The sequence below is a fragment of the Actinomadura harenae genome, from assembly GCF_003696215.1.
GTDB lineage: Bacteria > Actinomycetota > Actinomycetes > Streptosporangiales > Streptosporangiaceae > Spirillospora > Spirillospora harenae.
Genome location: NZ_RFFG01000038.1, coordinates 1 through 56,709 on the forward strand (window position 1 = coordinate 1; position 56,709 = coordinate 56,709).

General features: G+C 71.7%; 48 protein-coding genes and 1 tRNA gene (1 of these 49 only partly in view). 25 read left to right on the top strand and 24 right to left on the bottom strand.

All coding sequences use genetic code 11. The features are described from left to right. Positions 1–1,737 precede the first annotated feature (1,737 nt). The gene (locus EBO15_RS21330) at positions 1,738–4,059 is read right to left on the bottom strand and encodes an ABC transporter permease (RefSeq protein WP_199744711.1); all 2,322 of its coding nucleotides are present in this window, start codon (positions 4,057–4,059) and stop codon (positions 1,738–1,740) included. A 169-nt stretch (positions 4,060–4,228) separates the two neighbouring features. Beyond that, entirely contained in the window at positions 4,229–4,975 is a 747-nt protein-coding gene (locus EBO15_RS21335) for an ABC transporter ATP-binding protein (RefSeq protein ID WP_122196249.1), read from the bottom strand. 141 nt (positions 4,976–5,116) lie between these two features. Between EBO15_RS21335 and EBO15_RS21340 the strand changes: the two genes are divergently transcribed. Beyond that, positions 5,117–6,271, top strand: a complete 1,155-nt coding sequence (locus tag EBO15_RS21340) for a sensor histidine kinase (RefSeq protein WP_199744713.1) — start codon at positions 5,117–5,119, stop codon at positions 6,269–6,271. After that, the gene (locus EBO15_RS21345; RefSeq protein ID WP_122196196.1) at positions 6,268–6,951 is read left to right on the top strand and encodes a response regulator; all 684 of its coding nucleotides are present in this window, start codon (positions 6,268–6,270) and stop codon (positions 6,949–6,951) included. Before EBO15_RS21340 ends, EBO15_RS21345 begins: the two co-directional genes overlap by 4 nt. Before the next feature lie 216 nt (positions 6,952–7,167). Here EBO15_RS21345 and EBO15_RS21350 read toward each other — a convergent pair whose 3' ends face one another. Next, complete coding sequence (locus EBO15_RS21350; RefSeq protein ID WP_122196197.1) at positions 7,168–7,581, bottom strand: nuclear transport factor 2 family protein; 414 nt, start codon at positions 7,579–7,581, stop codon at positions 7,168–7,170. A 9-nt stretch (positions 7,582–7,590) separates the two neighbouring features. Next, positions 7,591–8,196, bottom strand: a complete 606-nt coding sequence (locus tag EBO15_RS21355; protein ID WP_122196198.1) for a TetR/AcrR family transcriptional regulator — start codon at positions 8,194–8,196, stop codon at positions 7,591–7,593. A 78-nt stretch (positions 8,197–8,274) separates the two neighbouring features. Between EBO15_RS21355 and EBO15_RS21360 the strand changes: the two genes are divergently transcribed. Then, the gene (locus EBO15_RS21360; protein ID WP_233616340.1) at positions 8,275–9,297 is read left to right on the top strand and encodes a fatty acid desaturase family protein; all 1,023 of its coding nucleotides are present in this window, start codon (positions 8,275–8,277) and stop codon (positions 9,295–9,297) included. Beyond that, positions 9,294–10,811 (top strand): MFS transporter, encoded by a 1,518-nt coding sequence (locus EBO15_RS21365; RefSeq protein WP_122196200.1) that lies wholly within the window; start codon positions 9,294–9,296, stop codon positions 10,809–10,811. The genes EBO15_RS21360 and EBO15_RS21365 overlap by 4 nt, the downstream gene beginning before the upstream one ends. A gap of 96 nt (positions 10,812–10,907) precedes the next feature. Here the strand turns inward: EBO15_RS21365 and EBO15_RS21370 are convergent, their stop codons facing one another. Continuing rightward, positions 10,908–11,444: a TetR/AcrR family transcriptional regulator gene (locus EBO15_RS21370; RefSeq protein WP_122196201.1), complete on the bottom strand. Its 537-nt coding sequence runs from the start codon at positions 11,442–11,444 to the stop codon at positions 10,908–10,910. Between the two features lie 136 nt (positions 11,445–11,580). On the opposite strand from EBO15_RS21370, the gene EBO15_RS21375 reads away from it, so the two are divergent. The 4 genes from EBO15_RS21375 to EBO15_RS44325 all read left to right on the top strand — a co-directional run bounded on the left by EBO15_RS21375 (position 11,581) and on the right by EBO15_RS44325 (position 15,928). Continuing rightward, entirely contained in the window at positions 11,581–12,408 is an 828-nt protein-coding gene (locus EBO15_RS21375; protein ID WP_122196202.1) for an acyl-CoA thioesterase, read from the top strand. A gap of 684 nt (positions 12,409–13,092) precedes the next feature. Then, positions 13,093–13,971 carry a peptidoglycan-binding protein gene (locus EBO15_RS21380; protein WP_122196203.1) on the top strand — a complete coding sequence of 293 codons (879 nt, stop codon included), beginning with the start codon at positions 13,093–13,095 and terminating at the stop codon, positions 13,969–13,971. Positions 13,972–14,048: 77 nt separating this feature from the next. Continuing rightward, on the top strand, positions 14,049–14,948 hold the full coding sequence (locus EBO15_RS21385; protein WP_199744715.1) for a peptidase inhibitor family I36 protein: 900 nt from the start codon (positions 14,049–14,051) through the stop codon (positions 14,946–14,948). A 35-nt stretch (positions 14,949–14,983) separates the two neighbouring features. Further along, positions 14,984–15,928, top strand: a complete 945-nt coding sequence (locus EBO15_RS44325; protein WP_158628313.1) for a SpoIID/LytB domain-containing protein — start codon at positions 14,984–14,986, stop codon at positions 15,926–15,928. Between the two features lie 135 nt (positions 15,929–16,063). Here the strand turns inward: EBO15_RS44325 and EBO15_RS21395 are convergent, their stop codons facing one another. The 3 genes from EBO15_RS21395 to EBO15_RS21405 all read right to left on the bottom strand — a co-directional run bounded on the left by EBO15_RS21395 (position 16,064) and on the right by EBO15_RS21405 (position 19,767). Continuing rightward, on the bottom strand, positions 16,064–17,392 hold the full coding sequence (locus EBO15_RS21395; protein WP_147481596.1) for an NBR1-Ig-like domain-containing protein: 1,329 nt from the start codon (positions 17,390–17,392) through the stop codon (positions 16,064–16,066). A gap of 471 nt (positions 17,393–17,863) precedes the next feature. Next, positions 17,864–18,472, bottom strand: a complete 609-nt coding sequence (locus EBO15_RS21400; RefSeq protein ID WP_199744721.1) for a response regulator — start codon at positions 18,470–18,472, stop codon at positions 17,864–17,866. Continuing rightward, complete coding sequence (locus EBO15_RS21405; RefSeq protein WP_122196206.1) at positions 18,472–19,767, bottom strand: sensor histidine kinase; 1,296 nt, start codon at positions 19,765–19,767, stop codon at positions 18,472–18,474. The genes EBO15_RS21400 and EBO15_RS21405 overlap by 1 nt, the downstream gene beginning before the upstream one ends. A gap of 134 nt (positions 19,768–19,901) precedes the next feature. On the opposite strand from EBO15_RS21405, the gene EBO15_RS21410 reads away from it, so the two are divergent. Further along, positions 19,902–20,687 (top strand): ABC transporter ATP-binding protein, encoded by a 786-nt coding sequence (locus EBO15_RS21410; protein WP_122196207.1) that lies wholly within the window; start codon positions 19,902–19,904, stop codon positions 20,685–20,687. Beyond that, positions 20,681–23,050 carry an FtsX-like permease family protein gene (locus EBO15_RS21415; RefSeq protein ID WP_122196208.1) on the top strand — a complete coding sequence of 790 codons (2,370 nt, stop codon included), beginning with the start codon at positions 20,681–20,683 and terminating at the stop codon, positions 23,048–23,050. The genes EBO15_RS21410 and EBO15_RS21415 overlap by 7 nt, the downstream gene beginning before the upstream one ends. A 45-nt stretch (positions 23,051–23,095) precedes the next feature. On the opposite strand, the gene EBO15_RS21420 is transcribed toward EBO15_RS21415, so the two are convergent. After that, on the bottom strand, positions 23,096–24,109 hold the full coding sequence (locus tag EBO15_RS21420; RefSeq protein ID WP_122196209.1) for a zinc-dependent alcohol dehydrogenase family protein: 1,014 nt from the start codon (positions 24,107–24,109) through the stop codon (positions 23,096–23,098). A gap of 115 nt (positions 24,110–24,224) precedes the next feature. On the opposite strand from EBO15_RS21420, the gene EBO15_RS21425 reads away from it, so the two are divergent. Next, on the top strand, positions 24,225–25,043 hold the full coding sequence (locus EBO15_RS21425) for a helix-turn-helix domain-containing protein (protein WP_122196210.1): 819 nt from the start codon (positions 24,225–24,227) through the stop codon (positions 25,041–25,043). Here EBO15_RS21425 and EBO15_RS21430 read toward each other — a convergent pair. Further along, positions 25,040–26,641: an amidohydrolase family protein gene (locus EBO15_RS21430; protein WP_199744716.1), complete on the bottom strand. Its 1,602-nt coding sequence runs from the start codon at positions 26,639–26,641 to the stop codon at positions 25,040–25,042. The genes EBO15_RS21425 and EBO15_RS21430 overlap by 4 nt on opposite strands. 89 nt (positions 26,642–26,730) lie before the next feature. Here EBO15_RS21430 and EBO15_RS21435 point away from each other — a divergent pair, with 89 nt between their 5' ends. After that, positions 26,731–27,483, top strand: a complete 753-nt coding sequence (locus EBO15_RS21435) for a MerR family transcriptional regulator (protein WP_122196212.1) — start codon at positions 26,731–26,733, stop codon at positions 27,481–27,483. Positions 27,484–27,695: 212 nt separating this feature from the next. After that, the gene (locus EBO15_RS46170; protein ID WP_233616341.1) at positions 27,696–28,100 is read left to right on the top strand and encodes a hypothetical protein; all 405 of its coding nucleotides are present in this window, start codon (positions 27,696–27,698) and stop codon (positions 28,098–28,100) included. A gap of 124 nt (positions 28,101–28,224) precedes the next feature. On the opposite strand, the gene EBO15_RS21445 is transcribed toward EBO15_RS46170, so the two are convergent. Then, positions 28,225–29,355 carry an acyl-CoA dehydrogenase family protein gene (locus EBO15_RS21445; RefSeq protein WP_122196213.1) on the bottom strand — a complete coding sequence of 377 codons (1,131 nt, stop codon included), beginning with the start codon at positions 29,353–29,355 and terminating at the stop codon, positions 28,225–28,227. A gap of 263 nt (positions 29,356–29,618) precedes the next feature. Continuing rightward, positions 29,619–33,248: an indolepyruvate ferredoxin oxidoreductase family protein gene (locus tag EBO15_RS21450; protein WP_122196214.1), complete on the bottom strand. Its 3,630-nt coding sequence runs from the start codon at positions 33,246–33,248 to the stop codon at positions 29,619–29,621. Positions 33,249–33,394: 146 nt separating this feature from the next. Between EBO15_RS21450 and EBO15_RS21455 the strand changes: the two genes are divergently transcribed. Together EBO15_RS21455 and EBO15_RS21460 are read left to right on the top strand one after the other, a co-directional pair. Further along, entirely contained in the window at positions 33,395–33,937 is a 543-nt protein-coding gene (locus tag EBO15_RS21455) for an Lrp/AsnC family transcriptional regulator (RefSeq protein WP_122196215.1), read from the top strand. A gap of 455 nt (positions 33,938–34,392) precedes the next feature. Then, positions 34,393–34,899 carry a hypothetical protein gene (locus EBO15_RS21460; RefSeq protein ID WP_147481597.1) on the top strand — a complete coding sequence of 169 codons (507 nt, stop codon included), beginning with the start codon at positions 34,393–34,395 and terminating at the stop codon, positions 34,897–34,899. Between the two features lie 2 nt (positions 34,900–34,901). Here the strand turns inward: EBO15_RS21460 and EBO15_RS21465 are convergent, their stop codons facing one another. Next, positions 34,902–35,900, bottom strand: a complete 999-nt coding sequence (locus tag EBO15_RS21465; protein WP_233616342.1) for an adenylate/guanylate cyclase domain-containing protein — start codon at positions 35,898–35,900, stop codon at positions 34,902–34,904. Positions 35,901–35,985: 85 nt separating this feature from the next. On the opposite strand from EBO15_RS21465, the gene EBO15_RS21470 reads away from it, so the two are divergent. Then, positions 35,986–36,759, top strand: a complete 774-nt coding sequence (locus tag EBO15_RS21470) for a MerR family transcriptional regulator (RefSeq protein WP_122196218.1) — start codon at positions 35,986–35,988, stop codon at positions 36,757–36,759. Here EBO15_RS21470 and EBO15_RS21475 read toward each other — a convergent pair. After that, complete coding sequence (locus EBO15_RS21475) at positions 36,748–38,640, bottom strand: sigma-70 family RNA polymerase sigma factor (protein WP_122196219.1); 1,893 nt, start codon at positions 38,638–38,640, stop codon at positions 36,748–36,750. The genes EBO15_RS21470 and EBO15_RS21475 overlap by 12 nt on opposite strands. Before the next feature lie 235 nt (positions 38,641–38,875). On the opposite strand from EBO15_RS21475, the gene EBO15_RS21480 reads away from it, so the two are divergent. Further along, positions 38,876–39,799: a DUF1906 domain-containing protein gene (locus EBO15_RS21480; RefSeq protein WP_122196220.1), complete on the top strand. Its 924-nt coding sequence runs from the start codon at positions 38,876–38,878 to the stop codon at positions 39,797–39,799. Positions 39,800–39,921: 122 nt separating this feature from the next. Here EBO15_RS21480 and EBO15_RS44330 read toward each other — a convergent pair whose 3' ends face one another. Beyond that, the gene (locus EBO15_RS44330; protein WP_157429628.1) at positions 39,922–40,071 is read right to left on the bottom strand and encodes a hypothetical protein; all 150 of its coding nucleotides are present in this window, start codon (positions 40,069–40,071) and stop codon (positions 39,922–39,924) included. A 313-nt stretch (positions 40,072–40,384) separates the two neighbouring features. Here EBO15_RS44330 and EBO15_RS21485 point away from each other — a divergent pair, with 313 nt between their 5' ends. Continuing rightward, positions 40,385–40,735, top strand: a complete 351-nt coding sequence (locus tag EBO15_RS21485) for a DUF4234 domain-containing protein (RefSeq protein ID WP_199744717.1) — start codon at positions 40,385–40,387, stop codon at positions 40,733–40,735. A 92-nt stretch (positions 40,736–40,827) separates the two neighbouring features. On the opposite strand, the gene EBO15_RS21490 is transcribed toward EBO15_RS21485, so the two are convergent. Further along, positions 40,828–42,450 carry a long-chain fatty acid--CoA ligase gene (locus tag EBO15_RS21490; RefSeq protein WP_122196222.1) on the bottom strand — a complete coding sequence of 541 codons (1,623 nt, stop codon included), beginning with the start codon at positions 42,448–42,450 and terminating at the stop codon, positions 40,828–40,830. A 137-nt stretch (positions 42,451–42,587) separates the two neighbouring features. Beyond that, positions 42,588–43,193, bottom strand: coding sequence for a SigE family RNA polymerase sigma factor (locus EBO15_RS21495; protein WP_122196223.1), 606 nt, complete (start codon positions 43,191–43,193; stop codon positions 42,588–42,590). A 350-nt stretch (positions 43,194–43,543) separates the two neighbouring features. Between EBO15_RS21495 and EBO15_RS21500 the strand changes: the two genes are divergently transcribed. After that, complete coding sequence (locus EBO15_RS21500) at positions 43,544–44,554, top strand: hypothetical protein (protein ID WP_122196224.1); 1,011 nt, start codon at positions 43,544–43,546, stop codon at positions 44,552–44,554. Next, entirely contained in the window at positions 44,548–45,549 is a 1,002-nt protein-coding gene (locus EBO15_RS21505) for a MauE/DoxX family redox-associated membrane protein (RefSeq protein WP_199744718.1), read from the top strand. Before EBO15_RS21500 ends, EBO15_RS21505 begins: the two co-directional genes overlap by 7 nt. A 361-nt stretch (positions 45,550–45,910) precedes the next feature. Here the strand turns inward: EBO15_RS21505 and EBO15_RS21510 are convergent, their stop codons facing one another. Together EBO15_RS21510 and EBO15_RS21515 are read right to left on the bottom strand one after the other, a co-directional pair. Then, a complete protein-coding gene (locus tag EBO15_RS21510; RefSeq protein WP_233616343.1) occupies positions 45,911–47,095 on the bottom strand; it encodes an ATP-binding protein in 1,185 nt (394 codons plus the stop codon). Positions 47,096–47,667: 572 nt separating this feature from the next. Next, positions 47,668–48,678 (bottom strand): pirin family protein, encoded by a 1,011-nt coding sequence (locus EBO15_RS21515; protein ID WP_122196226.1) that lies wholly within the window; start codon positions 48,676–48,678, stop codon positions 47,668–47,670. A 144-nt stretch (positions 48,679–48,822) separates the two neighbouring features. Between EBO15_RS21515 and EBO15_RS21520 the strand changes: the two genes are divergently transcribed. Beyond that, positions 48,823–49,281 (top strand): MarR family winged helix-turn-helix transcriptional regulator, encoded by a 459-nt coding sequence (locus EBO15_RS21520; RefSeq protein ID WP_122196227.1) that lies wholly within the window; start codon positions 48,823–48,825, stop codon positions 49,279–49,281. Positions 49,282–49,468: 187 nt separating this feature from the next. On the opposite strand, the gene EBO15_RS21525 is transcribed toward EBO15_RS21520, so the two are convergent. Continuing rightward, positions 49,469–49,864, bottom strand: a complete 396-nt coding sequence (locus tag EBO15_RS21525; protein ID WP_122196228.1) for a hypothetical protein — start codon at positions 49,862–49,864, stop codon at positions 49,469–49,471. A gap of 196 nt (positions 49,865–50,060) precedes the next feature. Here EBO15_RS21525 and EBO15_RS21530 point away from each other — a divergent pair, with 196 nt between their 5' ends. After that, the gene (locus EBO15_RS21530; RefSeq protein ID WP_122196229.1) at positions 50,061–50,918 is read left to right on the top strand and encodes a M15 family metallopeptidase; all 858 of its coding nucleotides are present in this window, start codon (positions 50,061–50,063) and stop codon (positions 50,916–50,918) included. Positions 50,919–50,953: 35 nt separating this feature from the next. Here the strand turns inward: EBO15_RS21530 and EBO15_RS21535 are convergent, their stop codons facing one another. Together EBO15_RS21535 and EBO15_RS21540 are read right to left on the bottom strand one after the other, a co-directional pair. Continuing rightward, the gene (locus tag EBO15_RS21535) at positions 50,954–51,136 is read right to left on the bottom strand and encodes a hypothetical protein (protein WP_122196230.1); all 183 of its coding nucleotides are present in this window, start codon (positions 51,134–51,136) and stop codon (positions 50,954–50,956) included. Positions 51,137–51,169: 33 nt separating this feature from the next. Continuing rightward, complete coding sequence (locus tag EBO15_RS21540; RefSeq protein ID WP_122196231.1) at positions 51,170–52,039, bottom strand: alanyl-tRNA editing protein; 870 nt, start codon at positions 52,037–52,039, stop codon at positions 51,170–51,172. A gap of 76 nt (positions 52,040–52,115) precedes the next feature. Between EBO15_RS21540 and EBO15_RS21545 the strand changes: the two genes are divergently transcribed. Both EBO15_RS21545 and EBO15_RS21550 read left to right on the top strand, forming a co-directional pair. After that, a tRNA-Ser gene (locus EBO15_RS21545) sits at positions 52,116–52,205 on the top strand. Positions 52,206–52,314: 109 nt separating this feature from the next. Then, on the top strand, positions 52,315–52,965 hold the full coding sequence (locus tag EBO15_RS21550) for a hypothetical protein (RefSeq protein ID WP_122196232.1): 651 nt from the start codon (positions 52,315–52,317) through the stop codon (positions 52,963–52,965). Positions 52,966–52,967: 2 nt separating this feature from the next. Here EBO15_RS21550 and EBO15_RS21555 read toward each other — a convergent pair whose 3' ends face one another. Next, positions 52,968–53,333, bottom strand: coding sequence for a signal peptidase I (locus tag EBO15_RS21555; RefSeq protein ID WP_122196233.1), 366 nt, complete (start codon positions 53,331–53,333; stop codon positions 52,968–52,970). Positions 53,334–53,401: 68 nt separating this feature from the next. Next, positions 53,402–55,792 (bottom strand): MinD/ParA family ATP-binding protein, encoded by a 2,391-nt coding sequence (locus EBO15_RS47085; protein ID WP_325051931.1) that lies wholly within the window; start codon positions 55,790–55,792, stop codon positions 53,402–53,404. A 171-nt stretch (positions 55,793–55,963) separates the two neighbouring features. Here EBO15_RS47085 and EBO15_RS21565 point away from each other — a divergent pair, with 171 nt between their 5' ends. Continuing rightward, positions 55,964–56,709 carry the 5' portion of an NAD(P)H-quinone oxidoreductase gene (locus tag EBO15_RS21565; protein WP_122196252.1) on the top strand. 217 nt of this gene lie beyond the right edge of the window, so 746 of the gene's 963 nt are visible here — the first part of the coding sequence; its start codon is at positions 55,964–55,966; its stop codon lies beyond the right edge, outside the window.

Here is a 56,709-nt window from a genome sequence, read left to right on the forward strand (position 1 = left end):
GAGCGTGCGGCGTGGGCGCCGGTCACCGGCCGCGCGCGCCCGGCCGCGCATCGGCGACGGTTGCGCGCAGCTCCCCGGCGAACGGCAGCCCGCGGAGGCGCACCGCCGCCCTCAGCAGGGCAGCGAGGCAGACTGTCCGCATCCCCGGGTCCCGTCCTTTACCGTGCGGGCGACCCCGCCGTTCGGCACAGGCCAGATCAATCGTCGTGGGCTGGACGAGCTCGAATCAGGGGCTGCACCACCGCCTGAGTCACCAGCGCTCGTCCAGGTGAGCCAGCATGGCGCGGAAGCGGCGAGCATCACGCCGAGGTAGAACGTGTGCGGCCGCCTCCAAGTAGGACCGCACCGCCCAAGGATCGGTGCAGCACTCCCAGAAACCGCAACCCTCGTATCTCGGGTCGTAGAGCCGGTGGTAGGGATCGTTAAGGACAGCTTCCCAGAGCCGGAGGGCTTGTCCTGTTGTTCCTGGACCTCTTCGACGGAGCTCGAACCGGATCAGCAAGGTCATGCCGCGGGGCGACACCCCGGGGATGCACGCCGCGAGCGCCCGCCCCGCAGGCGGGAGGATTGATAGTTGCGCTTGGCGGAGTTGGCCAGGCCGTCTACGCGGCATAGCCCTTTCGTGTCGACAGCATGCCGCACATCGTGGCATGAACCACTCATCAAGACCATCCCACGGTCAAGGCTGTTGCCGGTTGGGCTGGAAGGGAGCGGGTCTCCCACGACCCCGATCTGACTGCCAGTCATGGTGAGCGACTTCGAACCAAGAGGCTTCACGGCCCGCTGGCCAAGCCGCATGGCCGCATCGATCCATTCGGCCAGCGCCCACAACCCCAGCAGACTGGACAGCTCTCCCAGTGCGACGACGGCGAGCGTGCCCAGGTAGATCCAGCACACCAGGTACGGCCTCACCTGGTGTTCAAACCGGGTGTCGAGCAGCGTGCCGAGGGGAGAGGGGCGGGCGCGTTGGGTGCCGGTCGCGGGAGGGGCCCATCGGGCTAGATCACCGCAGGTCGTGCACGCAGTCAGTCAGCGACACGGCATCGGCGGCCAGTGCGGATGGGCGGGTCAGGCTTGGTGAAGCGAGCTCGAACCAAGGGGCTTCGCAGCCCCCTGGACCCCCGCGCACCAGAGCACTCATTCGCGCGCTTCTGTCTGTCAGGGGTTCTCGCCGTCCGCGCGAACGAGCACTCTGGACCGGTCGCGGCGACTGTGACCCGAGTTGCCGGAATGGCGAGTATTTGGGGCGGGTGTGGAGGCGTGCGCCGAGTTCGCACGAGGGCCCGGCGTTGTCGCAGGCCAGCACGCCGAGGGGCGTGCAACTAGCGTGCAATTAGGAGGGGTGATCAAGGGGCAGTGGAGGGCAGTTGTGGACCATGGTTCGCCCAGGTCAGGATGCTGATGTGGGTTGATCCCGCAGATTTGCAAGCCGGGTGTCAGGGGTTCGAATCCCCTAGGCTCCACCCCCAAGAAAGCCCAGGTCAGGAACCATTTCCCGACCTGGGCTTTCGGCTTTTCAGGGTCGCCGCCTCCGAGAGTGGGGGAATGGTGGAGATCATTTCCGAAGTGGAGGCGTCCGCTCCCTCCCGGCAGGGCGCGGGCGGCTCGTCCAGGGAGAACGCCGGAACGCCGACCTCCCGAGGGCATCAACCAGGGAGGTCGGCATTCCGGCGTTCTTGCCGCGACGTGTAGTGCCCGGCACGCTTTTGCTGCGGCGATCGGCGGCTCTGCTCGGTCCTACTCGGTCCGCAGCGCGGTGGCGGTCCGGGTTCGTGCCGCCCAGCCGGCCGGCAGCAGTGCGCCGAGCAGGGCGATCACGATCCCGCCGGCCAGCAGGGGGATGAGCAGCCCGGCGGTGTAGACGTGGGACACGCTCGGCGGCAGGTGCCGGCCGATCGCGTTCCCCATCGGGGCCAGCGTCGCCTTCTCCACCGCGACCCCGATGGGGACCCCGATCAGCCCGGCGATCAGGCCGGTGAGCGTCACCGAGGTCAGAACCATCGCAACGGTCTGCCTGGGCGTCATCCCGAGGGCCTTGAAGATCCCCAGATCATGAACCCGCTCCCGGGTGTCCTGCATCACCATGCTCAGCACCCCGAGCGCGGCGACCGCGATCAGCATCAGCGTGAACGTGGCCACCAGGACGCCCATGGTGATCACCACGATGTTCTTGGTCCCGTCGTTGTTCGACTCGACCGAGGCGTTCAGCGGGGACAGTGCGGCGGCGGCCGAGGTGGACCAGTCCGATCCGTTGACGTTCGAGGCCAGCTCGACGTTGAACTGGTCGATGTGCGGGGTCAGTCCGGCGGCGGTGAAGGTGGCCGCATCCGTCATGACCGTGTAGTCGCCCTGGTTGGTGTCGAAGTTGATGCCGACGACCTGCAGCGACAGGTGCTTGTTCTGCTGCATCACGGTGACGTTGTCACCGACGTGGATCCCCACCGCCGAGGCCAGCTTGTCGCCGACCACGGCCTCGCCCGGCGCCGAGTACCAGCGGCCGGACAGCAGCTCCATGTTCGTCCAGGAGAAGTCGCCGGTGATCGTGAACACCCTCGCCGGTTCGCCGCCGGGCGGGGCGCTGACCATGGTCGCACCGCTGTCGCCCCAGCCGAACGCGGCCTTCGTGCCCGGGGTCTTGGCGAGCGCGGCGGCCACCTTGGCGGCGTCCAGGTGCGGGTTGCGCGGGTCGTTGGGGCCGTAGCGATTCCAGGGCACGCCTACGGCGGCCGTGGGTATCACGATCTCCGACGCGACGTTGAAGCCTGAGGTGCTGGTGTCCAGGTACCTGTTGAACCCGGTCCCCAGCCCCACCGCGAACGTGGCACTCACCACGCCGAACAGCACCGCCACACCGACCAGCACGGTCCGGGCCGGCCGGGCGAACGGCTGGGCCAGACCCAGCGACATGGCCCGGGGCAGCGGCAGCCGCGAGGCCAGACGCTGTGCCGTCCGGCCGCCCCCGGCCCTGGGGGCGCGGCCGACCACCAGAGCCCGCACCGTCGGCATCCGGCCGGCTCGCAGTGCCGGGATCGAAGCCGTGACGCCGACGATCAGCAGGGCGCCCAGCGGGACCACGGCGCTGACCCACAGCGGGATCGTGGCACTGGCCGCGCCGAGCTGCTTGGTGGCCCCGTCCAGGATCGGCACGGCCAGGAGGTTGCCGACGACCGTGCCGAGCACCACGCCGAACGTCGCCGGGATCATGGCCTGCGCGGTGTAGGCGCGGGCCACCTGCGCGGGGGTGAAGCCCAACGACTTCAGAATCCCGATGCGCCGGGTTCCCGAGGCCACGGCCCCGCTGACCACGATCGAGATGATCAGCACCGACATGAACAGCCCGAGGATCCCGAAGGCGATCAGGAACGGCACGTAGGCCTTGGCGTTCCCGGTCGCCTGCTGCTCCGCGGTCAGGTACGACTGTCCGCCCTCGACCGCGCCGGCCGGCGCGGCGGCGGCCACCGCCTGCTTGCCGGTGGCGATGTCGGCGTCGGTCCCGGCCTTGGCGAACCGGTAGAGCATCTGCTTGCCGGACTTGGCGCCGGCCGCGGTGAGCCGCGCGAAACCGTCGGCGGTGGCGAAGGCGGTCGCGCTGCTGGTCACCGAGCCGCCGAAGCCGACGACCTTGAACGACGGCTTGCCCGGCAGGGAGGAGAACACCACCGAACCGCCGAAGCAGACGGTGGCATAGTGCTGCCACGGCAGGGCGATCTCGCCCGGGCCGGTCGGCCAGCGCCCCTGGGTCAGCGCCAGCTGGTCCATCCCGGAGGTGCTGCCCAGGTCGGGCCGGGTGGTCACGGTGATCGGACCGTTGTCGCGACCGGCGACATCCTTCTTGGGGCAGTCCGTGCCGACGGTCGTGTTCAGGGCGGCGGCGATCGGGTACGGCCCGGACGCCTCGGTGACGCCGGCGGCGTGCGCGGTGGCGGCGGCCTGCGCGGCCGTGACCTTCGAACCGTTGAACTGGACCGCCAGGTGCGCCCCGTTCCGAGCACTGAAAGCGTGCTCGAACGGGGCCTGCACGACGGTCAGCAGGCCGAGGGAGAGTACTGACGACGTCACCGCGGCGAACGTTGTCAGGGCCAAGACGAGGGACTGGACCCGACGCCGGCCCACGCCGGAGCGTACGACCCTGCCCAAGGCGCTCATCGGCTCACCGCCGGCAGCAGGCGGGCCGTGGCAGGGAATTCGACCTCGAAGAGGCGCCGGGGCATCGGCGGCTGGCGCAGTGTCATTCGGCCGCTCCCGCCGGACGCGGCAGCGGCGTGCGGGCGACCATGCCTGCAACGCTGCCGTCGTTGATGACGTCCCGCTCGACCGCGCCGTCCACCAGCTCGATCGTGCGGTGCGCGGTGCTCGCGGCCAGCTGCACGTCGTGGGTCACCAGCAAGATGGTCTGGCCCTCGCTGTTCAGGTCCAGCAGTAGTTGGCGCACGTCCTCGGCCGAGCCCGAGTCCAGCGCGCCGGTGGGCTCGTCGGCCAGCAGCAGCGCCGGCTTGTTCATCAGGGCCCTGGCCACCGCCACCCGCTGCCGTTGCCCGCCGGACAGCCGCTGCGGGTAGGCGTTGGCATGCCGGTCGATGCCCAGCGAGCCGAGCAGTGCGACGGCCCGCCGCTTCGCTTCGCCCTTGCCCATCCCGGCCAGCTGCGCCGGAACCATGACGTTGTCCAGCACGGTCAGGTCGTCGAGCAGATTGAAGAACTGGAAGATCATGCCGATCGAGGCCCGGCGGTACTTCGCCGAACCGGTCTCACCGAGCTGGTCGACGCGGGTGCCGGCGACCGTGACACTGCCGCTGGAGGGCCTGTCCAGGCCGGCGATCAGATTCAGCAGCGTGGACTTCCCGCTGCCGGAATGGCCGAGGATCGCCACGCACTCACCGGACGCCACGGACAAGGTCACACCGGCCAGCGCGGCGGGGCCGTCGTCGTATTTCTTCGTCGCGTCGCGAAGGTCGATCAGCGGTGGATTCGTCATGTCCACGAACCTAGGAACAGGACGCCATCCGTCGCGTCGGCCGGTGGATGTCACCGTTCCCCAGGTCATCGGCCCGGCGGTGTACCGGCGTACATCCCCGGGGCGACGCGCGGAGCCGAACTCGCTGAATACGATCTCGGTATGGAAGAGCTTCTCCGGCGTCTCTCGACATCCAAGCGCGTGACCTGGCTGATGTCACAGGCCGCGGTGCTGGCCACCGCCAGCTTCTACGCGGTGATGCTCGTCTGGACGATGCCGGCCTCCCGGACCGGGCTCTTCTTCGCGCTCGCCCTTCCGGTCCTGCTCGTGCGCCGTCTGCCGACGGTGGCCTTCGCGGTGGTCCTGGGCGAAGCGGTCCTCGGCGACATCTTCGGCGCGCGGCCCTCGGTCGTGTTCGTCCAGCTCGTCGCCTTGGGCGGGTACCTCGCCTTCCGGCGGCCGAAGGCCGCCGTCGTCGGCTCCGTCGCCGCCGTCGCGGCCGCGTTCGTCAACGTCACCCACATCCCTGGGCAGACCGTCAGCGACGCGGCCCAGTTCGCCGTGGGGCTCGCGTTGTGGTTCGCGGTCGCGTGGGTCTTCGGGGGGGTGTACCGCAAACGTCGTGAATACCTCGACGCCCTGGACGAGCAGAGGGCGGCCCGCGCCGTCCTGACCGAGCGGCTGCGGATCGCCCGCGAACTGCACGACAGCGTCGCGCACAGCATCGGGATCATCACGGTGCTGTCGGGAGCGGCGGCACGGGTCGTCGAGACCAAGCCCGAGCAGACGCGGCAGGCGCTGACCGGCATCGAGACCACCAGCCGGGAGACGCTGCTCGAGCTGCAGCGCATGCTCGGGGCGCTACGCCGCGCCGAGTCGGACGACGCCATGCCGCAGGCCGCTCCGCTGGCGCCGGCCAGCAGCCTGGCCGACGTCCCGCAGCTCGCCGAACGCACGGCCGACGCCGGGGTGCGGGTCCACGTGACCTGGCGGGGCGAGCAGCGTCCGTTGCCGCCGGAGATCGAACTGTCGGCGTTCAGGATCATCCAGGAGTCGGTGACGAACGTGGTGCGGCACTCCGGGGCGCGGACGTGCCGGGTCGCGGTCGGATACGAGCCGAAAGGAGTGACGATCGAGGTGGTGGACGACGGGGACGACGGTCTCGGCGGGCCGGGCCGTCCGAGGCTCTCCGCGGCCGGCGGGAGCGGCTTCGGCCTGCTCGGCATGCGTGAGCGAGTGACGTTGATGTCCGGCCAGTTCAGCGCGGGCCGGCGTCCGGAGGGCGGATTCCGGGTGACGGCGAGGCTCCCGGCATGAGCGTGCGGGTGCTGCTGGTCGATGACCAGCCGTTGTTGCTGGTCGGGCTCGCGATCCTGATCGGCGACACCGACGACCTGGAGGTGGTCGGCGAGGCCGGCGACGGCCGCGAGGCGGTGCGCCTGGCGCGTGAGCTGCGGCCGGACATCGTGGTGATGGACATCCGGATGCCGGGCATGGACGGGATCGAGGCGACCCGGCGGGTGACCGCCGAGCCGGACCCGCCCAGGGTGCTGGTGCTGACGACCTTCGACGACGACGAGTACGTCTACGGCGCACTGCGCGCCGGGGCCAGCGGATTCCTGCTCAAGAGCATGGCCCTGGACGCGATCCTGGACGCGATCCGCGTGGTGGCGGCCGGCGACGCGCTGATCGCGCCGAGCGTGACCCGGCGGCTGATCGCGGACTTCGCCGGAACGTCCGCCCGCCCGGCCCCCGAACCGGCCGCCGAGCCCGCCGCGGACCCACGTCTCATCGCGGAGATCACCGACCGGGAGCGCGAGGTGCTGGCACTGGTCGGCCAGGGCCTGTCGAACACCGAGATAGCCGCGCGGCTGGTGATCAGCGCGGCGACGGCGAAGACTCATGTCGCGCGCCTGTTCGCCAAGCTCGAGGCCCGGGACCGCGTCCACCTGGCGATCATCGCCTTCGAGACCGGACTCGCACCACGCGGACGGTAGGGCGGGCTGAGAAGAACGATCGCCGACCACGAGTCCGCCGCGTTCGGAGATGCGCCGGCTCACCCACCCGGCCGCAGCGGGATTCGAGTCGAGGTCGTTCAGGAAGTCGCGGACCGGTGCGGGTGCCGGTGAAGCGCCGCAGGCCCTCACCGAGGCGACGAAGCGGACCCGAGCCCAGGTCAGGGGTGGGGTTCTGGCCTGGGCTTTCGGGTCTTGTCAGGCGAAGGCGAGGCGGTGGCCGCGGGCTGTGTCCATGTATTCGCGGACGCGGTGGATCAGGCCGTTCCGGAGTTCGAAGACGAAGCAGTAGTCGTTCGCGTAGTGGTTGCCGTTGGACAGGGTGGCCGTCATGGTCTCCTCCACGGTCACTCGGTCGCCGTCGGCGTGGATTCCGTGGAAGGTGACGGTGACGTCGCTGACGAAGAAGCGGGGGAAGTCCTCGGCGAGGAAGTGGACGATGGCCTGCTTGCCGATCATGTGGCTGGGGGCGTCCAGGGCGACGGCGGTGGCGTTGCCCTCGGGGGCGAGCCACTCGGCGTCCTCGGTGAAGACCGCTGCGATCCGGTCGGCGTCGTGGCTGGCGAACGCCTTCCACGCGTCCTGGACGATGGCGCGGCTCTGCTCTGACATGGCGCGACCCTAGTCGGAGGACGGCAGGGGGGCTGGCGGGATTTCGACATCACCCCCTGGGGGCGTGGTGCGGGTCTGGATGGCTCGCAGGGCCTCGGTCAGGGTTTCGGCGGTGGGGGCGCGGTCCGGGTCGATGAGGCGCTGCATGATCAGGCCCGTGAGCAGGGTGAGGTAGAAGGCTCCGACGGCGCGGCGTGTGGTCTGGGGCAGTCCGGTCTCGCCGGGCCAGTCGGACAGTTCCAGGCGGGCGGTCTCCTGGGCGTCGGCCAGTGCCTGCCGGAGGCGTGGGCGGCGTTCGGCCTGGGCGACGACCTCGACGTTGGCCACGAAGATGGGACGGTGCAGGTCGACCAGTTCGATCGCCCGTCTCCACAGCGTCTCGAACTCCTCGTGTGGCGCGTCGTCCGCCAGGGCCTGGCGGAGCTTGTCGGCCCAGTCGGTGGTGGCCTCGACCATGGCCTCGACCAGCAGGCCGTCCTTCGAGCCGAAGTGGTAGCCGATGGAGGCCAGGTTCGCGCCTGAGGCCCGGGCGATGTCCCGCGCCGTCGTGTGCGCGTAGCCGCGTTCCTCCAGGCAGCGCCTGGCGCCGTCGATCAGCTTGTCTCGCTCTCCCATGTCCGCAGACCCTAGCCGAACGCCTGTAATAAACAAATGTTTTGTACGTTTGTTTCAAACCTGTGTATGGTTCGGCGCATGGCAACTGCAACCGCAACGGCCACGAGCGACTTCACGCGTCTGTCCAGGCTCATGAAGCAGGCCGGGCTCCTCGGACGCCGTCCGGGCTACTACAGGATTCGGCTCAGCGTGGTGGCCGGCCTCTACCTGGGAGGCGTCGCGGCGTTCTTCTGGCTCGGCGACTCCTGGTTCCAGCTCGCGCTCGCCGTCGGCTTCGCGATCGTCTTCACCCAGGTCGCCCTCGTCCTGCACGACCTGGCGCACCGGCAGATCTTCACCGGACGGACGCCGAGCGAGCCCCTCGGACGCGTCGGAGGAAACCTCGGCATCGGCCTCGCCTACGGCTGGTGGATGAACAAGCACACCCGCCACCACGCCAACCCCAACCACGAGGACCTCGACCCGGACGTCTCCCCCGACGTGCTGGTGTGGTCGCAGGAGCAGGCGCGCAACAGCAAGGGCCTGGCCCGGCGCATCGGCGGTCGGCAGGCGTTCCTCTTCTATCCGCTGCTCCTGCTGGAGGGGCTCAACCTGCACGTCGCCGGGGTGCGCGCCCTGCGGCAGCCCTGGATGAAGCACCGCGCGCTGGAGGGCGCGCTTCTGCTCGCCCACTTCGTCCTCTACCTGGGCGCGCTCGCCTGGGTGCTGTCACCGGGCAAGGCGCTGGCCTTCTTCGCCGTCCACCAGGGACTGTTCGGCATCTACGCGGGCTGCGTCTTCGCGCCCGGCCACAAGGGCATGCCCATGGTGAGCGAGGGAACCACCCTGGACTTCCTGCGGAAACAGGTGCTCACCACCCGCAACGTCCGCGGCGGCCGGTTCACCGACATCGCGATGGGCGGCCTGAACTACCAGATCGAACACCACCTGTTCCCGAGCATGCCCACCCCCAACCTGCGCCTGGCGCGGCCCATCGTGCGCGCCTACTGCCAGGAACTCGGGCTGCCGTACCACGAGGTCGGATTCGCGGCCTCGCACGCCGAAGCCCTTCGTCACCTGCACCACGCCGGTGCTCCCCTCAGGAAGGAAGCCCGTCCATGAGAGCCGGACGCAAGCAATGGATCGGACTGGCGGTCCTGGTCCTGCCGGTGCTGCTGATCTCCGTCGACCTGCACGTGCTGTCGTACGCGCTGCCGTTCATCAGCGCCGGCCTGGAGCCGAGCGCCTCCCAGCTGCTGTGGATCATCGACATCTACCCGTTCATGCTGGCCGGGCTCCTGCTGCCGATGGGCACGCTGGGGGACCGGATCGGACGGCGGCGACTGCTGATGATCGGGGCCGCGGCGTTCGGCGGCGCGTCCGTGATCGCGGCCTTCTCCCCCAGCGCCGACCTGCTCGTCGCGACGCGGGCCCTGCTCGGGATGGGCGGCGCCACGCTGATGCCCTCGACGCTGGCGCTGATCCGCAACATGTTCCACGACGACGGCCAGCGCCGCGTCGCCATCTCCATCTGGACCGGTGCGTTCGCGGGCGGCGCCATGCTCGGACCGCTGATGGGCGGCGCGCTGCTGGAGCACTTCTGGTGGGGATCGGTTTTCCTGGTCAACCTGCCGGTGATGGCGTTGCTGCTGGTCCTGGCGCCGCTGCTGCTCCCCGAGTCCCGTGACCCGCGGCCGGGACGGTTCGACCTGGTCAGCCTGATCCTGTCGCTGGCCGCGATCCTGCCCACGATCTACGGCGTGCAGCACATCGCGCAGGACGGCCTCGGCGTCCTGCCCGTGCTGGCCCTCGTGGCCGGTCCGATGCTGGGGGTCGTCTTCGTCCTGCGGCAGCGTTCGATGGCCGATCCGATGCTGGACGTGCGCCTGTTCGGGAGCCGCGCGTTCACGACCGCCATCGGCGCCAACACCCTCGGCGTCTTCGCCATGGTCGGCTCCAGCCTCTTCACCACCCAGTACCTCCAGATGGTCATGGGCGCCCGGCCGATCGTCGCCGGTCTGTACGCGCTGCCCTCGGCGGCCATGGCGATGATCTCCGCCGGTCTGGCGCCCGTCCTGGTGCGCAAGGTCGCTCCCGGGGTGGTCGTCGGGATCGGACTCCTCATCGGCGCGGGCGGGTTCGCGCTGCTGTCCCGGCTGGACGTGTCGGGGCAGGCCGGTCTGCTGGTCGCCGGGATCATGCTGATGGCCGGTGGCGTCACGCTCGTGCTGACCGTGTCGTCCGACCTGATCATCGCCACCGCGCCGCCGGAGCGGGCGGGCTCGGTCGCGGGACTGTCGCAGGTGGCCACCGAGTTCGGCGGCGCGCTCGGCATCGCGCTGCTGGGCAGCATCGGCACCGTCGTCTACCGCGGGCACCTCGAGGACGCGAAGGTCACCGCCTCGGCGACCGACACCCTCGGCGCCGCGTTGGAGACGGCGAAGGGCCTTCCGGACCCCGCGGGACGCACCCTCGCCGACACCGCGCGCGAGGCCTTCACCGAGGGCCAGCACTACGCCATGGTCGCGGCGGCCGTCGGCCTGTGCCTGATGGCGGTGCTCGCGCCGATCATGCTGCGGTCCGTCCGGCGGGCGGCCTCACCGGTGCGCTCGGGCGGGCAGCACGCGACGCGCTGACGCGGGGAACGAAGCGCGGTGGGCAAGCGGGCGGCGGCAGGCCCGGAGGACGGTCGCCCTCGCGGACGGGGGCCGGCCGGTTCGCGGGCGGGCGGGTCAGCGGGTGGCGGCGTCGGCGACGGACTGGACGCCGGCGATGAGGTCCTGCGCGGTCGGCGCGTTCTCGGGGTCGACGCTCCAGCGCACCAGCATGCCGATGAGCAGGGTCAGCAGCACCTGGGCGCCCGCCTCGTCCTGCTCCGGGAGGCGTTTGCCCAGCTCGTCGCGGGCGTGGGACTGGGCCTCGGTCAGCCGCTTCCGAAGTTCGGGGGAGTGCGCGGCCTGCGCCAGCGTGTCCAGGTTGGCCAGCCAGAGCATCGGCTGGCTCTGGAAGGAGAGGACCAGATCGCTCCAGAACGCCTCGAACCACGGCGTGGAGTCGTCGGGGAGGGCCTTGAGGATCTCCCCGACGGACTCCCCGGTCAGCTCGACCATCGCCTGCGCGAGCAGGGCGTCCTTGGAGCGGAAGTGGTAGTTGATGGCGGCGAGGTTGCTGCCGGAGACGGCGACGATGTCGCGCACCGTGGTGCGCGCGTACCCACGTTCGGCCAGGCACTGCTTCGCCGCGGCCAGCAAGTCCTCAGGAACCCCCACGCGGCGATGGTAGCAGCGGGACGAACAGTCGTTTCAAACGCAGAGGTTGTCGCGTTGAGGGGTCCGTCGGATGGAATGTCGTCTATGTCGGACTCCGGATGATCGGCTCCGAGGCGGGCCCGGCATCATGTGGGGCATGACTTCGAACGCCGCCCCCGGCCGGTCCGCCGGGCACCCCTTCGACGCCGCTGTGCGACTCACCCAGGTCGGCGAGGGGCGGTTCGGCGGGCACACGTCGGCGGAGTACGCCAACATGGTCGGCCCGTTCGGCGGAGTGACGGCCGCGACGCTGCTGCGCGCGGTGCAGGTGGACCCGCGGTGCGCGGGCGATCCGGTAGCGCTGACGGTGAACTACGCCGGACCGCTCGCGCAGGGCCCCTTCACGGTCGAGGCGGAGCCGGTGCGGACGAACCGGCGGACGCAGCACTGGGCCCTGACGATGCTCCAGGACGACGTGGTCGCGGCGACCGCGACGGCGATCGTCGGCGCGCGTCCCGAGACCTGGGCGGACACCGAGGCCGTGCCGCCGTCCGCGCCGTCCGCCGACGAGGTGAAGATCGCGGACCTGGCGGGCCTGGTGCCGTGGACGGACAACTACGAGTTCCGGTTCGTGGACGGCGCGCCGGACCTCGGGACCGGACCGCACCCGACGTCCGCGACCACGCTGTGGGTGCGCGACCACCCGGCCCGCCCGCTCGACCACCCCGCCCTGGTGGCGCTGAGCGACGTGTTCATTCCGCGGATCATGATGCGGCGCGGGGAGTACGTCCCCTCCGGGACGGTCACGCTGACCGTGTACTTCCACGCGGGCCCGGACCTGATCGCGGCCCAGGCGGACAGGCCGATCCTGGCGACCGCCGGCTCCGACCGGCTCGGCCTGGGATTCGCCGACCAGAGCGTCCGCCTCTGGACGCCCGAGGGCGGGCTTCTCGCGACGAGCCACCAGATGGTCTATTTCAAGTAGCCGTCCTGGAACGCCAATGCCGTTCGGTGTCCTTGAGGTGCGCGTCCGGTGATCTGTTACGCGTTCGGTGACGGTTTTCGTGTCGGCGTCCGTCGCTCGCTCTCACAATCGTTGAAGAAGGCGTGCTGTGAGTATGAATCGGTGCTCCTTCTGCATATAGGGTGCGGATCAAGGAAACGCGCGGTATCGCGGATCGAGCCTTCTCGGGAAGTGCTCATCCCTCGCCTGTTCTCGGATCGGTGTCCATTCGGACGGTGATGAGAGTTGAGATTCTCAGGCGATAACCAGGTGCCCTAACCCGTCAAGGTGGGCGTTCGCAAGCGGAATCGGCGGACGCTGGACGGCCATGCGCGAACGTCGAACATCCCCCGGGCCGGTCGTGTCGGAGCGCCGGTCGGTGGGTGGCGAGCCCGGTTCGTCCCTCGGCGCCTCTGGCATGTCTTGCCTGGTCAGGAGCGTCAGACTGACGGCGGCGCGGTCCGTTAAGGGGCTCGAATGGCTCTTCGTCCCGCGTGTCGTGAATGTCGTGTTTGATGATCAACGTGCCTGTAAGGTGGCGCGTCAGCCTGTACGGGGAAATCGCCGAACAGGCTGACAACACTGACAACTTGCGAACACGTGATCGCTCCCGGAAATGTTGGTGCCACCCCGAGCACGCCCCCCGCCGCATGACCAGGAGATTCGATGAAGCTTCCCAAATACGCCGCAGCCGCCACCGCGGCCGTCGCGTTCGTATCGATCGCCGGAGTGACCGCGGTTTCGGCGGCGCAGGCGGACAGCGGCCACAAGGCGGTCCCTTCGGCCGACGCGGCGGCGCTGCCGAGCGTGAACATGGAAGCGCTCGTCAAGGCCGCGCAGATCGACCCGCGCCGCGCGGACAACAAACTGACGCCGGGCGCCAAGGCCAGCGTCCTTCTCGTCGAAAAGGCCCTCGCGGACAAGCACCTGCTCGACAAGAAGTGGGTGGACGGCTACTTCGGCACGACGACGACCGCCGCCTACACCAAGTACCAGAAGTCCCTCGGCTACAAGGGACTCAGCGCCAACGGCCTTCCCGGCAAGAGCTCGCTCGCCAAGCTCGGCGCCGGCCGCTTCACCGTCAACCACGTCATCGTGCCGGGCGCGAAGGTGAAGTTCGGCCCCAAGTACGTCGTCGACACCCGCACGCAGAAGATGCTTCTCCAGGCGCAGAAGGTTCTGCACCGCAAGCTCGTGCTCGACCAGGGTTCCTACAACCCGGGCGGCGACCCCACGTCCGTCGGAACCCATGACGGCGGCGGTGTCGTCGACATCAACGTCAAGGGGATGAGCGCCGCCACCCGCACGTCGGTGGCCAAGGCGCTACGCCAGGTCGGGTTCGCCGCCTGGGTCCGCAACCCCAGCCAGGGCGACTGGCCGTGGCACATCCACGCGACCGCGATCAACGACACCGACCTGTCCGTTCAGGCCCAGCACCAGATCGGTGACTACTACCTCGGCAAGAACGGTCTCGCGAACCGTGGCAAGGACGACGGTCCCAAGGTGACCATCCGCACCTGGGAGGAGTACCTGCGCCTCCACTGATCACGGAGAACACGCCAGGTCCCTCCCCGGCCCCGTCCGAAACCCCAGCCCCCGCCAGAAATCAAGGAGTACGGCCCATGAAGATGCTCACCAAGGTCCTCACGACGGCGACCGCCGCCGCAGCGATCGGCGGCGCGGTCGTCGCCACCACGGCTTCCTCCGCTGACGCGGCCGGCCGGAACGGCAAGTGCGACACCGGCGAGTTCTGCCTCTATTACAACAGCAACCAGAAGGGCTCGGTCTCCGACTTCACCGGGTCCGTCCGGGACTACGGCGCCAAGCAGCCGGGCTGCTACGACTTCAAGAGCGCGGGCGCCGGCAAGGGCAAGTGCGTCAAGAACGCCACCGCCTCGGTGTGGAACCGGAGCAGCAAGACCGTCCGGGTCTACTTCAACAGCAACTTCGGCGGGCGCTACCAGGACTTCAAGGCCGGGGCCAAGGGCAACCTCAACTCCGGGCTGAAGAACCAGAACGCCTCGCACGAGTTCGCGCCGGCCAACCGCGTGAACATCTCGTACGGGCTGTACAAGGCCACCGGCGGACGCATCGCCTGCAAGTTCGACGGCTACACCTCGACCCCCGGCCGCCACGAGGGCACCGACATCTCCCGCCGCATCGGCTCCAAGGTCTACGCCCTGGTCGCGGGCAAGGTCATCTACGTCCACAAGGGCCAGAACGGCCGGGTCCACAGCAGCGACCTGTCCACGATCGCGATCTACAACGCGTCGCTGAAGAAGACGGTCATCTACCTGCACTCCGCGCCGTCGTCGACCCTGAAGGCGGGCCAGACGATCAAGAAGGGGCAGTACATCGCGACCGAGGCGTGGCACGGCGTGTCCAGCGCCGGCGGCGCGCACACCCACGTCGAGATGCGCCTCGGCTACCAGACGCACGCCGCCATCAGCGTCGGCGACCCGCGCCTGGACAACCCGAACCCGATCTCCTTCTGGAACCAGCAGGGCTACAACTACCGCTGACCCACCGCGGCCACTGACCCAAGGAGAGGATGACCATGACCACACGGAAGATGGTCGCTCGGGCCACCGCGGTGACCGCGGCGATGACGCTCGGCGGAGCGGCGCTGGTCGCGAGCACGGGTGTTGCCGATGCCGCCGGACGTAACGGCAAGTGCGACACCGGCGAGTTCTGCCTGTACTTCAACAGCAACCAGAAGGGCTCGCTGTCGGACTTCACCGGATCGGTGAGGGACTACGGCGCGAAGCAGCCGGGCTGCTACGACTTCAAGAGCGCGGGCGCCGGCAAGGGCGTGTGCGTCAAGAACCACACCGCGTCGGTGTGGAACCGGAGCAGCAAGACCGTCCGGGTCTACTTCAACAGCAACTTCGGCGGGCGCTACCAGGACTTCAAGGCCGGGGCCAAGGGCAACCTCAACTCCGGGCTGAAGAACCAGAACGCCTCGCACCAGTTCAGCCCGTCCAGCACGCCGGCGCCGACCGGGTGCAAGACCGACGGCACGAACACGAAGGCGCCGTCGACCATCCTCGTGTACCGCGTCCGCAAGGGCACGGTCGAGCGGGTCAACTTCAAGTACTACGTGAAGAACGTCCTGCCGAAGGAATGGATCGTCAGCTGGAAGCAGGAGTCCCTGAAGTCGGGGGCGATGGCCGTCAAGAGCTACGCCTGGTGGTGGGCGCTGCACTCGACGCGCAAGGTCAACGGCCACTGCTACGACGTTCGTGACGACACGGGCAGCCAGGTGTACGTCCCGGGTTCCGCCACGAACGCCACCAACTCCGCGGTGGACGCCACGTGGGGCCACCGCATGACCCGCGGCGGCAAGATCTTCATGGCGCAGTACTGCGCGACCACCACCGCGTGCGGCGCCTGGAAGACGGGCGACTGGATGTCGCAGTACGGCTCGCAGGACAAGGCCAAGGCGGGCTGGAGCTACACCCGGATCCTGAAGTACTACTACAGCGGACTCACCATCTCCTAAGCATCAGGAGACCCTCTGACCTCTGGTTCCCCGCCGTGCTCCCACGGCGGGGAGCCATTGGTCGTTGTGGCCGCCGGGCGCGCGGCCGTCGGCTACGCGCGGCCGTCGGCGTCCTCGGCTTTTGAGCGGGTGCGTTCAGTGGCCGCGGACGACGAGCTGGAAGTTGACCGGACGGTTCCCGGAGAAGGCGACGCGTCCGGCGGTGTCCAGCATCTTGAAGCGCGCGAGGCAGAAGCCCGGCTTCCTCGGCGTGGTGATCTCGACATGGATGTCCACCGTGTCGCCGGGACGCGTGGTGTTGATGGGCACGCGGGTCTTGGTCCGGCAGTCGTCCGGCCTCAGCGGCAGGTCGAGGCGGCGCAGCGAATAGCCGCGCCAGTACAGCGCGCCGGTGTTCCGGATCCGCCACACCTTGACGACGGTCGTGTTGGTGCCGACCAGGGTGCAGTCACGCAGGGTGATGTCGTCGACGAACGCGGCCGCGTCCCCCTTGTGCAAGGGCGGGGCCCACGCGGGCTGGCTCGGCTTCACCGGGCATCCGACCGCCGCGGCGGCCGCGGACGGACGGTCGGACGGGGAGGGGACGTTCTCCTGGGGCTTGGATCCGCCGGTGGACTCGACCACGGTGTAGATCACCGCTCCCACCCCGGTCGCCAAGATCGCGGACGCGGCCAGGTAGGTGATCCGCATCCGCTTCTTGGAGCGCTTCGCGGGGAGCGGGGGCGTGACCTGCTGTTCTCCCCCGGCCGCACCGCGAAGGTCGCCGCCGAGAACGGCGGGCGGCTGCGATGCCGGTCCGCCGGGAAGCTCATGCAGGGGAGTGACGGACGGCGCGGCGACGCCGGAAGCCTGCGCCGACACGGGAGCCGGCCCCGTGAGCTGCCCGGATGGTTGCGGCGGGGCTGCGGAGTGGACGGGCGGGGGCGGCGTCGCCGAGGTCTCGTTCGGGGGGAAGGGGGACGCGGCAGGCTCGTCGGACACCGGCTGCGCCTGCGATCCGACGACCATGTGAACGGACGGACGCTCCCCGGCGTCCACGGCGGAGGCCGCGGCCTCACCGGGCGGACGGACCGCCGCGGCGTTCGCGGCGTTCGCCTGGGCCGGGACGCTCGGCGTACCCGCGACGTTCGCTTGACCTGCGATGCTCGGCTGAGCCGGGGCGTTCGCGTTGCCTACGGCGTTCGGGGGAAGGGACGCGCTCGGGCCTCGGACGATGAGGTTCGCCTGTTCCCAGCGTTCGCGGTAGTCCTCGGGGTCTCCGCCGCAGGCCTTGACGAACTCGGCGGTGGTGCCCCAGCTCGGGAGCCGGTTCCCCTTGGTGGCCTCGTGCAGGGTTGTGTGTGAGATTGCCCCAGATCGTCCGGACATCTCCCGGAATGACGGGTTGCCGACCGAGTTTCGGAGTTCTCGTAGAACCTCCGCGAAGCCCTCGATCGCCTCCGCGCGTGCACGCCTCTCGTCCACCGGGCGAAGCTAGCAGCGCTCACGGTAATCACTCAAGGCGTAACCCGTATTGCGGACGACCCTACAAACCACATCTGTCCTAGACCTTTCGTTGTCACTCGAAGCGGGTCCTCTACCAGCCCCGAGGTCCCGCGCCGCGTCGCCGGGATTCGGCGCCGACTGGAGCATGATCCGATATCCCCTGATCAGAGCCTTCGGTATCGGTGGCCGAAGGGTTCCCTCCCCACCGGGGCGGTGGTCGTGGCAGCGGTCCCCGCCGCACGCCACGGAGTGCGGGACGCCTGTGGGGGAAGGGTTCCCCGCCCTTTCCCGCCCGTCCGACGCCGTGGCGAACATCACTGAGCGTGATGAAGGCCGCACGCCCCATCGCGGGCACCGGCGACGTCCGCGAGTGATCATTTCAGGATGGCGGGACGAGGGTGTCCTGTTTCCCGAAGCGAGGAGAATCCGCTCCGCCCGTCGGACGGAGGGTCAGGAGCGCAGAAAGGCCAGGACGGCGAGGACGCGGCGGTGGACGTCGGCGTCCGGCGGGAGGTCGAGCTTCGCCAGGATGCCGTTGATGTGCTTGCCGACGGCCGCGGCCGAGACGGTGAGGTCCTGCGCGATCGAGGCGTTGGAGCGGCCCTGGGCCATGAGCGCCAGCACCTCGCGCTCGCGCGGGGTGAGACGGTCGAGCGGGTCACGGCGGCGGCTCAGCAGGTGGCGGATCACCTCGGGGTCGATCACCGTCCCGCCGTCGGCGACCCGCCGGACGGCGTCGGCGAAGTCCGTGACGTCGATGACGCGGTCCTTCAGCAGGTAGCCGACCGCGCGCGCCTCGGTGGAGTCGAGCAGCTCACCGGCCGACGCGGTCTCGATGTACTGGCTGATCACGAGCACGGGCAGCCGGGGATCGCGCTCGCGCAGCGCGATCGCGGCCCGCAGGCCGTCGTCGGTCAGCGTCGGCGGCATGCGGACGTCGGTGACCACGATGTCCGGCTTGTGGGTCTCGACGGCGGCGACGAGGGACGGCGCGTCCCCGACGGCCTCGACGACCTCGTGCCCGAACCGGGTGAGCACGGCGGTCACGCCGTCGCGCATCAGGGCTCCGTCCTCGGCGAGGACGACGCGGAGGGGACGGGCTTCGGACACGGAATCTCCACTCTCAGCAGGGTCGGACCCCCGGACGGGCTGGTCAGCGCGAGGGTTCCGCCGACGACCGCGAGCCGGTCGGACAGGCCGGTCAGGCCGCTGCCGCCGTCCGGGTCGGCGCCGCCCGCGCCATCATCGCCGATCTCCAGGCGCAGGGTGCCACCGGTGTGCGCGGCGGTGACCCAGGCGTGGTCCGCGCCGCTGTGCCGGGCGACGTTGGCCAGCGCCTCGCAGACGACGAAGTACCCCGTGGCCTCGACGGCGGCGGGCAGGCGTCCGGTGACGTCCCAGGTCAGGGCCACCGGGACGGGGGAACGGTCGGCGGTGTCCTGGACGGCCGCGCCCAGGCCGTGCTGGGTCAGCACCTGCGGATGGATCCCGTGGATCAGCTCGCGCAGCTCGGTGAGCGCCTCGCGCGCCTCCCGGTGGGCGTGCGCGACCCGGTCGGCGGCGGGGCCGGGCGGCAGGTCGAGCATCGCCAGGCCGAGGCTGGTCGCGACCGCGACGAGACGCTGCTGCGCGCCGTCGTGCAGGTCGCGTTCGATGCGGCGGCGCTCGGCCTCGAACGCGTTGACCAGCCGCGCGCGGGACCCGGTGACCTCCGCGAGCAGCCGCGCCGCCTCGTCCGGACGGGGGGCGAGGAGGTGCCGGGTGAACGCGGCGCGTCCGGCCGCGGCCAGTGTGACCAGGTAGGCGGAGGCCACGAGCAGGACGATCCCGACGGGGAGGGCGATGGCCGCCTGCCCGAAGGTTCTGATCGCGATGCCCGGCGCGAGCCCGCGCTGTCCGCCGGACAGGACGGGCGTCCAGGCGGTGAGCAGCGCCAGCGGCGGCACGGCGCCGACCAGGGCGACGGCCAGATCGAGTGGCCACAGAACCGTGGCCAGCAGGACAGTGAATCCCAGCTCGCGCCAGGTCGCGGACTCGCGGACCCGCGTGGCGAGCCAGCCCCCGACGCCCGGACGGTCCGGCGCGCGATGCGGATCGGCGACCGGGTCGGGGTCCACCAGGCGGAGCCGCCACCGCTCGAACGCGGCGACCGGGACGCCCGCGAAGGCCAGCGCCCCCAGTATCGGCAGCCCGACGAGCACCGACGCCAGCGTCCCGCCGACGAGCAGCACCGCCGCGACGACCGTCAGCACGAGCGCGCCCGGAACCGAGCTGGTCACCAGGTACGCCAGGCTCCGCCAGGGCCACGCCGATGCCAGGAACCCGCGGCGTCTCAGGGCCGTCGTCGCCTGCATCGGCCCAGCATATAAGCGGCTTTTGGGACGTCCCATAGGGCGTGGGAGAGGGGGCGGGGTAAGGCTGGGCATACCCCGCAGACGGTGCTCCGGCTGATCGACCGGGCCTGGTCCCCGGCGCTTGACTTGAGGGCATGGACATCGTGCGGCTCACCGCGGTGAGCAAGACCCACGGGACGGGATCCGGCGCCGTCACCGCCCTGGACAAGGTCACCCTGGGGTTCCCGGAAGGGTCGTTCACCGCCGTGATGGGCGCGTCCGGATCGGGCAAGTCGACGCTGCTCCAGTGCGCGGCCGGGCTGGAGCGTCCGACGGCCGGGACCGTGTCGGTCGCGGGCACGGACCTGTCGCGGCTCCGCGAGTCCGCGCTGACCAGGCTGCGGCGCGAAACGATCGGGTTCATCTTCCAGGCCTACAACCTGCTGCCCGCGCTGACCGCCGAACAGAACGTCGGCATGCCGCTGCGCCTGGCCGGGCACCGTCCCGACCCGCACGCCGTCCGCGCCGCCCTCGACGCCGTCGGCCTCGCCGACCGCGCCCGCCACCGTCCGGCGGAACTCTCCGGTGGCCAGCAGCAACGCGTCGCCATCGCGCGGGCCCTCGTCGCCGCGCCGCGCGTCCTGTTCGCCGACGAGCCGACCGGCGCGCTGGACAGCGCGTCCTCCCGCACCGTCCTCGGGATCCTGCGCACCCTCGTCACCGGACACGGTCAGACGATCATCATGGTCACCCACGACCCCGTCGCCGCCGCCCACGCGGACCGCGTCGTCTTCCTCGCCGACGGCCGCGTCGCCGGAACCCTCGACCACCCCGACGCCTCCACCGTGGCCGCCCACCTCACCGCCCTCGACCCCGCCACCCCGCCGAGCGCCCAGGCGGGCGGGGCCGCCGCGTTCGCGAAGAAGGAGGCGTCGTGCTGAGCGTCGCGGTGGCCGGGCTGCGGGCCCGCTGGGGATCGCTCGCCGGGCCGCTGGCGGCGTTGGCCCTGGGTGTCGCGGTGATCGCGACCATGGCGCTGGTGCTGGGGGCGGCGTCCGCCGATCCGCATCGGCTGCCGCGGCGGTTCGCGGCCGCTCCGGCCGTGGTGCAGGCCGACCCGAACCTGCGGTTGCGGGACCGCTACGGGACGCCGACCGCCGAGCAGCCCGCGCTGCCCGCCTCGGTCGTCGCGCGCTTCCCCGGCGCGGCGCTGGACCGGAGCTTCCCGGTACGGACGCCGGGAGGGCCCGCCGACCAGGTCGGACATGGCTGGGCATCGGCCGCTTTCGCTCCCTATGCCCTGGTTTCGGGGCGCGCTCCTGGCCGTCCTGGCGAGATCGTCGCGACCGGCGGGGCCCGGGTCGGGCAGCGCGTGAGGGTGCATGCCGGCGAAACGGACGGCTCGTACACCGTTGTCGGCGTCGCGCGGCCGGCCGCCCACGCGGCGGACGTCGAGCGTGCAGTGGGCGTCGAGCACGCGATCTTCTTCACCGATGCCGAGGCGGCACGGTTGTCGCCGTCCGTGGACGCGCTGGTCCCCGCCGACCAGGCGGCCGCGCGGCAGGCCGCCTCGATTCCGGGTGTGCGGGTCCTGACCGGACGCGATCGCGCGCTGGCCGATCCGGGCGCGCTGAGCGACCGGGCGAACCTGACGTCCCTGACCTCGTTCCTCGGCGTCGCCGCGCTGCTCTCGGCCTCGGTCTCCCTGTACGTCACCGCGAGCGCGTTCGGGCTGTCGGTCGCGCGCCGGCGGCGTGAGCTGGCGCTGCTGCGGACGCTCGGCGCGACTCCCGCGCAGGTCGTCAGGGCTGTCGGCACGGAAGCGGTACTGGTCGGCGTGGCCGGATCGATCGCCGGATGCGTCCTCGGACTGGTCGGCGGTCCGCTGCTCGCACGGTGGCTGGCCGGGCACGACATGGCCCCCGCCTGGTTCACCGTCCCCCGGGACGCCGGGGCGATCGCCCCGCTGGCGCTCGCGTTCGTGAGCGGAGTCCTGGTCGCGGTCCTGGCCGTGGTCGCCGCTTCGGTGCGCGCCGCGACCGTCCGTCCGGCCGAGGCTCTGCGCGAGGTGGACGTCGAGCGAGGAGGCTCGGGCCTGCCGCGGCGCCTGCTCGGGCTGGCCGCGTTCGCCTGCGGCATCGGACTCCTGCTGCTGATCGCGATCGTGATGCCCGACCTGGCACTCGACGCCAAGACCGACGTCGAGCTCGCGCTCCTGGTCGTCGGCGGCGCGGCGCTGCTGGCGCCGACGCTGCTTCCGTCGCTGGTCGGGCTGCTCACCTGGCCGTTCACACGCGGCGCCGGGCCCGGGGGGCTGCTGGCCCGCGAACGGGTCGCCACGGGGGCGCGCCAGGCCGCCGGGACGATCGTCCCGCTGGTGATCACTTTGGGGCTCGCGGTGGCCGTCCTCGGCGCGACGGGCATCGCCGAGTCGGTGAAGGAACGCGGCCTGCACTCCGAGGCCGCACCCGCTGACCTGGTGGTCCTCCCGTCCGGTGGGGCCGGTGGGTCTGGCGGGTCCGGGTTGTCCGCCGCGCTGGTCGCTCGGGTGCGCGCCGTGCCGGGTGTGACGGCGTCCGCCATCACGGACACGAGCGTCCTCGCCCATGAGCCCGCGCTGACGCCGTTCCACCTGGAGGCGCCGACGCCGGTGCCGTTCTCCGCCATCGCCGTCGACTCCCCGGCGGTGCTCGGACTGCGCGTCCGGCAGGGATCCCTGAACGGCCTGAACGACACGACCGTGGCGCTCGACGCCTCCTGGCACAAGCGCGCCGGACAGGCCATGCGGCTGTGGCTGGCCGACGGAACCCCGGTGTCCTTGCAGGTCACCGCCGTGTTCGATGCCGCACCCGGGGCTCCGCGCATCGTCCTCGGACCGCATCGCGCCGGCCGCTCCGCCCAGCCCGGCCGCCTCTACCTGCGTGCGACGCCCGCGGCCGAGCCGAAAGTGCGGGCGGCGCTGGCTTCGCGTGACGCCGCCTTCGGCGAACCCGATGCCAAGGTGGTCACCACGTCCCGATGGACGGCCGCCGTCAGCGACCGCCAGGCGGAGCAGACGCGCATCGGGTTGCTGGTGATGATCGGCATCGCCGGCGTCTACGGTGCGATCGGCACGGTCGCCACCGCCGCGACCGCGATCTCCGGACGCCGCCGTGAGCTGGCACTACTCCGCCGTATCGGCACGACCCGCCTCCAAGCGATCCGGTTCGTCTGCCACGAGTACGCCCTGCTCGCGGTCGCGGGCGTGGTCACCGCCGGAGGCGCCGCGGGCGTCGTCCTGCTCGGCCTGGGCGGCGCGAGCTAGCCGAACGGGGCGAGCCAGCCGTCCGGCGCGGGGGCGCCGGACGGCTCAGGCATGGCTGATGATGATCTTCCCGAAGCCTTCGCCCGACGCGCAGTGGGCGAAGGCGTCGGGAAGTTCCTCAAAGGGGAAGACGCGGTCGATGACAGGACGAACCCGGTGCAGCTCGACGGCCCGGTTCAGCTCAAGGAAGTGCGCGCGGCTGCCGGTGGCGATGCGATGCAGCGCGGCGCCCGCCATGAACAGCGTGGACGGGTCGACGGCCCGGGCCCCCTCGTCGCCGGACAGCCAGTGGCCGACGAAGGCGACCTCGCCGTTCATCGCGACCGACTTCAGCGACCTCTCGAGCGGGCCGGTCGCGTCCACGACCCGGTCGACACCGTCGCCGCCGGTCAGGGCGCGGACGGCCTCGTCCCAGGCGGGGGTCTCGCGGTAGTCGATCACCTCGTCCGCGCCGAGCTCCCGGAGCCGCCCGGCCTTGGCGGGGCCGGACGTCGTGACGATCACCCGGGCCCCTGCCAGCTTGGCGAAGCGCAGGACGAACAGCGACACCGCCCCCGACCCGAGCGTGAGCACGGTCGCCCCCGGCCGGAGGGGGTTCCCACTGGTCAGGGCGTTCCACGCGGTCACCGCGGCCAGTGGGAACGCGGCGGCCTCCTCGTCGGACAGATGCTCCGGGACGGGCACGACACCGTCCTCGTCCAGCAGCGCGTACTCGGTCAGCATCCCGTCGACCATGGTGCCGAGCTGGACGGCGTTCCCGGGCAGGAACGGGCCGTCCAGCCAGCGCGGGAACACGGTGGCGGCCACGCGGTCGCCGACCCGGACACGGCCGACGCCCTCACCGACGGCCACGACCTCGCCGACCCCCTCGCAGCCGGGCACGACGCCGGGGCTGATCGGCAGGACGTACGTGTTGGCCAGCACCATCAGGTCGCGGAAGCCGATCGAGCTCGCGCGGACCCTCACCACGACCTGCCGGCGTCCCGGCTCGGGCTCGTCCTGTTCGTGCAGTGTTAGCCCGGCGAGTCCGTGACCCGGGTCAAGGCGGTAACTCTTCATAACGGTCCTTCGTTCAGGGGCGTTCGGTCGGGGACGATCGTCCGCGTGGACGGTGCGCCCGACAATTCCTCCGGAGGAATCGCCCAGCGGCCGAGACGGCCGGTAGAACGGGACGGTGAGCAGTACGTATGCACAGAAAAGCGTCGGGACGGAGCTGAAGCACTGGCGCGCGGTCCGCCGGGTCAGCCAGCTCGAGCTGGCCGTCCAGGCGGGAACGACCCAACGGCATCTGAGCTTCATCGAGAGCGGCCGCTCGCGTCCGGGCCGGGCGATCGTGATTCGGCTGGCCGAATCCCTCGGCCTGTCCCTGCGGGAGCGGAACGACCTGCTCACGACGGCCGGGTACGCGCCGGTGTTCGCCGAATCCGGGCTGGACGAGGCGGCGCTGCGTCCCGTCCGCACCGCGCTGGAGCAGATCCTGCACGGCCACCTGCCCTGTCCCGCGCTGGTCATCGCGCCGTACGGCCGGGGCGTCGCGGCCAACGACGCCGTCGAGCTCTTCACCGAGGACGCGTCCCCCGAGCTGCTCGAACCGCCCGTCAACATGCTGCGCCTCATGCTCCACCCGCAGGGGATGGGCCCCCGGGTGGCGAACCTGGACGAATGGGGACGACACGTCATCGAGAACCTGCGCGCCCGGGCCCGGCGAAGCCCGGATCCGCGCCTCGACGCCTTCGTCGCCGAGCTCGCCGGATACGTCCCGCAGAGCCCCGTCGGCCCCGACCACCTGGGCTTCTCCGTCCCGATGCGACTCGCCTCGGCGGACGGCGAACTACGCCTGATCACCACCCTGACCTCGTTCGCCACCGCGACCGACGTCACCCTCGCCGAACTCCACCTGGAGGCCTTCCTGCCCGCCGACCAGGCCACGGCCGACCTCCTCCGCGTCCGGGCGGAGCGCCGCAACGCCGCGCCGTCCGGCTCAGACTCCTAAGCGCGAGGCGTCGTGTCCTCGGGGCGGGTCCGCGCGAGGTCGATGTCGTCCAGCTCGAACCAGCGGCCGGACGCCGGCTGCTCGGCGAGCGGGTCCGTCCAGCGCACGCGGACGCGGTCGGGGCGCACTTCGAGGAGTCGCGCCTCGCGCCAGGACGGCTCGTCCATCGGTCGCGCCCACCACGGTTCGGCCAGGCTCGACAAGCCGTTCACCTGCAGAATCTCGCGCGCCGCCTCACGGTCGGACGTCTCGCCGAGCGGGGCGCCGAAGATCGTCATGGCCTGCCAACCGCCCGCGGAAGGCACGATTCGGCCGAGCGGTTCACCGTCTTCCCGCGTGACCGTTTCCGGGGCGGGGAAGCCGGGCCGGCGTTCGCGCAGAGCCTCGACGATCTTCTCCGTGGTGGCGCGGAGATGGGCTATGCCGTCACGTTCGGCCTGGCTGCCGGGGTAGGCGCCGGGGGCGACGCGACGTCCGGTGACCCACGTGGCCCGGACGTTCCGGCTGGCCTCGACCGACACGGTCGGATCGCCGTCCACCAGGACGAGGTCGGCGCGTCGTCCGACCTCCACGCGTCCCCTGTCGGTCAGTCCGAAAACCCGGGCGGGCGCGTCGGTGGCCGCGGTCAGCGCGTCCTCGGGACGGAATCCGGCGGCGACCAGATGGCGCAGCTCCCGATGCAGGCTCGCCCCGCACACCAGGCCGGGATTGGGCGCGTCAGTGCCGGCCAGCACCGGCGCACCCGCCTCCCGCAGCGCCGGCGCGTTACGCCGCGCCGCCGCTCCGTCGGGACGCTGAGGGGGCATCCACCTGCGGGACTGCCGGTCGAGGACCCGCCGCCACCGCGCCGGGAGGTTCGGTTCGTGCTGCAACGGCAGCCTGCCGTCGGGGCCGGGGAAACCGTCCACGACATCGAGCGTCGCTATCACCGCGCATCCCGCACTCGCGACCGCTGTCACCTGACCATCGCTCAGGGAATCGAACGGCGCGTGCGCCAGGACGTCCACGCCGCACCGGGCCATCGTGACCGCGCCGACGGCCGTGGAGACATGCGCCACGACCGGCATCCCGAGCTTGTGAGCCTCACGGACGAGCGCTTCGACGGTCGTCGTGTCCAGCGTCGGGATCCGCATGTGCGCGCCCGAGCCGTCGTCGTAGATGAGCTTCAGATGCGTGGCACCCTCGTGCGCGCGCGCATTGACGAACTCCGCCGCGTCCGCCGGGCCATGGACATAGGGAATCGGCGCATAGGCCAGCGTGGGGTGACCCCCGGGAGCCGTCGCGCCGATTCCGGAGGTCCGCATGTCAGCGCACACCGGTTCGGACGCGTCGGCGGCCGCCCGCTCCCGCTCGATGACCTCGGGCTTACTGAACTGGTCGATCACCGTTGTGACGCCGAAGAGCGCCGCGAGCTGCGTGCAGCCGGGCAGCAGATGGACGTGCGCATCGATGAGACCGGGGAGCAGCGTCCCACCTCGCCCGGCTACGAGCTCGTCGCCTTCGCGGACGATCTCAGAGCCGCCGAGAGCGTCGACGCGTCCGCCGGCAATGCGCGCGCACGAGGCGTCGAGGATGACGCGTCCGTCGAAGATGCGCACGTCTGTGATGGTGAAGGGCCGATGTGTGGTCACGGCCGCGACCCTAGAAGTTGACGTTACGAGAAGGTCCAGCGCTTAGCCTGCCGGACATGGAGCACTCCATCAGCAGGGTCGCCCGGATGGCCGGTGTCTCGGCGCGCACGCTGCGTCACTACCACGACATCGGTCTGCTCGTCCCGGCGCGCGTGGCGGACAACGGCTACCGCTACTACGGGCGCCGCGAACTGCTGCGACTCCAGCGCATCCTGCTCATGCGCCGACTCGGCATGCCCCTGCCCGACATCGCGACGGCGCTGGACGGCACGTCCGACGAACTCACCGCGCTGCGCCGCCACCGCGAGCAAGTGGCCGCCGAGCGCGACCGGCTCAACCGCGTGCTGGACACGGTCGACCGCACTATCGCCGGACTCACAGGCGAACGCCTCCTGGACGACGAGGACTTCTTCACCGGCCTCGCCGAAGCCAAGGACCGCCTCCGACAGGACCTGAACGTCCGCTATGGGCCGGCCGCCGCCGACCGGCTGACCGACGCCGACCACACCACCCACGCCTGGACACGCGCTGACTACGACCGTGCCGCGGCAAGGGCCGGACTTCTGTATTCGCGCATGTCGGAGGCCAGATCCAGAGGTGTCGCCCCCGGCGCGTCCGAGGTCTTCGACCTGGTAGCCGAGCACTATCGGGAAGTGCGCAGACTCTGGCCGGCCGATGCCGCCGCCTATCGGGCGCTGGCGGACCTGATCACCGACAACCCCGAACAGCGCGCCCCCATCGCCGCCATCGACCAGGACCTGCCCGACTGGCTCGCCGACGCCATCCGCATCCACGCCACGTCTCTGTGAGGCGTACCTGCAAGCCTTGGTACCGCCTGCCAGGTCCATGCTCGAGCCAGGCCGGCCTCGCCGCACAGCTGTAGTGGTCTGTCCAGGAAGCGCTGGTCATGGGTGTGGGGGAACCGCCGAAACCCGCCGGGCGTTGGCCACTCCGGACTTGTCCCTCCAGGTCTGAGGAGTTTTCGATGACATGTTTCTTTGACGCTGCGCATGGCCCGGGGATGCAGAACATCCTCTGGACCCCGCAGTGGGGCGCGGCACGAAACGTGACCGCGTGCCCGGCCTGCGCCCAGCGCTGGGCCGTCTACCAGCAGCAGATGTCCACTGGTCAGCCCGGCTATCCGGCACCCCAGCCCGGCTACCCCGCCCCGCAGCCCGGATATCCCGTCCAGCCGGGGTACCCGGCCGCCGGGTACCCCCAGCCGGGCTACGACCACGACTACGACCACCACCACGACCGCCGCCGAGGCCCCGGATGGGCGGGCGTCGCCGCAGCCGGTGCCGCCGGCCTGGTCGGCGGAGCCCTCATCAACGAGATGCTGGACGACGACGAACCCAAGGAGCAGGTCATCTACGAGGTGACCAACAACGAGTACAACTACGACTCTGACGACGACAACTGGTAACACGAGCTGACCCCGTGCCGTCCAAGCCGGACGGCACGGCACCCGCACCCCGGACGGAGGCGGGGCTGGGCGTGCGGGCGCGCACGGGCCTCGCTGAGTGGCGGGCTCGTGCGCGCGGGACGGGTCAGCGGGACAGCGAGCGGGCGATGACGAGGCGCTGGATCTGGTTGGTGCCCTCGAAGATCTGCATGATCTTGGCCTCGCGCATGAAGCGCTCCACGGGGAAGTCGCGCGTGTAGCCGTTGCCGCCGAGGACCTGGACGGCGTCCGTGGTGACCTTCATGGCGGCGTCGGTGGCCGTGAGCTTGGCGACGGACGCCTCGCGTGAGTAGGGCAGGCCCAGGTCGCGGCGGCGGGCCGCGTCCAGGTAGGTGGCGCGCGCGGACGTCACGGCGGCGGCCATGTCGGCCAGCAGGAAGCCGAGGCCCTGGTGGTCGATGATGCGGCGGCCGAAGGTGGTGCGCTCCTTGGCGTAGGCGACCGCGTGGTCGAGCGCGGCCTGGGCGAGGCCGACCGCGCACGCGGCGATGCCGAGGCGCCCGGAGTCCAGGGCGCTGAACGCGATGCGGAGGCCCTCGCCCTCGGCGCCGATGAGGCGCTCGTCCTCGATCAGCGCGCCGTCCCAGTTGGCGGTGGTCGTGGGGACGGCGTGTAGCCCCATCTTCTCTTCGGGACGTCCGAAACTGAGCCCCTCGACCTGACCGGGTGCGAGGAAGCACGAGATCGAGTCGCCGGTGCGGGCGAACAGCGAGTAGAAGTCGGCGCGTCCGCCGTGGGTGATCCACGCCTTGGTGCCGGTGATCCGGTAGCCGCCGTCCGTCCGCTCGGCCTTGCAGGTCAGGGCCGACGCGTCCGATCCCGCCTGCGGCTCGGACAGGCTGTAGCCGCCGATGAGGCTCCCGCCGAGCATGTCCGGGAGCCAGCGCTGCTTCTGCTCGTCCGTCCCGAACGTGAACAGCGGGAAGACCGAGAGCGTGTGGACGCTGGTGGCGACCGCGATGGCCGCCCAGCGGGCCGACAGCTCCTCGATGACCTGCAGGTACACCTCGTAAGGCTGCCCGCCTCCGCCGTACTCCTCCGGGTAGGGCAGGCCGAGCAGACCCGCTTCCCCGAGCATCGCGAAGAGACCCTCGGGATAGGTCTCGGCACGCTCGTGCTCGTGCACGCGCGTGAGGAGCTCCTTGTCGGCGAGCTCACGCGTCAGGGCGATGAGGTCACGCGCTTCATCGCTGGGCAGTAGACGATCGACGGTCATTGTCTTCCTCCAGAGGCACCCACAGGCGGTCCCACCTTGCCACGAAGTTATCCACAGTTCGGGACGTGGCTTTCACCGCGGTCGCCGGCCCGCGACGATGGAGGTCACGGGCCGGTGGCTCGGGCAGGCCGGACGGCTGGTGAGGGGCGTCCGACCTGGCGGGGGCCTCGTGTTGCTGGGGGCGCCCGACCCGGGCGGACGGTGCGTCCCGGACGGTGCGCCTCCCAGACGCACCGGCCAGGGACGGACGGTCAGCGGCCGGGTCAGGCGAGCTGATGGGGACGGTCGGTCCGGTTCGCGCCGGCGAGGTCGGCGAGCGTGGCGTGGGCGCGCTCGCGGTACTCGGCGACGCGGGCGAGCTTGATGTCCTCGTAGCCGCGGACGGTCTCGGGCAGCCGGGCGAGGTCGACCACCGCGGCGACCGTGCCGGGGGTGAGGTGCGTCAGAGCGTCCCGCACCAGGCCCCGGTACTCCTGCACGAGCTCGCGCTCGATCCGGCGCACCTCGGCGTGGCCGAACAGGTCCAGGGTCGTGCCGCGCAGGCCGCGCGCGGCGCGCAGGGCCCGGAACGCGACCGGGGCCGTCCGGGTCAGCCGGATCTTTCGCTTCATGCCGAGGGCGCGGAGGATCGGCGGGTGCAGCATGACCGAGACCTTGGCGTCCGGGCCGAACTCCTCCTCGCGCTTGGCCCGCTCGACCGGGTCGAGGTGCAGGCGGGCGACCTCGTACTCGTCCTTGTAGGCCATGAGCTTGTGGAGGGAGGTGGCATAGGCGAGACCGACGCGACGCGCCGCGTCCTCGTCGACGCGCTCGGCGGCGAGCGCGGTGACGCGCCGGACGTCCTCGGCGTAGCTGCGCGCGTAGTTCTCGTTCTGGAACTCGATCAGGTCCGCGACCCGGAGGCTCAGGACCTCCTCGAGCTCCGCCCCGCCCTGCGCGGGGGCGGCCTGCTCGGCGATGGCCCGCGCGACCGGCGTGAGCTCGATCAGCGGACGGGCCGGGGGCTCGACCGCGGCCTGGACGGCCTTGAGGTCCAGCGCGGCGGCGCGGCCCCAGCGGAAGGCGGCCAGGTTCTTGTCGACGGCCGCGCCGTTGAGCCGGATGGCGTCCTCGATCGCCTCGGCGGCGACCGGCAGGCAGCCGTGCTGGTAGGCGGCCCCGACCAGGACCATGTTGGCGGGCATGTTGTCGCCGAACAGGGTCTCGGCGAGGCCCTGCGCGTCCAGGTACAGGTTGTCGGCGCGGCTGGTGACGGACTCGACGCGGGTCAGGGACTCGTCCGGGGAGCCCGGCAGCGCGACGCGGCCGGTGACCATCGCCGCCGTCGGGACGAGCGCGGTGTTGACGACCGCGATCGTGCGGCCCGGCTCGGCGGTGGCGAGGTTGCTCTCCGCGGCGGCGCCGAGCAGGTCGAAGCCCAGCAGGACGTCGGCCGTGCCCTGGGTGGCGCGCAGCGCCCCGGGCACCGGGCGGACGGAGAAGCGCAGGTCGCTGACGACCGGTCCGCCCTTCTGCGCCAGTCCGGTCTGCTCCAGGCCGGCGGCGTAGGAGCCGTCCAGCCGGGCCGCCATCTGCAGGATCTGCGACACGGTGACGACACCGGTGCCGCCGATGCCGGGCATGCGGAGCAGCACGTCGGCGTCGCCGAAGCGGCGGACGGGCTCGGTCAGCGCGACCGGCAGCGCGGGCAGCGACCGCTGCCGCCGCGTCCCCGGCTCGACCAGCAGGAACGACGGGCAGTCGCCCTTGAGGCAGGAAAGGTCGGTGTTACATGACGGCTGGTGAATGCGGGTCTTGCGACCGAACTCGGTCTCCACCGGCTGCACGGAGAGGCAGGTGGACTGCTCGCCGCAGTCGCCGCAGCCCTCGCACACGCGCTCGTTGATCAGCACCTTCTCGGCGGGCGTCGGGAGCTTGCCGCGCTTGCGCAGGCGGCGCTCCTCGGCGGCGCACCGGTCGTCGTGGATCAGCACGGTCACGCCGTCCAGCGCGGCCAGCTCGCGGTCCACCTCGGGCAGGTCGTCGCGGTGCCGGACGTGCGCGATCGGGTCGAGCGTCACGCCCCGGTAGTCGGCCGGGGAGTCCGTCGTGATCACGACGCGGCGGACGCCTTCCAGCGCCAGCCAGCGGGTGAGCGTCGGGATGTCCAGCCGGCCTTCGGCCTTCTGCCCGCCGGTCATGGCGACGGCGTCGTTGTACAGCAGCTTGTAGGTCATCGTGACCCCGGCGGCGACGGCGGCGCGGATCGCCAGCGAGCCGGAGTGGTGGAACGTGCCGTCACCGAGGTTCTGGACGAAGTGCTTGTCCTTGGTGAACGGCGCGAGCCCGATCCACTGGGTGCCCTCGCCGCCCATCTGGGTGAGGCCGAGCTGGTTGCCGCGTCCCGCGCCGTCCAGCGCGATCATCACGTGGCAGCCGATGCCCACGCCGACGAGGGTGTCCTCCGACGCCCGGGTGGACGTGTTGTGCGGGCAGCCCGAGCAGAAGTACGGCGTGCGCGCCGCGACGACCGGCAGTGACAGCCGGCCCTTCTTCTTCGGCTTCCGCAGCACGACCGCCGCCTTGGGCAGCCGCTCCTCGCCGAACCGCGCGACCAGCGCGCGCACGACGTCCTCGGACCCGACCGTCCCACGGGAGGGCAGCAGCTCCTTGCCGTCCACCCCGCGACGCCCGACCACCCGGGGCACCCGGACCCCGCCGAGGCTCGTGCCGTCAGCGGCCGAGTCGATCGCTTCGCCGGTGCCGGTGCCGGTGCCGGTCTCGGTGCCGACGCCCGCGTCCGTGGTCGTGTCCGCGCGGTTCGCGCCGTCGGCCTTCGCGGGACGTGCGGCGGGCGTGTTGGCGTGGTCGAAGAGGACGGCCTTGAGGTGCTGCTCGAGGAAGGGGACCTTGTCCTCGACGACGAGGACCTCGTCCAGGTCGGCGGTCATGCGGACCAGCTCGGCGTCGTCGAGCGGGAAGGGCATGCCCAGGCGGATGAGGCGCAGGCCGAGGTCGTTCATGGCGGCCTCGTCCAGGCCCAGGTCGGTCAGGGCGCGCTGAATGACGGCGTACTGGGTGCCGGACGCGACGATGCCGAGGGTGGTGTTGTCCGCGCCGAACGTGATGCGGTTGAGTCCCGCCTCGCGGGCGTAGGCGCGGGCGATGTCGAGGCGCCGGGTGAGCATGTCGTGCTCGGCGTCCAGGGAGGCCGGGCCGACCAGCGTCGGCGCCTTGCGCTCCTCGCGGACGGGCATCGGGATGGTGCGGCGGATCTCCTCGAGGTCCACCACGGCGGACGCGTCGGCGATGTCGGCGACGATCTTCAGCCCGGCCCAGAGGCCGCTGGCGCGGGACAGCGCGACGGCGTGCAGGCCGAACTCGATGATCTCCGCGACGGTGCCCGGGGCGAGCAGCGGCAGTGAGAGCGACTGCGCCATCGGCTCGCACGAGCTCGGGACGGTCGAGGACTTGCTGGCGGGGTCGTCCCCGATCCACGCGACCGCGCCTCCGACGGCGGCGGTCCCGGCGAGCTGCGCGTGCCGGATGGCGTCGGCGGCCCGGTCGAGGCCGGGGTTCTTGCCGTACCAGTACCCGGTCACGCCCTCATGGCGCCGGCCCGGCACCTGGCCGAGCAGCTGGGTTCCGGCGACGGCGGTGGCGGCGAGCTCCTCGTTGAGTCCCGCCTGGAAGACCACCCCGGCCTCGTCCAGGAACTTCGCGGCGCGGCCCATCTCCAGGTCGACGCCGCCGAGGGGCGAACCCTGGTAGCCGGAGACGAACGCGCGCGTGCCGATGCCGCGCGCCTCGTCCAGCCAGCGCTGTTCCAGAGTGAGCCGCACCAGGGCCTGGACGCCCGAGATCAGTACTCGCCCCTCGCGCGCGGTGTACCTGTCGTCAAGCCGGACGCCCATCGAACCTCCTCGTTCCCGCCCTGTGGCGCGGAGCACATCACCTCGAAACGGTCAAACGCAAGTAACTGCCGACATACACCCCTCAAGACGCAAAGATTTATACTGGGGACCTGGCATTTCGCCGTGGATGTTGTGTGAGGAGCCCGATGGCCGAGCTGGACGAGATCGATCACGCGCTGCTGCGCCTGCTCCGCCAGGACGCCCGCCGCACCTTCTCCGAGATGGCCGAGAAGGTCGGCCTCTCCGTCGCCGCCGTGAAGCGCCGCGTCGACCGCATGCGCGACCTCGGCGTCATCACCGGCTTCACCACCCAGATCGACTACTCCAAGCTCGGCTGGGCGATCGAGGCGTTCACCGAACTCCGCTACGCCGGCTCCGCCCCGGTCAGTGAGATCATCCGCACCGCCACCGTCGCCCCCGAGGTCCAGGCGATCTACACGACCGCCGGCGACCCCGACGCCCTGGTCAGCATCCGCGCCCGCGACATGCGCCACCTCCAGCAGGTCATCGACACCCTCCGCCGCGCGGGCAACGTGACCGGCACCAAGACGCTGATGATCATGGACGTCTGGACCCGCTCCGACGCGGACCCCGCCACCCCTGTCCGCCCCACCCCGCCCCGCCCGTCCACCCCAGGCCGCGCCTCCAGTCCGCCGCCCCCGCAAACCCGAGGCCCCGCCCTCCCCTGACCGCACCCCCACCTGCGCCCCAACTTCGAGCCCGCTGCCCGCCTGCGCGCCCCTACTTCGAGCGCGCTGCCCGCCTGCGCGTTCGCGCTGGTTGTCGCCGACGTCGTTGTGCCTTGCTCGGAGCGGGTCGCCGCGCTCTGATCTCGCGTATCCGGACCGGATTCGCTTGGCGTTCGCCTCGCGTGCCGGCTCATGGCTTGCCGTTCCCGCATTGCCGGTTGTGCTGACGCGCATTGAGGGGTGGGGTGAGGCTTTCTTGTCGCTGGTGCTGTTCGAGTGGGGATGGTGGTTTTTGGGTGAGGTGAAAAGGCTATATGTCGTAGGTGATCTCTAAAGAGCGGTACATCGCGGAGTCTTTGTTTCTGGAGGCGGAGCGGGGGTTCGATCAGGCGCGGGCGGGGGTTCGTGATGCCGCTCGTTTGTATGAGGGGTGTCGGGAGCAAGGTGCTCTTGGGGTGGGAGAGGCTCGGGCGGGCTGGGAAAGCGCTGTGACGGATTGGGTCGCGGCGACCGTTCGCTTGGAGGAGGCCTTGGAGAGGGTGCTTCTTCTGGAGCGGGCGGACGGGGGCGGGCCGGGGCCGTGTGTAGGGGCGCATGACATGGCCGGGGTCGAGGCGCATTTCGGGGGGACGTTGCCCATGCGGGAGATCGTCAGGAATCTCGATCGAGTTCTTGAGGATCGGGTGCATAGGACGGGTGAGGGCTTCGAGAGCGCCACTGAGAAGGTGCGGAAGTGTCGTGCCGTGACGGACCGGGCCTTCGCGCTCTATAGGGAGAAACGCCTGGTCGTCGGCCCGGAAGAACGGGACGCGCTTCGTGAGGCGTGGAGGTCCACGCTGGTGGTTTGGGCGCAGGCGCTTCGGGATCGGGAGACGGCGCGGGAAAGGGCGCTCGCGGCTCTTCTGGGGGACGACGGGCAGCGTGGTCCGGCGTCCTCGCTCGGGTCCGAGGCGCCTTTCTGACGTCAGGCCGGAGCGCGGCGGAGGCGGTAAGGACGGACTCGGCCCAGGCCCTGCAGGTGGCGGGGGCGGAGGGGGGTGATGTCGTACCCGGCGGACGCCAGTTCCGCCGCGAGCGGGGCGTCGATGAGGAGGGTGCCGCGGTGGGCGGCGGCGGTCAGGCGGGCGGCGAGGTTGACGGGGGTGCCGAAGACGTCGCCGAGGCGGAGGACGACCTCGCCGTACGCGAGGCCCACGCGGACGAGGGGGAAGTCGGGGTCGGCGGTGTGGCGGTCCGCGAGGATGAGGCCGATCTCGGCGACGGCGCGCGGGTCGGGGGCGACGAAGAAGGCCTCGTCGCCGAGCGTCTTGACGATGCGTCCGCCCAGGTCGGCGACGGTCTCGGAGGTGACGGCCTCGAAGCGTTCGACGAACTCGGCGAGGGCCGGGCCCTCCATCCGGCGGCTGAGCGAGGTGAAGGAGACGATGTCGGCGAAGCCGACGGCGAGGCGGGCGACGCCGAGGTCGCCGGACCCGGACGCGTCGCCGCTGGCGGCCGTGACGCGCAGTCCGGCGGCGGCGAGCTGACGGCGCCAGCCCTGGAGCAGCAGCCCCTCGAACCGGGGACGCAGCTGGTCGGTGAGGCCGAGGATGGACTGGACGGTCTCCGGGCTCATCTCGGCGTCCTCGGGCAGCCGGGCGGCGGCGTTCGGCAGCCAGACGTCGACGACCCAGCTCGCGAGGCGGCCCATGGTCTGGCCGACGGCGCGGACGAGCTGGAGCATGCCCGCCTCGTCGACCAGGCCGTCCTCGACGAGGCGGTCGATCTCGACGAGCGCGCGGACGTCGCCCTCGGTGAAGGCGACCTCGTCGTCGGACGGGGCGGGGAAGCCGAGCGTCTGCCAGATCCGGCGGGCCTTCTCCGGCGGCATCCCGGCGAGTTCCTCGACCTGGGCCCGGGTGTACTTCAGCCGGTCGGCGAGCAGGGTCTCCTCGATCTCCTGCGCGACCTGCGGATCGATCACGGTGTCCACCTCGCGATGTCTCATCCGGCGATGTGCCAAGGGTGACGCGTAAGATCAAGCGGGGTCAAGCGGCGGAGGCGGGGGCATGACCGGGTACCGGATCGACGAGCTCGCGCGGGCGGCGGGGACGACCGTCCGCAACGTCCGCGCGTACCAGGACCGGGGGCTGCTGGCGCCGCCGCGGCTCGAGGGGCGCGTCGGCTTCTACGACGACAGCCACCTCGCCCGGCTGCGGCTGATCGGCCAGCTGCTCACGCGCGGCTACTCGTCCGCGATCATCAAGGATCTGCTCGGCGCGTGGGAGACCGGCCGGGACGTCGGCGACGTGCTGGGCCTGGAGCAGGTCCTCACCGATCCGTGGTCGGACGAGATCCCCGGCACCGCCACGCTGGACGAGCTGATCGAGACGTTCGGTCCGGCGCGCGACGAGGCGCAGATCGCGGCCGATCTGGAGCGGGCCGTGGAGCTGGGGTTCGTGGAGCCGGACGGCGACCACTTCCGGGTGCCGTCGCCCCGCCTGCTGCACGTCGGCGCGGAGCTGGTCGCGGCGGGGATCCCGCTGGACGCCGTGTTCGACATCGCGCGGCAGATCCGGGACGACTGCGACGTCATCGCCGGGCGGTTCGTCGACCTGGTGCACGAGCACGTCTTCAGCCGCCTGGAGGCCGGCCCGGTCCCGACCGGGGACGACCTCGTGGAGGTCGCCGAGGTCGTCCGCCGGATGCGTCCGCTGGTGAAGATGGTCGTGGACCCGTTCATCGCGCGGTCGATGGAGACCCACGTCCAGGCGGCCCTCGGCGAGCGGCTCGAGACGCTCAGCGATCACCTGGTCCGGGCGTCCGCCGCGTCAGAGGAGTGAGATCCCCCAGACGACGGTGACCTCCTGCGGGGTTCCGTGCGGGGCGGTGAAGGTGAGCGTCGCGCGTCCCGGCAGGTTGATGAGGCCGGTGTGCAGGGTGACCATGACGTCCCGCGAGGTGTCGGCGCCCAGGCCGCCGGCCTGGTCCTGAAGGGTGATCTGCCGGCTGGACGACGCGCCGGTCCAGGTGACGGGGCCGTCCTCGGCCTTGAGGCGGATCGTCCCGGAGCTGCGTCCGAACAGTTCGAGGCGCGTGGTCAGGACCTTCAGCGTGCCCGGACGCGGCGTCACGGGCGGCGTGGTGGGGGACGGGGTGGGCGTGGGCGTCGTCGTGGGCGGACGCCCGGGGGCCGCGGGGTCGGCCGGAGCCGTCGAGTGGTGGCCGAACTGCGGCGCGGGCGGTTGAGGACCGCCGTTCCCGGCCGGTCCGCGCGCCTGCGGATGCCCGTCATGTTCGGAGGAGGCGTGCGGGGACGTCGGCGCGACGGACGGCATCGGACGCCGCGGCCAGTCGAACGTCGGGATGCCCAGCTGCGACCCCATGAACACGATCGCGGCGAGCGCGGTGAGGAGCGCGCCGCCCATCCCGCCGGTCGCGAACATCCAGCGCCGCGCGTACGGGGACGCGACGTCCGGCTGCGTCGGCAGGCCCTCGGGTGTGAGCGCGCCGCCGCGTCCGGCGATGTCGGCGCGGTATCCGGCCAGCTCAGGGTCCGTGGCGGTGTGCAGGACGCGTCGTCGCAGCGCGTCGCTCGGCGCGGGCGCGGGCGCGAGGACGAGCAGCCCGGCGGCGCGCACCTGGCCGCGCGCCCGGCACGCCGCGCATCCCCGGATGTGTTCGTCGAGCGCGCTGTCGATGACGTCCGCCGGGCACGCGCCCGACTCGGCGCGCCGTCCGCCGGGTCTGGACGCATCGCCAGACCTGGACGCGTCGCCGGGTCTGGACGCGTCGCCCGGCCTGGACGCGTCGCCGGGGCCGGACCGCGCGGGCGCCGCGGCCCGCCGTCCTCTGCCCGATCCCGGGTCCGGACGCCTGCCTCCCGCGCCGCGTCCTGCGAAGCGCGCCGCCGGGCCGTCGAACCGCAGGACCGACCGGCCCCGTCCGCGGACCTGCGCCCGCGTCCGCACCCCGCCCGAACCGGACGCCCGTGCGCCGCCCTCATCGGCGCTCGACTCATCGAGCGCAGGACGCGGCTCACCATCGGACATCCACACGTCGGCGCGCGCGCCCGGGGACGACGTGGACGTGCCGTTGGCCCAATCCGTCCGCTGCGAGGACCAGTTCGCGCACGACCCCGCCATCGCCGCTAGGGACTCTTGTAGCGAGGACTCAAGGTCTGCGCGCGCCGAGCCGGTGAGGACGGCGACGCGGCGGCTGGACAATCCCCACAGCAGGGCGAGTTCCGCAGGGTGCAGCCCATGCCGGACGGTCAGCAGCAGCAGTTCGCGCTCGTTCGCGTCCAGTCGGCTGACCGCGGATTCCAGAAGCGACAGCAGTTCAGGCATCGGAGGAAGGACGGCGCTGGGACGCGTGTCCGCGCGCCGGTTGCGCCGAGGGCCGGGATACCGGAACGGACGGTTCGGCTCCCACCGGAGGTCGACGGCGAGGCCGCGCTGAAGGCAGCGCCGCCGGACGGCCCCGTACAGCCAGATCCGCAGGTTGGCGTGGTCGCGGATGCGCGGCGCGCGGCGCCAGGCGTCCACCAGGGCGTCGTGGACGATGTCGTCGGCGGCCCGGACGTCGCCGGTCATCGCGGCGGCATAGTCGAACAGTCGCTCAGCGTAGGCGTCGTAGAGCATGGCCAAGGCGTCGGCGTCGCCGTCGTTCAGCCTGCGGACCAGACGTCGGGCGGCGACGTCGGGCGGTGACCACCTGGGCATGTGCGCTCCCGTAGCGAACGGGGCCCCGCACGCCACGGGACGTCCGGACAATAGGGCCCACTCTGGATACACCCACGTACCCCTTCAGCACCATTCGAACCTGGGAAGAATCACCGCGCAGGGGTTTCCCTATGCCCCCGAACCCGGCTACTCGGGCGTTTGGGCTGAACCCAGGCGTCGAACATGGGACAGTGCCCTCGGATCGGCCCGCCGCCACCGACAGGAGGGAGCCGAGGTGAGCATCTTCGGCATCGACTACGCCTGGGGACGTCCCGGCACCAGCGCGCTGAAACGCGCCGGGGTGAGGTTCGTCTGCCGGTATCTCTCGCACGACTCGTCCGGCAAGAGCCTGACCAGGGCCGAGGCGGACCAGCTGTCGCGCGCCGGGCTGTGGCTGGTCGTGGTGTGGGAGAGCACCGCGTCGCGCGCCCTCGCCGGACGCGCCGCCGGTGTCGCGGACGCGACGGAGGCCGCCAGGCAGGCCCGCGCGTGCGGGATGCCCGCGGACCGTCCGATCTACTTCGCGGTCGACTTCGACGCGTCGTCCGCCCAGCAGGCGGCGATCAACGCCTACCTGGACGGCGCCGCCGCCGTCATCGGGCGCTCGCGCGTCGGCCTGTACGGCGGGTACGCCCCGGTCAAGCGCGCGTTCGACGCCGGGAAGATCCGCTGGGGCTGGCAGACGTACGCCTGGTCGGGCGGACGCTGGGACGAGCGCGCGCAGCTCCAGCAGTACTCCAACGACCACACGGTCAACGGCGTCGGCGTCGACTACGACCGCGCCGTCCACGCCGACTACGGCCAGTGGCGCGTCGGGGTGAGCCCGACTCCGCCGACGACCCCGCCGCACCCCCCGACGGAAGAGGACGACATGCCCTACGGCCGGCTCATCAACGGCGCGAACGCCGTCACCCCGATCGCGTTCCCGACCGGGTTGAAGTCGATCGGCTTCCTCTGCGACAACGGCCTTCAGAAGCTCGCCCCCGCGAAGCTGCGCATCGCCGTGCACGACAAGCACGGCTGGTCGATCGACCAGGTGACGGTGGACAGCGCCAAGGCGAAGGTGGTCGTCCACTTCAAGGACCCGTCGACCACGGACGGCGTGTCCGTGCAGCGCCTGGACGACGGTCAGGTCAACGTCGCCTGGAACGCCTCCTAGCCGTCCCGTTCCCGCTGACCGTCCCCGTCCCCGTCCCGGTCGCCAATCCATACGAAGGCCCCCTGCGCGCACGAGGTTCATATGCGCAGGGGGCTTCTTTCTTTCGCGGAGCGGGGCGCGGATCAGCGGGCGCGTTCGACCACGCAGCCGCAGGGCTTCAGAGCCAGCAGGTCGTCCCCGGCGGGTTCGGCCTCGCGGACGAGGGTTCCGCACATCGGGCAGCAGGACAGGTCGGCGCGCGGCGCGCCGTCAAGATCGCTCGAAACCGTCACGACGGCCCAGCCTAGCCCCGGCCGTGTCCGCGTCCGGCGAGGGGCGCGGCGCTTTACCGACTGCCGACGGCCCGTGGCGTGGAGCGTGGCGTGTCCGTCCCCTCGGGGGACATCAGGGAACGCCGAGGTGTCAGTTTCGGCCACTTTCATGCAATTCCGGAAAATAAGCGGCGTGACGGGACGATCTACGAAAGGGTGTCAGACTCCGCGAATCACCCGTGGTTCGCGCCAGCCCCGACGTAATCCCTGCCAGCCACGCGTTCTCACACGCGATATCGCAGGACACCGACATGTCACCGGAGGAAACCGCACCGTGAAGCAGCGCAATCTCTTCGCCGTCTGGCTCGGTCTGCCGATCATCACGCTCGGCATCTACGGACTCGTCTGGATCTTCAAGATCCACGACGAGATGAACCGCTCCTACCCCCAGAACGGCGCGTCCAGCGCGGGATCGGCCCTGTGCTCGGTGCTGTTCGGCTTCATCACCCTCGGCATCTGGCCGCTGATCGTGGTCATCAAGTTCGGCACCGGCATCGCCGAGGCGCAGCGCCGCGCCGGCCGCCAGCCCAGCTTCAGCCAGGGCCTCGGCATCCTGCTGCTGATCTTCGGCTTCGGCCCGCTGTACTACCAGAACGAGCTGAACAAGATCGCCACCCAGCGCTGATCGGCGTCCGGCGCGTCCCTGAACGCGCCGTGAGCGGGCCGCCGCGGACCCGGGAGACCTCCCGTCCGCGGCGGCCCTTCCGCTTCCCGCGCTCAGCCCAGGCGTTCGACGGTGAGGTCGCCGTCGGCGTAGCGGCGGCGGATCACCTTCTTGTCGAACTTCCCGACGCTCGTCTTCGGCACCTCGGCGATGAACGCCCAGCGCTCCGGAAGCTGCCAGTGCGGGACGTGCTCGCCGAGGAACCCGCGCAGGTCGTCCGCCGTCGTCGCCGCGCCCTCGCGCAGGACGACCGACGCGAGCGGACGCTCCTGCCAGCGGTCGTCCGGGACGCCGACGACCGCCGCCTCGATGACGTCCGGATGGGCCATCAGCCGGTTCTCCAGCTCGACCGAGGAGATCCACTCGCCGCCGGACTTGATGACGTCCTTGGCGCGGTCGGTCAGCACGAGGTAGCCGTCCGGGCTGAGCGTCCCGACGTCGCCGGTGCGCAGCCAGCCGTCATGGAACCGGCCCGCGTCCTCGTCCTTGAGGTACGCGCCGGTGATCCACGGCCCGCGGATCTCGACCTCGCCCACCGACACGCCGTCGTTCGGCATGATCCGGTCGCCGTCCCCGACGATCCGGACCTCCAGCCCCGCCAGTACGCGTCCCTGCGAGACCCGGTACCGGACGGCGTCGTCCCCGTCCACGCCGAGCGGCGGACGCGCGAACGTCGCGACCGGCGAGGTCTCCGTCATCCCCCACGCCTGGACGATCGGGACGCCGATCTCGTCGAAGCCGCGCAGCAGCGACTCCGGCACCGCCGACCCGCCGCACGGCACGAGCCGCAGCGACGACAGGTCCCCGCCGTGCTCGCGGACGTGGCGCAGCACGTCCGCCCAGATCGTCGGGACGGCGCCCGCGACCGTCGGACGCTCCGTCTCGATCAGCTCGACGAGAGGCGCGGCCTGGAGGAACCGGTCCGGCATGATCAGGGACGCCCCGGCGAGCAGCGCCGCGTACGGGAACCCCCACGCGTTCGCGTGGAACATCGGGACGACCGGCATCATCCGGTCGGACGCGTCGAGCGCGAACGCGTTGCCCGTCGCGGCGGACATCGAGTGCAGGTACGACGACCGGTGCGAGTACGCGACGCCCTTGGGGTTCCCGGTCGTGCCGCTGGTGTAGCAGACGGCCGCGGCCTGGCGTTCGTCCAGCTCAGGCCAGTCGAACTCGGGTGACGCGGCGGCCAGCAGCTCCTCGTAGGAGTGCAGTTCCTTGCCCGCGCCCGCGAGCGGCGCGGTGTCGGCGTCCCCGGCGACGACCACGTGCCGGACGGTCTTCATGTCCGGCAGGACCGGCGCCAGCAGCGGCACGAGCGACGCGTCCACGAGGACGACCCGGTCCTCGGCATGGCCCGCGATGTAGGCGAGCTGGTCCGGGGACAGCCGGATGTTCAGCGTGTGGAGGACCGCGCCCATGGACGGGACCGCGAGGTACGCCTCGAGGTGCTCGGCGTTGTTCCACATGAACGTCCCGACCCGCTGGTCACCGTCCACGCCGAGGCCGCGGAGCGCGTTCGCGAGTCGCGCGGCCCGCTCGCCGACCTCCGCGCACGTGCGGCGCCGCGGGCCGTCCGCCGTCCAGGTCACGACCTCCCGCGTCCCGAACACCCCGGTCCCGAACCGCATGATCGAGGTGATGGTCAGCGGGACGTCCTGCATCGTGCTCCACACGGCGCGTCCTCCAGTGTCCGGCTCCAGGTGGTGAACCGGATTCTGTCCGCTGGACGCCCCGCTTGTCAGTACCCCGGAGTCAACTCGAAGACGCTCCTTACCAGCCCCGATGTCGCTCCTCACGCGCCGACATGACGTCAGGCGGATCCGTCTCCGTCGTCCGGGGCGTCGGTGGAGGGACGGGGGCGCGGGCCGGTGTCGTCCGGGTGCGGTTGGTCGCCGGTGTCGTCGTGGACGTTCGGCTGCGGGAAGTCGGCCTCCAGGCCCGCGTCGTCGCGGAGCTTGGCCATGGCGCGGGAGACGGTGCTCTTCACGGTGCCGACGCTGATGCCGAGGATCTCCGCGATCTCGGTCTCGGGCATGTCCTCGTAGTAGCGCAGGACGACGGCGGCGCGCTGCCGGGCGGGCAGGCGGCCGAGCGCGCGGCCGAGGGCGTCCTGCATCTCGCTGCGCCCGGTGTGGTCGTCCACCGGGCGGTCGGGGAGCTCGTCGGTCGGGTAGACCTCGAACCTCTTCCGCCGCCACCAGGAGATCTGCGTGTTGACCATGGCCCGCCGGACGTAGCCGTCGACGGCGGCGCGGTCGTGGATCCGGTCCCAGGCGAGGTAGGTCTTGGCGAGGGCGGCCTGAAGCAGGTCCTCGGCCTCGGCGCGGTCGCCGGTGAGCCGCATCGCGGCGCGCAGCATGACCGGCCCGCGCGCCGCCACGTACGCGCGGAACTCCTCGTGCCGCGTGCTGGTCACTTCACCACCGAGCCACCTCAACACCGGGTCCGTACAACACCGAGTCCGTTCGGAAGCGGGTCTGCTCGACAGCGGGTCGCTTCACGACCGAGCCCGGTCCGGGCGGGGGCCGGCGCCCGGACGGCCGCGCGCCGCGACCGCCGCCGAAGATCCCGACCCGCTTCGACGATGGCACGGTGATCGTCATTACGGGCCAACAGATTCGGCATATTCGGGTCAACCCGGTGGAGGATGATTCCCCCGAGTAGGGGAAAAGCAATGCGCCCAACGACTTATGACGACAAATCCGTCGACAGGGGGACCACACCGCGTGAATCTTGACTCCACCGACTGACAGCCGGAGGACACCCATGCCCGCACAGCGCGACCCGTCCGCCCGGCGGCGCTACCGCCGCGCCGTGCTGGGCGGCGCGCCGCCGCCGTCCGGGCCGGGCGCCTCTCCACTCCGGGTCCTGACCGGGACGGTGCTCGACGCGAGCCCGCACGTCCTGGTGCTGGCCACGGCGACGGGGGAGGCCCGGCTGCCGATGACCGCGACCACGGCGGTGTGGCACGGCGGGCGCGGGGGCGCCGCCGCGCTGCGTCCGGGACGGCAGGCGCTGGTCAGGATGGACGCGGACGGCCTCGCCGCCGACCGCGTCTGGCTCGACATCGGGCGGGTGACCGGAACCCTCCTGTCCGCCCGCCCGGACACGCTGGAGGTGGACCTCGGCCCGCATCGGGGCCGGGCCCGGGTCGCCCTCGATCCGCGGTCCTCACAACTCGTCCAGGTGCGGCATCCACGGCTCGAACCGGGCTACCTCGTGGACGTGCTGTGCGTCCGCTCGCCCGCCGGGCCGCGCGCGGTCGGGCCCGCGACGTCCCAGCCGGGACACCGCGCCGACGCTCTCGCCTCCCCCGCGCCGGACGCGCCCGTGCCCCCGGAGACGCGCGGCACCGCGACCTGGTGGGGCTGGCCCGGCGCGCCGCAGAGCACCGGCATGGGCGACGGCACGACGTTCGCCGCCGGGCCGGGGGGAGATCCGCCGGGACACGCCGTCGCGTATCCGGCGGTCGAGGGGGAGGACGCGGCCGGGGGGTGCGGGGAGGCGCCGCCCGGCTGCGTCCCGCTGCCGCTGCTGTCGATCGGCGGCGGCCTGGACGTGGTCAACGACTGCTCCGGACGCGGCGCGACGCTGACCGTGGCCGAGTGCGGATGCGTCGCGGCCCGGTTCTGCGACCGGTGCGTCGAGTGCGGGACGTCCCCGCGCGGCCGGATCGCCGAGCTCGGACCCGCGGCGTTCGCGGCCCTCGGAGGGGACCTGGACGCCGGATGCTTCAACGTGACGGTGCGGTGGGGAGCGGAGGGCCGGGCATGGTGACGGTGGTGGAGAACGTCCAGGTCCTGCTGCTGGCGGGAGTCCTGCTGGCGGCGTGCCTGGCGAAACTGGCGGTGCGCGAACCCGTCGCCGACGTCCCGCACGGGCACGGCGGACTGCGGGTGCACGGCGTCCCGGTCGCGCAGCGGCCGGCGCGGGCGCTGCTCCTGCTGCGCGGACGGCGGGCCGGTCTCGTCCTGGGCCTGGTCGAGGGGGTGCTCGGACTGGCGCTGCTGCTGTCGTCGCAGTTCCTGGTGCGGGTCGTCGCGACGATCGGCTTCGCGGGCGCGACCTGGGCGGTCATGGAACTGCGGGCCCACCGTCCCGAGGCGGGCTGCGGCTGCTTCGGCGGGCTCAGCGTGAAGCGCGTCGGACGGCGCAGCGTGGTCCGTGCGATGCTGTTCACGGCGGCGGCCGTCGTGTCGCTCGGCGCGTCCCGCGCGGGCCTGGAGGTGCCGCGCCTCGGCACCGGCCGCGTCGCGGGCGTCCTCGCCCTGGAGCTGGCGCTGTTCGCCTCGCTCTCCCCCGAACTGGCCGTCCTCTGCGGACGCGGCAGGGGAGACGCCCGCGCTCGCGCCCTCGCCGTCGGACGCCGCGCCCGGCGGGACGTCCCCTGCGAGCGGCGGCACAGCCCGATCGAGGAGACCCTTGCGACCCTGCACGCCAGCGGCGCCTGGCTCACCTTCGAGAACTCCCTGGTCAGCGCCGCCCCCCTGGACGTCTGGCGCGAGGGATGCCACCGCTTCCTCGTCTACCGGGCCCGCCTGCGCGACACCGACATGGACCTGGTCTTCGCCGTCTCCACCGCCGCCCGCGCCCGCACCGTCGACCACGCCCTCCTCCCCCTCCAGGCCACGCCGCCGCCGGTCCCGGCGTCTCCGGCTCCGCCGCCTCCAGCCGTGGTGGTGCCGGCCGCGGTGGTGCCTGCCGTGCTGACGCGCGCTGTGCCGCCCTCGTCGTCGTCGGCGTTCCCCCTGGCCGCGCCGACTCCGGCGTGATGGCGACCCCGGCGGCGGCCTCGAACGCCGCCGCCCGCCTCGCGTCCTGACCGGGGGAGGCCGTGGCGAGTTCGGATGTGTTGAGGCTGGCCGTGAGTGTTCTCTAAGCCTTTCTTGAGGCAGCGCGAGATGGCCGTAGAGAACGCGATGGGATGACCCATCGGGAAATCTACGGCTCTCTAGTCCTTACGCTAGACAGCCGGATACTTCACTCGTCAGTGCTTTCTACGCCTCTCTGGTGCTGACACAAGACAGCACTAGAGAGCGGTAGGAGTGCGGGGTCGATGTGACCGTCTACCGGGTTCTACCTGCGACGTTAGAGAGTCGTAGAGAGTGCTGACGAGAAGGCGGCCCGGGGCGATCAGGCCGGTTGAGAGCGCAGGAAGCCGCCGAAGTGCGGGACGGTGAAGGCCACCAGGCCGCGCTCGGCGCTGTAGATCAGTCCTTTCTTGATCAGGCCGTCGCGGGCGGGCGAGAGGCTGGACGGCTTGCGGCCCAGCTCCTCGGCGACGGCAGCGGTGGGGACGGGGTCGTCGCCGAGCGCGGCCATGGCGCGCATGTAGTCGCGCTCGGCGGGCGTCGCGCGCTCGTAGCGGCTGCCGAAGAAGCCGACCGCGAGCTCGCTCTCCGCCTCGGGCGCCGCGACCTTGATGTCGTCGACGGTGATCGGGGTGTCGGGGGCGACGTCCCAGGCGACCTTGGCGTAGGCCTGGACGAAGTAGGGGTAGCCGTCGGCCGCGCCGTACAGGGCGTCGAGGGCGTCCTGGGTGAAGGTGACGTCCTCGCGCTCGGCCGGGGCGAGCAGTGCCACGTCGGCGGACTCGCGGTCGAGCCGGTCGATGCGGGTGTACCGGAACAGCCGCTCGGAGTAGGACTTGCTCGCCGACAGGACGGCGGGCAGGTGCGGGAGGCCCGCGCCGACGACGATCAGCGGGCCGCCGCTCTGCGACAGCTCGTGGCACGCGGCGCACAGCGCGGACACGTCGTCGGCGGGGACGTCCTGCATCTCGTCGACGAACAGGGCGATGCCCGCGCCGACGTCGGTGGCGACGGACGCCGCGTCCGCGAGCAGCTCGGTCAGGTCGATCTCGAGGTCGCCGGAGTCGGCGCGGCCGCGTGAGGCGGGCACGTCGATGCCCGGCTGCCAGCGGTGCACGCGCGCCTTCCCCTTGGCGTCCTCCTCGGGCCCGGCCTGCGCGAAGGCCTTGAGCACGCCGAGAAAGCCCTCGATGCGGTCCGGCGCGCGGTGCCGGGGCGCCAGCTCGCGGACGGCCATGTGCAGCGCGGACGCGACAGGACGGCGGATCGACTGGTCGGGCCGAGCCTCGATCTTGCCGGTGCCCCACAGTCGCTGCATGGCCATGGACCGGAAGGTGTTGAGCAGGACGGTCTTGCCGACGCCGCGCAGCCCGGTGATGATCATGCTGCGCTCGGGCCGGCCGCGGGCCACCCGCTCCAGCACGACCTCGAACTGCTTGAGCTCGCGGTCGCGCCCGGCCAGTTCGGGCGGGCGCTGGCCCGCGCCCGGGGCATAGGGATTGCGCACGGGATCCACGGTCTCGGACTCTATGAGCCGATATAGCTGCGGCCGTAGATTTCCATAGAAAGGCGTACGGCGTGTCGCGTGCGTTCGCACCCGCGTCTGCGGATGCGAGCGGGCGGCCACCGTCGCCACCATGCGGACCTCCCGGCGGAGCGGGTCGAGGGCTGATCGAACCTGTGTTCGAACTGTTCGAACACAGTAGCGCACGCTCGCGACGTCCGTCATCCCGCCGCGCAAAGAAACGACCACGCCTCACGAAGGCGTGGTCGTTTCGCGTGGATTGCCCCGACAATGAGCGCGTTTCCGCTCGTCCGGCCCCGGATTTCGGCCGTCCGGCACCCCTCCTTCAGGACGTCCTCCGGTGCGCGGAGTTGGGGCGCCGCCCCGGGTGGACGGACGCGGCCGACCCTCGTTGGCCGCGTGCCGTCGCCCCCGGGACGGCGGGTCGGCGGGTCAGGCGGACTCGAGGACGGCCTGGCCGGTGCGATGGGCGGACCCGGACCCGGACCCGGAATCGGACGCGGCGCGGACGTCGCGTCCGGGGAGGGGGAGGGGAGGGATCGGGTGGAGACGCGTTACGAGAGCTTCTCGTCGCGCTCCGAGAGGTGCGGGATCTTCTCGGCCGGGATGGTCCCCATGCGTCCGGCCTGGAAGTCCTCGAACGCCTGGACGATCTCGTCGCGCGTGTTCATCACGAACGGCCCGTACCGGGCGACCGGCTCGCGCAGCGGCATCCCGCCAAGGATCAGCACCTCCCAGCCGTTCCTGCCGGCGGTCGGCTGAGTCTCGGCCGCGTGCAGCATCAGCCCGTCGGTCTCACCCTGGTGGTGCGAACCGGCGAACGCGGCGAGCCGGCCCTCGTCCAGGGCGACCTCCTCGACGCCCACCGTCCCGCGTCCGGACAGGACGTAGGCGATGGCGTTGAAGTCGCGCGGCCACGGCAGCGTGAGCCGCGCGCCCGGGGCGATGGTCGCGTGCAGGTAGGTGATCGGGGTGTGGGTGACGCCCGGACCGTCGAACCCGCCGACCTGCCCGGCGATCACGCGGACCAGGGACGAGCCGTCGTCGGACGACAGGAGCTTGACGTCCCGCGCGCGGATGTCCTGGTAGCGGGGCTTGGCCCACTTCTCGGACCGCGGCAGGTTCACCCAGAGCTGGACGCCGTGGAACAGGCCGCCCTTGGTGACCAGCTCCGGCGGCGGCTGCTCGATGTGCTGGATGCCCGCGCCGGCGGTCATCCACTGGGTCGCGCCGTCCGAGATCAGGCCGCCACCGCCGGTGGTGTCCTGGTGCTGGAAGGCGCCGTCGAGGATGTAGGTGACGGTCTCGAAGCCGCGGTGCGGGTGCCACGGGGTGCCCTTGGCCTCGCCGGGCGCGTACTCGACCGCGCCCATGTGGTCCAGGAGCAGGAACGGGTCGGCCATGGCCAGGCTCACGGACGGGAACGGGCGGCGGACCTGGAAGCCCTCGCCCTCCAGGTGCTTCTCGGCGGTGACGACCTTGGCCACGCGCCGCCAGTCGGTGCCCTCCCGGCCCAGGCGCGGGAGGCGGGGCAGGGTCATCGGGTCGGCCAGTACGGCGGGCATGGCGTCTCCTCTCGGTCGCGTCCCGGGCCGTCCGCCCAGGGCTGCTTGTCCACCGGAACACTGTTGAAGGTTCAAGTATTCCGGCCGAGATCCACTGTAGGCGAACTTAGTTGAAGATTCAACCTAGGAGCTATACTCCCCCGCATGACTGAACCGCGCTGGCTCGGCGCCGCCCAGCAACGCGACTGGCGGGCCTTCGTGGACGGCAGCGTCCGCCTCACCGAGATCATGGACCGGGACCTCAAGGCCAAGCACGGGCTGTCGGTCTCGGAGTACGAGATCCTCGTCCGCCTGTCCGAAGCCCCCGAACACCGGCTGCGCATGGCCGAGCTCGCCGAGCACGCCAGCCAGTCCCGCAGCCGCCTCTCCCACACCTGCTCACGACTGGAGTCCAAGGGCCTGGTCCGCCGGGACAACTGCCCCAACGACAAGCGCGGCGTGTACGCGTTCCTCACCGACGAGGGATTCGAGGCCCTCGACCGCGCCGCCCGCGACCACGTCGAGACCGTCCGCGACTACTTCGTGGACGTCATCGACCCCGCCGACCTCGAGGCGATCGGACGGGCCTTCACCGCCGTCCTCAAACGCATCGACAACGGCTGACCCCCACCACCCACCCCGCACACCCCACCCCGCACACCCCACCCCGCACACCCCAACCGCGCACACCCCACCGCATCCCGCCAGGCGAGGAACGACCACCGACCGTCGACACCCGCCTGGCGGCCCGTCCCCTACTCGTCGGCCCCTACCCGCCGGCCCGGACGTGACGTCGATGGTCGGGCGTAGGTCAGAAGTCGAGGCCGGTCAGGAAGCCGACGGAGACCAGGGTCAGGAACGCCCAGCAGACCATCATCCCGAAGCCGAACGGACGCCCCCGTCCCCCGACCTTCCACACCAGCAGCGAGCCGAGCCCGAACGCGACCACGATCAGCGCGACGAACTGCGGCAGCGTGCTCGGACGCTTCGACATCATCATCGGCCCGTACATCATCACGAGGTCGATGAGCGTGAAGCTCACCGCGCCCGCCGCGCCCGTCCACAGGTCGTTACGTCCGGGCAGCCGGGGAGGCCGCTCCCAGCGCAGGCGCGGCCGTTCGGTCGGCGGCGGTTTCTCCACCGTGGCCGCCACCGAGAAGATCTCGTCCTCCAGGCTGGGCACCTGGTCGTCCCGCGGTTGCGTCATCGCTCCCCCTCGGACCGGGCGGGGGCCCGCATCCACGGCGTGTCCGCACCGGACCGGTCGTTCGCTGGACGGATTCGGGTCGTCCACCACCCGGAATCCGGTCGTCCGTCGGCCGCCCGCGAGGGCACGCCCTTCATCGCACGGTAGCGAATCCAAGGTCCCACGCGAAGGCCGTTCACCGTGCCATCCTGCTGGAATGCCGTTGCACCGGACTCCCAGCTCCCGGATCCGTGCCGTCCGCGGCGACGCCGCCGGACCGGTCCGCCGCTCGTACGCGCGCGTCCCCGCACCAGCCCGGACGGCCCGTCGCGCCGCCGCGTTCACCGTCACGCTCGCGCTCGCGTCGGCGGCCGCGACCGGATGCGGCCATGGGGAATCGAAGCCCGCGTCGAGCTCGTCACCCGCCACGCCGCCCGTCGCGCCGGGCTCACCGACCGGGACCGTCGGCACCGCCACCGCCACGGCGTCCCCGACGCAGGACCTCAACCGGTTCCAGGCGCAGGTCAACAAGGTGACCGCGAAGGACCTGGCGCACTCGTGGCACTCGGGCTGCCCGGTCCCGCCGTCCGGGCTCCGGATGATCGTCATGAACTACTGGGGCATGGACTCCCGCCCGCACGCGGACGGCAGGCTCGTCGTCAACGCGTCCGCCGCGAACAAGCTGACCGGCGTGTTCCGCAAGCTTTTCGAGAACAAATACCCGATCCACAAGATGGTGCCGGTCGACGCCTACAAGGGCAGCGACTTCGACTCCATCGAGGACGACAACACCTCGGCGTTCAACTGCCGCAACGCGACCGGATCGGGCAGCTGGTCGCAGCACGCCTACGGGCTCGCGATCGACATCAACCCCTGCGAGAACCCGTACGTCACGGCGTCCGGGCACATCGACCACCCGCGCTGCGTGAAGTTCGGCGACCGCTCGCGCCGCGACCCGGGACTGATCCACGCGGGGGACTCGACGGTCAAGGCGTTCGCCTCGATCGGCTGGGGCTGGGGCGGCTCGTGGGTCGGCACCCGCGACTACCAGCACTTCTCCAGCAACGGCCGCTGACGGCGGGGAGTGGGGACGCCGGGGGACGCTTCCGGCTACATCATCGTGACGAGCGCGACCGCCAGCGCGGCGACGACGACCACCACGGCGACGATCCCGACGATGAGCCCGACGTTGCCGCCGGACACCTTCGGCTCGGCCTGCTGCTGAGCCTGCGCCACGAAATTCTCGAACTGGTGCGTCGTTCCGGCCGGATCATTCGGCATCTGCTGAGACATGCGGTGAAGAGTAACGGAAGCCTTCTGTGCGTTTCATGCCGTTTCGACTCTTGTCTCGACGACCAGTTCGTCCCCGGATTCCGAGAGTTCCAGCCGGACACGCGCGTCGGACAGTTCGCCCGTCCGCCGCAGATGAGTGCCGCCGCACGGCAGGGACGCGGTGCCTTCCGGCAGGTCGCAGCGCCAGACGCGGCGCGCCGCGAGATCCGCGGACGGCACCCCGATCCGCACCGGCGCGTCCGCCGCGATCCACCCCGCGAGCCGCGCGTCGACCGACGCCGTGATGCCGTCGAGCTCCTCGCGCAGACCGTCCGCGGTGAACCCCTTCTTCCGCAGCGACTTCCCGATCCGGTAGGTGTCGACGCTGCCGTCCGGGACGATCCGGGACGCGGTGATCGCGAGCTGGTCGAAATCGGGGCGGCCCAGGCCGTCGGTGCGCGGCGCGTCCCTGCGCCACCGCTCCGCGAGCGCCTCGTTCAGCGCGAGCGCCATCAGGTGGCAGGCGGTGTGCCCGGCCGACAGCGCCCGCCGCCGCACCGGCTCGACGTCCAGCTCGACCAGCTCGTCCTCCGGGACGCGCCGCTCCAGCACGTGCACGACCAGCCAGGCCCAGTCCGGGTCACCGCGCCGGACCGGGATGTCCTCCCCGGTCAGCAGCGCGCCGCCGGACAGCGGGACCGCCCCCGTCACGCAGTCGGCGACCCGCAGCTCCAGCTCGTCCCAGCGCAGCACACCGGTGTCGCCGGGCTGGTCGGGCCAGGTGGCGTCCAGCGGATGGAACGGCGTCTCCACCACGATCACGCCGTAGCCGCCGTCCACGGGCGCGGCCGCGACCACCCGCGACCGGCCGCTGACCTCGCCCACCGGGAAGGTCACCGCGGTCGACTCCTTGATGTCCCCCATCTTGTGAAGCTACCAATCGGGCCCGTCCGCCCCGGACGTCGCCCTCATTCCGCACGCTAAGGTTGGGGATGCCCCAGGAGGCTTCGCCTAGTGGACGAGGGCAACGGTCTTGAAAACCGTCGAGCCGGCACCGCCGGTTCCGTGGGTTCGAATCCCACAGCCTCCGCGTACAGAACTCCCGACGACGCCGGGGGTTCTCTTTTATCCGGCGTCCTCGGACGACCCTTTGCCCCTTGTTGGCGGGCGGCTTGTGGCGGCTCCGAAATCATCGAACGGTGCCGAAGCCGAGCAAAGGGACGTCCGAGGCCAACGCGCTGGCGCTCGGCGGCCTGCTCTTCCTGCTGCTGCGGCTGCTCGCCGTCGCGCACTACGACTGGGACGTGGCGTTCTCGCTCGCCGACAGCGTCAACTTCAACGACGTGATCGGCGTGGTCGTCGGCACGTTCCTCGGCGCGGGCAGCCTCACCGCGATCATCCTGGCCCTGATCCTGCCGGTCGCGTTCCTGCACCACTACAAGCGGCTGCGCGACCGGGACTGGCGTCCGCACCACCTGGTCATGCTGGCCGTCCTGGTCGGCGTGTTCGTCGCCGCCGTGATCACCCTCCGGGACTGGGCGACGCTGCTGGTCGTCCTGGTGATCAGCACCGCGTTCATGATCGTCGTCCTGCGCGACGGCCCGGGGCGTCCCTGGCTGGAGAAGGCGTCCTCGCACCTGGGCGTCACCGTCTGGCTCGGCCTGTTCGCGCTGGCCGGACTCACCGACACGGTCTGGGTGCCCGAGGCGATCCTCACCCTGAGGGACGGCGGGACGGTCAGCGGCTACATCATCGACGTCCACAGCCCGTACACCGAGGTGCTGACCGCGCACGGCCGGCAGATCCGCGTCGTGATGAGCCAGGACGTCGTGTCGCGCGCCGAGAAGTAGCCCTACGCGTGCGGGACGGCGAACCCGGGGATCGACGGCCACCGGACGGTCAGCACCGTCGACGCCTCCTCGGCCTCCCACGAGTGGTCGACCTTGTCCCAGACGACATAGTCCCCCCGCTCGGCGAGGACCACGTCCCGCCCGGGGAACTCCATCCGGAACCGCCCGCTGACCAGCACCAGCAGGGCCGTCCGCTCATCACCGGTGGCCCACTGCGCCCGCCGCTCACCGGCCGGATGCACGCCCCACTTGATCTCGACGGCCGCACTGTGCCGGAGATCCCCCTCGGGCTTGAAGTGCCCGAGCAGCCACCCCCGGTCGCCCGCCGCGTCGACAGGCGCCCGCCCCACATAGATCCCGTCCCCCACAATCCCCGACCCTAGCCCCACACCGCACAGCGTGGGGTGGGGTGGGGTGGGGTGGGTGGGGCCCGGGGTCAGGTCGCGTTCGGGCGCTGCCAGGCGAAACCGTCGCCGACCACGGCCGCGAGGTGCAGGTACGCCTCGCGGGTGGCGGGGGCGAGCGCCTCGAGCTCCAGCTCCGCGCCCTCCTCCAGGTGGTCGTCGTAGGGAATGCGGACGACGGCGCGGCAGCGCGACTCGAAGTGCGCCTGGAGCTTGTCCAGATCGACCTGGCTGCGGGTGCGGTTGCGGACCATCGACAGCACCACCACGCCGTTGCGGACCAGGTGGCCGTGGTCGTGCGCCTCCAGCCAGTCGAGCGTCGCGCTCGCCGAACGCGCGCCGTCCACCGACGGCGAACTCACCAGGACGAGCTGGTCGGCGAGCGCCAGGACGCCCGCCATCGCGCTGTGCAGCAGGCCGGTGCCGCAGTCGGTGATGCAGACCGAGTAGTACTGCTCCAGGACGACCGCGACGGCGGAGTAGTCCTCGGCGCTGAACGCCTCGCTGACCGCCGGGTCGCGGTCGGACGCCAGGATCTCCAGCCGCGCCTCGTTCTGCGACGTGAACGCGCGGACGTCGGCGTACCGGTGCACCCGGTCACGGCTGTTCAGCAGGTCGCGGACCGTCGCGGCCGTCTCCAGCCGGACCTTGTCGCTCAGCGTCCCGCGGTCCGGGTTGGCGTCCACCGCGATCACGCGGTCGCCGCGCAGCGACGACAGCATCGAACCGAGCCCGGTCGTGGTGGTCGTCTTGCCGACGCCGCCCTTCAGCGACATCACCGCGACCCGGTGGTGCCCGCCCGCGACCATCGTCCGGGCGCGCGCGACCAGGTCCTTGCGGCGCAGCTCGGACGACGACTCGCCCGGGTGGACGTTGCCCGCGGTCGCCTTGTACACCGCGCGCCGCCACCCGCCGGACGGCGCGATCTTGCGCTCGCCGAGCAGGTTCTCCGAGCTCAGGCTCTCAGGAGCCTGCGGCTGCGGCGGATACCCCGGCTGCGCGGGCTGCCCGGGCTGCGGCGCGTACCCCGGTCCGGCGGGAGCGCCGTGCGCCCCGGGCGGCGGGACGACCATCCCGGGATGCCCGCCCTGCGCGTCCGCGGGCGGAATCGGGATCCCCTGCGGCCCCATGTCGGCCGGGAACCCGCCGTCCGGTCCGGGCATGAACCCTCCGGACACGGGCCCACCCGCGGGTCCGGGGCCCCCGGGCATGAACCCGCCGTCCGGCGCGGACGACGGGAACCGTCCTCCAGGCGCGGACGAGAAACCACCATCGACCCCAGGAACCCCAGGCGCGAACCCACCGTCGGGGCCAGGCGCGAAACCGCCCTCGGGGGCAGGCATGAAGCCGCCCTCGGGGCCGGGGCCTGCGCCGGGCGCGAAGCCGCCGTCCGGTCCGGACGTCGGGAAGCGTCCGTCGGGCGCGGGCGGGAAGCCTTCATCGGAGCCGGGCGCACCCGGGGCTCCAGGCGCGCCAGGCGCGAAGCCGGCGTCCGGTCCGGGGACGAGGCCGCCGTCAGGGCCGGGCGTGAAGCCGCCCTCGGGAACGGCGTTCGTGTCCGGGACGGGTGGGCCCGCGGGGTCGGCGGACGGGGGACGCTCGCCGAGCGCGGCCGGGTACGCCGGGAAGGCTCCCGGGTCGCCGAACTGGTCGGGGCCGGGAGGCGGCGGGACGGGGGCGTTGCCGGGCGGGTACGGCGCGTCCATCGGGGGCGGGCCCCAGCCCGCGCCGGGGTCGCCCGCCGGGTAGGGCGGAGGCGGGACGGCCGGGACGCCGAAGGGCGGCGGGACCTGCCCGTCCGGTCCGGGCATGCCGGGGCCGGGGCCGGGGGCGCCGGGGAAGCCGGGACCGCCGTTGGGTCCGGGCGCGCCCGGGTACGGCACCGGCGGGACGGGCGTGGACTCGTAAGGCTGGGGGCCGCCCGCGAACGGCGGCGGGGTGGTCGCGTAGGGCGGGGGCGAGGGAAGGTCGCCGTAGGGCATGTCGCCGTAGGGGACGGGCGGCGCCGGAGGGCCGTCCAGCGGGGGCGGCGGGGTCAGCCACGGGTTCGCGTCGTCCGGCCCGGACGGCTGCGGGCCGCCGATCGGCCCGGGCGCGGGCCCGATGGGGCCGGGAGCAGCGCCCATGGGGCCAGGGCCGGGGCCGGGGCCGGGGCCGATGGGCCCGGGAGCGGGGCCGATCGGGCCGGGGGCGGGGCCGATGGGTCCGGGCGCCGGATAGGAGTCGGTGCCGGGCTGAGGGGCGGGCGCGGGCATGGGCGGGTCGAAGGTCGTCGCGTCGGCGTCCGTCTCGGGCTTCGGCTCGCCGGGCCTCTCGGCCGAGGGGGAGGGCGGACGATCTCCGTCGGCGGGTTCGCCGCTCATCGCGTCCAGGGAGGCGAGGCGCTCCTCCAGCGAAGGACCGTCATGATCGTTCCGTGCCACCGTCACTCCCCTCGGCGCTGCCATTAAACGATCTTTTACCGACATGGGGCGACGGCAACGACCAAGAGCAGGATACCGACGCTTCTTACCGCATATCACGGCTGTTGCGCGCCTTTTCCCGGTGGGCGGGAGGCCGTTCCGGGCGGTTCGCCGCCCGGTAGCGTGAGCTTCATGCACGCCATCGTGATCCGCGAGCCCGGAGACCCCGACGTCCTCCAGTGGGACGAGGTGCCCGATCCCGCTCCCGGCCCCGGCGAGGTCTTGGTCGACGTCGCCGCGAGCGCCGTGAACCGCGCGGACGTGCTGCAGCGGCTGGGCTTCTACGAGCCTCCGCCCGGCGCGTCCCGGTATCCCGGGCTGGAGGCGTCCGGCCGGATCGCGGCGCTCGGCGAGGGCGTGACCGGCTGGAACGTCGGCGACGAGGTGTGCGCGCTGCTCGCGGGCGGCGGCTACGCCGAGAAGGTCACGGTCCCCGAGGGGCAGCTCCTGCCCGTCCCGAAGGGCGTCGACCTGGTCGAGGCGGCCGGGCTGCCCGAAGTCGTGTCCACGGTGTGGTCCAACGTCTATATGCTCGCGGACCTGCGTCCGGGCGAGCGGTTCCTGGTGCACGGCGGAGGCAGCGGCATCGGGACGATGGCGATCCAGCTCGCGCACGCCCTCGGATCCGCGGTCGCCTGCACCGTCGGCGGCGACGAGAAGGCCGCACGGTGCCGCGAACTCGGCGCGGACGAGGTGATCAACTACCGCGAGGACGATTTCGTCCAGCACGGCCCGTTCGACGTCATCCTCGACAACATGGGCGCGAAATACCTGGCCCGCAACGTGAACGCGCTCGCGGTGAACGGACGGCTCGCCGTCATCGGCCTCCAGGGCGGCGCCCGCGCCGAGCTCGATCTGGGCGAACTGCTGCGGAAACG

What these genes read in the sequence shown, in the direction of transcription:
- EBO15_RS21335 (WP_122196249.1), bottom strand. Translation starts at nt 4,975, where the DNA reads ATGACGAATCCACCGCTGATCGACCTTCGCGACGCGACGAAGAAATAC.
- EBO15_RS21340 (WP_199744713.1), top strand. Translation starts at nt 5,117, where the DNA reads ATGGAAGAGCTTCTCCGGCGTCTCTCGACATCCAAGCGCGTGACCTGG.
- EBO15_RS21345 (WP_122196196.1), top strand. Translation starts at nt 6,268, where the DNA reads ATGAGCGTGCGGGTGCTGCTGGTCGATGACCAGCCGTTGTTGCTGGTC.
- EBO15_RS21350 (WP_122196197.1), bottom strand. Translation starts at nt 7,581, where the DNA reads ATGTCAGAGCAGAGCCGCGCCATCGTCCAGGACGCGTGGAAGGCGTTC.
- EBO15_RS21355 (WP_122196198.1), bottom strand. Translation starts at nt 8,196, where the DNA reads ATGGGAGAGCGAGACAAGCTGATCGACGGCGCCAGGCGCTGCCTGGAG.
- EBO15_RS21360 (WP_233616340.1), top strand. Translation starts at nt 8,275, where the DNA reads ATGGCAACTGCAACCGCAACGGCCACGAGCGACTTCACGCGTCTGTCC.
- EBO15_RS21365 (WP_122196200.1), top strand. Translation starts at nt 9,294, where the DNA reads ATGAGAGCCGGACGCAAGCAATGGATCGGACTGGCGGTCCTGGTCCTG.
- EBO15_RS21375 (WP_122196202.1), top strand. Translation starts at nt 11,581, where the DNA reads ATGACTTCGAACGCCGCCCCCGGCCGGTCCGCCGGGCACCCCTTCGAC.
- EBO15_RS21380 (WP_122196203.1), top strand. Translation starts at nt 13,093, where the DNA reads ATGAAGCTTCCCAAATACGCCGCAGCCGCCACCGCGGCCGTCGCGTTC.
- EBO15_RS21385 (WP_199744715.1), top strand. Translation starts at nt 14,049, where the DNA reads ATGAAGATGCTCACCAAGGTCCTCACGACGGCGACCGCCGCCGCAGCG.
- EBO15_RS44325 (WP_158628313.1), top strand. Translation starts at nt 14,984, where the DNA reads ATGACCACACGGAAGATGGTCGCTCGGGCCACCGCGGTGACCGCGGCG.
- EBO15_RS21400 (WP_199744721.1), bottom strand. Translation starts at nt 18,472, where the DNA reads ATGCGCGACGGCGTGACCGCCGTGCTCACCCGGTTCGGGCACGAGGTC.
- EBO15_RS21405 (WP_122196206.1), bottom strand. Translation starts at nt 19,767, where the DNA reads ATGCAGGCGACGACGGCCCTGAGACGCCGCGGGTTCCTGGCATCGGCG.
- EBO15_RS21410 (WP_122196207.1), top strand. Translation starts at nt 19,902, where the DNA reads ATGGACATCGTGCGGCTCACCGCGGTGAGCAAGACCCACGGGACGGGA.
- EBO15_RS21420 (WP_122196209.1), bottom strand. Translation starts at nt 24,109, where the DNA reads ATGAAGAGTTACCGCCTTGACCCGGGTCACGGACTCGCCGGGCTAACA.
- EBO15_RS21435 (WP_122196212.1), top strand. Translation starts at nt 26,731, where the DNA reads ATGGAGCACTCCATCAGCAGGGTCGCCCGGATGGCCGGTGTCTCGGCG.
- EBO15_RS46170 (WP_233616341.1), top strand. Translation starts at nt 27,696, where the DNA reads ATGCAGAACATCCTCTGGACCCCGCAGTGGGGCGCGGCACGAAACGTG.
- EBO15_RS21445 (WP_122196213.1), bottom strand. Translation starts at nt 29,355, where the DNA reads ATGACCGTCGATCGTCTACTGCCCAGCGATGAAGCGCGTGACCTCATC.
- EBO15_RS21450 (WP_122196214.1), bottom strand. Translation starts at nt 33,248, where the DNA reads ATGGGCGTCCGGCTTGACGACAGGTACACCGCGCGCGAGGGGCGAGTA.
- EBO15_RS21455 (WP_122196215.1), top strand. Translation starts at nt 33,395, where the DNA reads ATGGCCGAGCTGGACGAGATCGATCACGCGCTGCTGCGCCTGCTCCGC.
- EBO15_RS21470 (WP_122196218.1), top strand. Translation starts at nt 35,986, where the DNA reads ATGACCGGGTACCGGATCGACGAGCTCGCGCGGGCGGCGGGGACGACC.
- EBO15_RS21475 (WP_122196219.1), bottom strand. Translation starts at nt 38,640, where the DNA reads ATGCCCAGGTGGTCACCGCCCGACGTCGCCGCCCGACGTCTGGTCCGC.
- EBO15_RS21500 (WP_122196224.1), top strand. Translation starts at nt 43,544, where the DNA reads ATGCCCGCACAGCGCGACCCGTCCGCCCGGCGGCGCTACCGCCGCGCC.
- EBO15_RS21505 (WP_199744718.1), top strand. Translation starts at nt 44,548, where the DNA reads ATGGTGACGGTGGTGGAGAACGTCCAGGTCCTGCTGCTGGCGGGAGTC.
- EBO15_RS21515 (WP_122196226.1), bottom strand. Translation starts at nt 48,678, where the DNA reads ATGCCCGCCGTACTGGCCGACCCGATGACCCTGCCCCGCCTCCCGCGC.
- EBO15_RS21520 (WP_122196227.1), top strand. Translation starts at nt 48,823, where the DNA reads ATGACTGAACCGCGCTGGCTCGGCGCCGCCCAGCAACGCGACTGGCGG.
- EBO15_RS21525 (WP_122196228.1), bottom strand. Translation starts at nt 49,864, where the DNA reads ATGACGCAACCGCGGGACGACCAGGTGCCCAGCCTGGAGGACGAGATC.
- EBO15_RS21530 (WP_122196229.1), top strand. Translation starts at nt 50,061, where the DNA reads ATGCCGTTGCACCGGACTCCCAGCTCCCGGATCCGTGCCGTCCGCGGC.
- EBO15_RS21535 (WP_122196230.1), bottom strand. Translation starts at nt 51,136, where the DNA reads ATGTCTCAGCAGATGCCGAATGATCCGGCCGGAACGACGCACCAGTTC.
- EBO15_RS21540 (WP_122196231.1), bottom strand. Translation starts at nt 52,039, where the DNA reads ATGGGGGACATCAAGGAGTCGACCGCGGTGACCTTCCCGGTGGGCGAG.